A 57671-nucleotide genomic window follows, 5' to 3' on the forward strand; every position below is an offset into this window, starting at 1 on the left:
ATATCTCCTGAAACATTTTTCAGGCATATGCGCACACGCGAATCATTACCGGTACAACATTACTTGTGTAATTAATATTCTGTTACTTTCTCCTGAAGTCGGTATAATGCTCCTGGCCCTGTCCAGCGTCGGCTTAACCACAACGATACTCTTTCCAGCCCTGGTGGCCTTCGCTAAAAGCGTATCAGGAGTACGCCATTATTAATTGCTGCCGATACATTCCGTTTATGGGTTGACGGTGACGCTATTGGCACCTTTGCTATTGGTTCCACTTATTACAGGGAGGTAACAATGCCAGTTATTAGATAAAACTGCATGACAGCCCCATGGATAAATCGCTTTGTTTTTGAAAGAGAATGTAGGGCCCTCATCAACTATCATTGTTTCCATACATTCCAATCTGATTCATGGTCCCGAATGGATGCCTGATAAAATCTGACAGTTTGGTCTAAACTCCAATGTGATGAAGTATGAATAGATGTGAGATGGCCCTGGCTATATTGACTGATATCGTTTTGAAGTGTACAGAAGGCAATGAAGACAATGAGTCCAACGTGTCTATTACTAGTTCAGTTATGATAAAGTTATGAAGAAGACAATGTGTTAAGTAGATAGCTACTACCAGCTGAAGGCAGTTGTAATGGAAAGTGTAGAAAGAATAAGGCCTGTTTGTTGAGAATAAAAAAGCCGGCATAAAGCCGGCTTTAATCTTATTGTAGGTTGAGCTATTAATAGTCGCGTCCACCGCCACCGTAGCCACCACGGCTTCCACCGCCGTAACCACCGCCACCGCGGTTACCACCACCACCGTAGCCGCCACGGCTTCCGCCGCCACCGCCACCGTAGCCACCACGGCTTCCGCCGCCACCGCCACCGAAGCTCTTCTTCTTGAAGCCGCCGCCACCGCCGCCGCCTTCACGGGGTTGTGATTCATTCACTACGATGCTACGACCTTGAACTTCTGTGCCATGCAAAGCAGAAATTGCTGCATTGCCAGCTTCAGAGTTGCTCATTTCAACAAATCCAAAACCTTTACTACGGTTGTTGTTGAATTTGTCGGTAACAATTTTTGCAGAGAGAACTTCGCCATAAGGGGCAAACAAATCCTGCAGATCCTGCTCAGTAAGATCCCAACTGAGATTTCCAACGTAAATGTTCATTTTCTTAATTTTTTTGAACCATTATAAAACCCATTAATGAAGCACAGTGTAACAAAAAAGCCAGAAAATCATTTACCTTGAAACGCTCTGGGAAGTCTGAAACTGTAAAGATCATTATGGCACCATAACGAAGATAATAAAATTGTTTTGAATCATACAAATTCCTATATAAACAAATATGCCCGGATTCTAATCCGAGCATATTCAGGTATTTAGTTATCGTTTTCCGGTTCGCCAGATCACTCTGCCACGACGTCGAACACCAATTCCGTATTTTTACCATTACCGAAATCGATAGTGGCTTTGTACTGACCCAGTTCCTTTACTTCGTCATTCAGGTGGATCTTTTTCCGGTCGATATCATAACCACGCTGTTCGCGGATCGCACGGGAAATCTGCAGTGTAGTAATGCTGCCAAAGATTTTGCCGCTAGTTCCGGTTTTTGCACCCAGGCTGATAGGGCCTTCCTGGAGTTTGGCAATAACCTGGTTGATTTCAGCCATCATTTTCTCCTCTTTCTTACGCTTAACTTTCAGTTTTTCTTCCAGTTGCTTGAGGTTAGAGGGAGAAGCCTCAACTGCCAATTTCTTGGGGATGAGGTAGTTACGTCCATATCCGTTCTTTACAGCAACCAGTTCATTGGCGCCGCCCAGATTATCAACGTCTTGAATAAGAATTACTTGCATTGTTGTTTTTTAGTATCCCAAGCGCCCAATCCGTGAATGGATTCAGACTGTCTCTGCCGCGGGGGCAGATTAGGGAATGGTTACTAGATAGTGATTATCAGTTGCTTATTTCAACAAGTCCGTTACATACGGCAAAATGGCCATTTGACGGGCCTTCTTTACTGCTTCTGCAACCTTACGCTGAAACTTCAGGCTGTTACCTGTAATACGACGGGGCAACATTTTGCCTTGCTCGTTCAGGAACTTTTTCAGGAATTCACCGTCTTTGTAGTCGACATACTTAATGCCATACTTCTTGAAACGGCAGAACTTCTTTTCGCGCTTTTCGGTTTTGATCGCGGTCAGGTACTTAATTTCATTCTTTGCCATGATTAAGCCTCCACTTTTTCGTTACCGGTTGGTACGCCTGTTCTCTTTTTCCTGTTGTACTCGACGGCGTATTTATCGAGTGCGGTGAACATGTGACGCAGGACATTGTCGTCACGAAGAAGCTGGATCTTGAGCTTCTCATTGAAGTCGGATGGCGCATTGTACTCCGCAACCCAGTACAAACCAGTGGTTTTCTTCTGGATGGGATAGGCCAGTGATTTCAGTCCCCATGGCTTGGAATTCACTACCTCGCCACCGTTTGCGGCAACCAGGTCGATGAATTTTTTCTGAGCTGCTTTGTAGTCCTCTTCGCTCAGAACCGGGGTAAAAATCACCATCAATTCGTAATTGTTCATGAAACCCTTTTTGGTGAATTAAAAATTATTTGGGGGGCAAAGGTAAGTAAAAATGGCGAAAGACCAGCTGCGACAAGGTTTTTTTGCCATCAGAACGGGAAGCCGATGGCAATGTTGAGAATCAGGTTTTCTCGTCTCCAATCGGCATCTCCAAAGTTTATACGGTCAAAAACCCAACGCTCACCCTCTGGTAACCAGGGTTTTCTGAACGGAAAGGCGACGTCAAACCTGACAATCAGGATAGAAGCATCTGCACGGAGTCCGATTCCTCCTCCAACGGCGGTTTCCGCCAGAACGGACCCCCAATTGAATTTGGCCCCGGGTTTTCCCTCTGTTTCCCGGAGAAGCCAGATATTTCCAGCATCAACAAAGGCTGCAGCCTGCAGAATGTTCACCAGTTTCATCCGTATTTCAGTGTTCGCTTCGAGCTTGATGTCACCCGCCTCATTTGCCGTATAGCTGCTCAAAAGACTCTTATAGGTGCCGGGGCCCAGTGTCCGGGCACGGAATGCCCTCAGGCTGTTGCTGCCCCCAATAAAGAACTGTTTTACAAATGGCAGCGAATAACTGTTCCCATAGGAATATCCATAACCAAGATACAGCCGGTTAGCCCAGATCAGTTTTCTGGAAAGCCTGTTGTAATACCTTGCGTCGCCATACACCCGCCAGTACTGGGCAAAATCTCTTCCAAACAGGTATTTCTTCCCATCATCTTTTTTCTTTTTTAACACGCCCAGTATATTTCCGGCTATATCAGCATTGAGTGTAATAAAAAAGCTGTTTTTCCGGTTCTTAACCTGGTTATTAAATGTCCATGTATAATTACCGCCTACGATAAACTGCTTTTCCATGGATTGGCGCAGGCTCGGATCATTATCGAGCATTTTCTGGAACTCCGGTGTGATATTGCTGGGCAATACATAGGAGATCGAAATCGGATTAAATGCGTGATCAATATAGGGTGACTGCCGCCAGATATAACCATATTGCAACGTGATGCTGTTCAGGTTATATAAACCCGGTCTGCTCAGCAATTCATATCCTGCACTTATCCGCGTTCTTGGAACATAGGGTTTCCGCGGGTTGATGGTGATCCCCGGTATATAGATTTTGGGAATACTGATTGCGAGTTCCGCATCAATGGTATATCCGTTGGTATTGGCCTGATTCACTTTCTGACCACCCACCTGCCAGTCGAAACCCGCTGCAAGCTTGAACTCCAGTCTGTTTGCACGCCTGAGCCAGTTGCGGTTCAGTGTAGTCATTTTCACCTGTGAGCCGACGGTGTTATTTGATTTCGAACTGCCTGTCAGCTCAAACTGGAGCCCATACTGCGGATTTGGCGTCAGGAAAAACCTTGCGTTCAAATGATTGCTATCCAGTCCTGTGGTGAATTGCCCTTTCACAAACTTGAAAGTTCCCAGGTTCATCAGCCGCTGAAGCGTGATATCATGAGCACTGAGCGTGTACAGGCTGTCTTCCTTCAAAAACACGCTTCTTTCAAATACGTTGGGAAGAAACAGATGGTCCGGATCCACTACCTTATAGGTGCCCATATCCAGTTCAGCACTATTCCGGACCAGGGAGTCTTTTTCAAGTGTGTATCCGGGATATATGATCACATTTTCCATCCGGTAGGGAATCCTTGCAGACGAAGGCGTTTCTTTTTTTATCTGGAGAAAGAGATCAACTTTTCCCTGGTGGTTCGTATCTATCTCAAACAACAGGTGATCGGCATTGAAATAATAGAAACCTTTTTCCTTTAACCGGGCATTGATTCTGTCCCTTTCTGTTTTGATCCTGTCGAGCCTGTAGATACGGCCCGGTTTCAGAATCGACTTTGCTTTTGTATCCAGGATTGCCTGCCCCAAAACACTACTATCCATTTCGTACACTACATTTCGAAGGGTATAACGGGTACCTGGCTCAACCGAATATCTCACTGAAGCCTTTTTCCCGGATTCATTCACCTTTTCCCAATGCAACTGCGCCTGGAAATATCCATTGTCCTCAATATAGTGTTGCAGAATCTCCGATGTATACTCCTCTTTTACTTTGCTGTACAGTACCGGCGCTTCACCCCACTTTTCCCGTAACAGGTAATTCAGTCCTTTTCCCTTGGGCTTGTTTCCCAGGTTATATAACCAGAGTTTAATGGGCATTCCCAAAAACCTTCGGTTCGGTTTTGGCCGTAAACGTTCATTCATGCCATCTTCCAGGTTGCCATAATCCTTTGGTTTGTCTCCCTTCCATTTGATTTTGCTTCCGGTATACAGCTGATCACCTTCAGGCACGGCGCGGGTAGTGCTGCAGGAATACAGCATACAAAGTGATGCAATAATGACAGCCAAATGTTTCATTTTTTTCTTTTCGCCTCCTGTTCTCTCTTTTTCAATTCGATTTCTTCCTTCGATTTCCGGAATATCTCTTTAAAAGTGTTGAAGTCCATTACCAGCATAAAGGTCACTCCCGTCTCAATGATCTGACCCTGCAGAATGGCATCTGTCTGATTCCTTTGGAACGCCCGCAGTTTATACCGGCCATCACGGCTAAGCGCATAGTCAACTGTGATATCACCGATCAATGCGCTCGCGTTCCCCGGTGTATTTCCGGCAATTCCAATATTAGACCCCACGGCAACAGTTAACCGGTCATTGAACATGGATTTGGATGCGCCGACATTTAGCGTTGTCCGTTCTGATTTTGATCCGGTGGAGTAATCTTCTTCCGACTGCAGGTCAAAATTCAGATCCACACCTTTGATCAGATTGGCTGCAAGGTTGTTTAATTGTTGAGAAAGGATCTTGCTTACACTTTGCCTGGCAGCATCACTTACCGTGTTTCCTGCTCCGCTGTTCATACTTGCCAGCGGATCTTCGGAGATGAATGTTTGTAAAACGAGTAATCCCATAACCTGCTTGTTCAGCTGGGATTCTATATTGTTGATCTGCTTGATCCTGGTGTAAGGTGCTCCGTTGAAAATACTGCGGTCCTTTTCCGGCATGTCAAGCCTGAAACTGATACTGGGTTTCAGCAGCTTGTCTTTAATCATGAGGTAGACTTCCACCGGTATCCGTTGATTATACTGCCTCTTATTAGTAGTTGCGCTGGTGATCTGATCACCAATAAGATCAATAGCAGGTGCGCGAACATCATACCGGGCAGTAATATCCAGTTCGGCTCCGGTTGCATCGCCATCCCAGGTGATATTACTACCTTTCTCTACTGCAAACGACCTTTTGATCAGCTGGTTCAGTGACATCTCATATTTCCCTTCCTCAATTTCATACCTGCCAGTCAGGCTCATCTTACTGCTGGGGTCAATGGTAAGGTTAAGATTGGCACTTCCTTTTGCCTCAAGGAAATCTCCGTTGACAGGATCTATAATAATGGTAATTGTTGATGTTTTGGTCACATGAATTCCAGCAGAAAAATCCATGCCCCTGATCTTTGCTTTTCGAATGGCGAGGCTGTCTGCGTTCTTTTCGAGCAATGAAGAATCAACAGGATTAGACCGGTTAACAAAAACGATCACACCATCCCTGTCTTCAATGCCCGGTTCGTCATCGGGAATTGTTACGGTGAGTTGTGATTTATCTCTCAGTGTCACATCCATGTCGATGACCGGAAGGTCAAGATCGCCGGTTACACTGATACGGCTATCAATGAATGCGGGGCCATAAAACTCCTGGTCATTGTTTACTTTAGGTCCGACAGCCATGAAATTATCCGTGTTTACCTTAAGATCAAATGCGTAGTCAGTATAATCTGTTGTCCGGATCCTGCCATTGATAGTGGTTGTTCCATCGAGACTATCCTTTACAATAAAGTTGTTGAAAATGATTCCGCTTTCATCAAATTGCAATTTGTCGTCAGGAAAGCGAAGTGTAGCATTTACGAGCGTGATATTAGCCTGTGCATCATGAAATGCAAGTTCTCCGGCAACCTTTGGTTTGTCTGCGGGGCCGGTTATGGTAAGATTGCCGGCGGTATATCCTTTCATCCTGGTAGCTTTTCCCATGGCAAAGGGCTCCAGACTTGAAAGATTCAATCTTTTCATTGCGACGTCGAACTGCAATTCCTTTGCATACTGCCCGGTTACCCGAACATCGTTGGCATTACCAGTAAGAGCTGCCTCAACCTGGTAGGTACCTGCTTCAGGAGAATTCATTTTTACAGAAAGGTCTCCCACAGCGATATTCTGTACTACGATGTCCGTTACCTGCAGATCAGCCTTTATCGTCATCGCACTATCCAGACCCGCCAGATCGGCCTGGCCATTGATAAGCGCTTCGGCAAGTGTCGTATCCTGGCCCAATACGCCTGTTATGGTTGATAAGCGAAAATCCCTGAGTTTTATATTCAGTGGCGGCAGCTGTTTGCCACTGATTGCTCCTGATGAGATCGTCAACTCCTGGCCAGCAGACAATAATTGAAGATCAGCCTGGGTGATACCATTATTTCTGATGGCAATGAAGTTCTTGTCTCCCGTACTGAAAGGTGTTTTGTTTAAGAGGAGATTTCGCGCAAGCCGCAGGTCATATCCGCTATCCTTCAGAATATCCAGTATCCCCGCAACATAATATTTCTCCTGATCTTTATTGTCATCCATTCGTACTCCCCAATTCACTGAGCCTTCAGCTGCCCGGGCAAGCAGTTGGGTACGATAAAGTGGAAAAGAAGGATGCCGTAACGAACTGATCATCGCATTAATTCCCAGTGAATCGCGGTTGGCAATCAAACTAAGGCGGGTGGTATCGATACGGATGCTGTCGTAACTGAAACCAACCACGTAAGCGTTGGCCGTAACCAGTACGCTATCGGTATTCACATGGGCCTGAACATCCAATGGCTGATTCATCACCAGTCCTGGCGATAGCGCTTTGAGGCTTTTCGGCCAGTACAACGATGCATTAAGGTTAAGATCCTGGTGAGTCTGTGTATATTTTGATATACTGTCTTTTCCATTTTTAGAAAGGTGTTGCTGAACGATTGCCTGTGCGGCGCTTAAAATCGTGGTATAGTCATAGTCTCCGGTAGCATCTGCATAACCAAATGGGCTTTCCAGTCGGATGTGTTGAATTCCGGAATCGGCCTTTGCGAGAATTTTTATACTATCCAGACTATATATATTGGAAGCATCCGCCATCTGTATTGCTGTAGCAAAAACCTGCCCTTCCAATGCGCGGGGTTTGGTGTTCTTCACATTCACCATGAAATTTCCTTTGACCACGAATGGTGAGGTACTCATTCCTATAGCCATCAGGTCAACCCGATCAACCTTTATTGCGCCTGAAACGGTAGGATATTTGTCAGTGATATTGCCGGTAAGGTCAATGCTCGCCTGAAGATTCGGATCGTCGCTTTTTACTGTTGCTTCATAGCTGCCCTTGGCCAGCTTTCCTGTCATCGAAAGATGCTGGTACTGATAACCCTGAAAATCAGCAGACCGGATTCGTATGGCTCCGGCGGCATCAATTGCCTGCAGCGCATAGCCCCTGCCTTTTACATTACCAGTGGCAACGACGCGGCCTATCGAAGTATCCCGAATCCATTTCCCCAGGTCCATGTCCAGTTGCCGCAAAGTGACATCATATGTGGCCCTGATGCTATCCGTGAAATTGGCCACTTTCCCTTTCAATGAAAGGTTGCCAAAAGTTGAAATCAGTTGAAAGTCTGTTGCGGCGGATTGCATATTTCCGTTAAGGCTTCCGGATGCCTGCAGGCTGGCCGGAATCGCGATATTGCCGGGGATGGTGTTCTCAGGCAACCATGACCGGACCGCCTGGTCGCCTGAACGGATATTGAAATGGCTCAAGGCCACCTGGATCCTTTTCGGATCAGTAACCTGCGCGATATTGCCGGTCAGGGTAATATCATTACCGGCATTGTCGCGGAAGTGAAGCTGACTGATGGCGAGCGAATTAAGGGTTCCGCCGATCCGGCCACTTAGGTCGACTTCTTTATTCCAAAGTTTTTTGAATTCAGGCCGATTGCGAAATTCCGGAATAAAATAAAGGGCCTCAGCAAGCACGAGGTGGGTATTCTTCAGATCGGCAATGATTCCCAGGGCATCCAGATTGCTGCTCAGCTTGTCCCAGCCCGGTCCGCTTATGCCGATCTGATCGGCAATTCTGCTTTTGTTAGTTTCCAGCAACAGGTTATCCAGGCGGATCACTGAATCACTGTAAACAATGTCTGCATGAGCATTGCGTACAGTGAAGCCGCTTTTATCAGTCACCTGCAGTTGTTCAAGAATGGCAGTGATCCCTGCCGGCGTGAACCTGAAATCCCTGACCGATACCTGCAAAGGTGAAAGATGGAAATGGGATGCATCAAAAGCCCCGGGAAAGCGGCCAACCGGCGACTCCAGGTTGTCCATCTTAAAGCTGCCTGAATTGATATGCAGCGCCGGCGATTGAATGACCCAGGTATTGGCGCTGGTATCCACCACCTTTGCAGTGTCAAGCCCTTTGTTCATCACCACGAACCCCTGGGGAGCTTCAAGGTCAATAAATCCACCATTGACCGAAGTTTTTGCGAGGTCGATTCCGGCAAGTTTGAGAGAAAGTGATTTAGCCTTCCACCCGGTACGGATACCAGATCCGTTATCACCATAAAGTAAAGTCGTGTTCTGCAGGTTGATCAGCTTTGACCTGATTACCAATGAGACTGCTCCGGTATCCGACTTGCTGGCTTCTTTATCTGGAACACGGTAATCCTGCAGTATTACAGCCGCCAGGCCGTCGCTTTTCAGTTCTCTGAGATCCAGTGTATTAGTCTCCAGTTCGATCGTCTGAAAGCGTAAATGCAGGAGATCCCACCTTACGGTTGCATTCATTCCACTTTTGTTATCGCGGTAAATGACCCTGAATTTTCTCAGGTCAATATTGCGGATATCTATCGCCAGCGATTCTGTAGTATCTTTTGTTAGCGTAACGCTGTCTTTAGTGGCAAAGGCATCAGCTACAAACTGGTAATTCATTTCTCCCGACGGCAGAGAATAGGCATTTAACAGTACATCTTCCCAGTCCACCCGGTGCACCAGTAACTTGTTCCGGAGCAGTTCAATGAGATCATAGTGAACTTTCAGCGACCGGCTGAAAAGAAGTGCTTTTCGCTGTTTATCTGCTATATAAACCCCGTCGAGTTCAAGGTGACTGAACCAGGTGATTCTGATACCTCCGATTCGCACCGGCGTCTGAAGTTTTTCGGCGAGATACCTCTCGGCTTTGCCCCTGATCAATTGTTGAACGGGATCTGTTTGAAGGGCAATTAACAGCAGGAAGGGCAGCGCCAGCAGGCAGACAAGGGTAATCAGTATCCATTTGACCCATTTCGGGAGCCGGGGTGGATATAACCTGATTACTTTCAATTGATTTACTTGTTGTTATACTTCAAAAATAAACCTACACAGTGGATTGGGAAACTAAAATAATTCTGTCAGAAATTGGGCCGGTCTGCCATTTTAGCTGTTTTAGCCCCATTTTTCCGCTAATGGCACCCCGTTTGAGCCGAGCCTGATGGACTAAAAACTATTCCGGTATGCAAAAAGGCAGCATCCGTGTACAAACGGAGAATATTTTCCCCATAATCAAAAAATTTCTCTACAGTGAACATGATATTTTCATCAGAGAACTTGTTAGTAACGCTGTAGACGCCACGCAGAAGCTCAAAACGCTCTCCTCGATCGGTGAAGCAAAAGGCGAGCTCGGCGACTTATCCATTACGATCAGTCTTGACTCAGCTGCAAGAACTGTAACCATTTCTGATAAAGGAATCGGTATGACGGCTGAAGAGGTTGACAAATACCTCAACCAGGTTGCTTTTTCGGGAGCCGAAGAATTTTTGAATAAATACAAAGGGCAGAACGAAAACAATATAATCGGTCACTTTGGTCTTGGTTTCTATTCCGCTTTCATGGTGAGTGACAAAGTTACAGTAGTTACCAAAAGTTTCCGGGATGCTCCGGCCGTTCGCTGGGAATGCGATGGCAGTCCCGAGTTCACGCTTGAGGAAGCCGAAAAGACTGACAGAGGTACCGATATTATCCTGCATATCAATGATGAAAGCAATGAATTCCTCGAAGCTGACCGGATCAAGTCGGTATTGAACAGGTTTTGCCATTTCCTTCCCGTACCGATTTTCTTTGAAGGTGAACAAATCAACCATCCTTCCCCGGCATGGACCAAAAAGCCCAGCGACCTCACGGCAACGGATTACCAGGATTTTTACAAGGAGCTTTATCCCTATAACGAACCGCCGCTATTCTGGATCCATTTGAATGTTGACTACCCGTTTAACCTGACCGGAATTCTTTATTTCCCCAAAATCAAGCAGAGTTTCGAGATCCAGAAGGACAAGATCCAGCTGTACAGCAACCAGGTATTTGTAACCGACGAGGTAAAAGACATCGTACCGGAATTCCTGATGCTGCTCCAGGGGGTAATCGATAGTCCGGATATTCCCCTGAACGTCAGCCGCAGTTACCTGCAGGGGGATCCCAATGTGAAAAAGATCAATAATCATATTACCAAAAAGGTAGCCGACAAACTTGAAGAGATCTTCCAGAACAATCGCAAAGAGTTTGAGGAAAAATGGGAGAACCTGGGATTGTTCGTGAAATATGGAATGATGACGGACGACAAATTCCTGGAGAAAGCCGAAAAATTCCATATCATGCAGGATACGGACGGTTCCGCCTGGTATACATTGGAGGAATACCGGAAAGCCACGGAGGCTTTACAGAAAAACAAAGAAGGTAAACTGGTGATCCTGTACAGTACCGAACCTGTACAGCAAAACGGATTTATTAAAGGAGCTAACGCTAAAGGTTATAAGGTCGTCAAGCTGGAAACAATTGTTGATGCTGCATTTATCAACCAGATGGAAATGAAGTGGAACGATGTTCACTTTGTAAGGGTGGATGCAGATATCGCTGATAACCTGGTTGACAAACAGGATGCAGTAGCCTCTGTATTGAACCAGGATCAGGAAGAAAAGCTGAAACAGTTGTTCAGCCAGACGGGAGAGGGTGTTCACTTGACCGTGGAGGTTAAAGGACTGAGTCCTGATGCTGCGCCGGTCGTTGCTACACGCCCCGAATTCATGCGTCGTATGAAAGATATGGCCGCAGTGAGCGGGCCAATGGGAAGTTTTTATGCCAACATGCCCGATGAAGTGTTATTGACGGTGAATGGCAACCATTCCATCTTTCAAAAGATACTGGCTGATGGAAATGGCGTTCATCAGGAGAAACTGACCCGTAACCTGGCAGATCTTGCCCTTCTCTCTCAGGGACTTCTGAAAGGAGGTGCATTGACAAATTTTATTGAGAGAAGTGTTGAGCTGATCAGCGGAGAACAGTAATAGATACTACCAATTTTCTTATAAATTCAACGCAGCCGGAAACAATCGGCTGCGTTTTTTATTCTGCTTTAGCTGCCGCCTCGTGTCTGCGCATATCCATTACCCTCAGCTGTAAGTGTTTATTGCCGTTCCATTCATTTTCTTCCAATGTGAAAACGACATCCACCGGCTCTCCGGATTCCAGTAAATGAAATTTAGGGGCCATACCGAAGCCTATTCCGGAAAACAGGATATTTCCCTGTACAAGGCTGAATTTGATGTGTTGTTCTTTCACTACTCTTGACCATCCATTGTTCCGGACATTCCGGGCAAGCCAGATTGGTTTGGAATTTTCCGGGCCAAAAGGTTCCATCTGCCGGACAATATTGAAAAATGCTGGTCTGATATCCGTAAACCGTAATTCGGCATCAATGGTAATTTCCGGTATGAGCTGTTCGGCGGAGATGGTCGCGGCTACTACCGATTCGAATTTTTCGGCAAACGCCGGTACAGCTTCCGGGAGCAGGGTCATGCCAGCTGCAGCGAAATGTCCACCATAGCCAATAAGGTACTCCCGGCAGGCGTGGATGGCTTCGTACAGATTAAAGCCGGCGACACTGCGTGCGCTGCCGGAGACAACTTCACCACTTTGAGTCAATACGATGGTCGGCCTGTAGAACCGGTCTATCAGCCTGGAGGCCACAATGCCTACAACACCCTTATGCCAGTGCGGCTGGAAAACGACTGTCGATTTCTTCACGCCGGCTTCCATTTCGGTGCCAATCATAGCCAGGGCTTCTTCCGTAATCAGGAAGTCGGCCTCCTTGCGGTCATCGTTATGGGAATGCAGCCGTGTAGCTATTGCCGAGGATTTGACGGGATCTTTTTCAATGAAGAGCTGAACGGCCAGCCGGGCATCATCCATCCGCCCCGCAGCATTCACTTTGGGCGCGATCACAAAAACCAGGTTGTTGACCTGTAAGGGCTGTCCGAGTAAACCGGCAATTTCCAGCAGGGCGCGGATTCCGGGGTTGGGATATTCGCTTACCCGTTTTAAACCGTACCAGGCAAGGATCCGGTTCTCACCAGTGATGGGTACGATATCCGCCGCTATAGCGGTAGCTACCAGGTCCAGGTAATATAAATAATATTCGTCCGGCATGCCGAGGTGCCGGCAGAGCGCCGTGATCAGTTTGAATCCTACTCCACAGCCGCAAAGCTCCTTATAGGGATAGGGGCAATCGGCCTGTTTGGGGTTCAGGATGGCAACCGCCGGTGGAAGCACCTCATCGGGAAGATGGTGGTCGCAAATGATAAAGTCTATACCAATATCCCGCGCATGTTGCACCAGGTCGGCAGATTTGATGCCACAGTCCAGTGAAATGATCAGGGTTGTGCCGATAGAAGCGGCGAAATCAATTCCCTGTTTCGAGACGCCGTAGCCCTCCCGGTAACGGTGGGGGATATAATATTCGAGCCGGTCGGATTCATAAACCTGCAGCAGGAACTGGTACAGGCTGGCAACCGCAGTGGTTCCGTCGACATCATAATCGCCATAGACCAGGATCTTTTCGCGGTTTTGCAGGGCCTGCATGATCCGGGTTACGGCTTTGTCCATATCCTTCATCAGCCAGGGGTCATGCAGGTCTTCCAGCCTTGGCCGGAAATACGATTTCGCCGTATTGTAATCCAGGATATTTCGTTGCACCAGCACCTTGCAGATGGTAGGGCTGATGCCGAGTTTTTCGTGCAGGGCGGCTACCGCGGAAGGATCGGCCGCTAATAATTTCCAGCGCTTTTCCATGTCCGTTAATATTTTCGGTCGGTGGTGTACCGGACCAGGTCTTCAAGCGCCGCCCGGGATGGCGATTCAGGAAATTCATGCAGGATCGAAAGTGCTTCGTCCCGGTACTGGAACATTTTCTCTGTGGCATACCGGATTCCGCCAGCTTCTTCAACCTGGCGGATGACAGCTTTGACTTTTTCCGTATTCCGGTTATGGTTTTTGATTGTATTGATGATTTGTTTCCTGGTAGCGGCGTCCGCCCTGTTCAATGTGTAGATCAGGGGTAAGGTAAGTTTTTTTTCCTTGATATCGTTCCCGGTAGGTTTCCCTACCGCCTCGGAACCATAATCAAAAAGATCATCCTTGATCTGGAAGGCAATTCCTACTTTTTCACCGAAAACCCGCATTTTGTCAGCCTGGGCTTCATCGTTATTGGCGGAAAATGCACCGGCTGCGCAGGATGACGCCAACAGCGAAGCCGTCTTGTTGCCGATAATTTCAAAGTAGATGGATTCGTCCAGGTTGAGGGTTCTGGATTTGTCGATCTGCAGGAGTTCTCCCTCACTCATCCTTTTCACTGCTTCCGACATTATCTGCAGGATCCGGAAGTCGTTGTTGTCAAGCGACAGCAGCAAGCCTTTGGCAAGGAGGTAATCGCCCATCAGCACGCTGACCTTGGTCTTCCAAAGGGCATAAGTGGAAAAAAAGCCCCTCCTTTCCAGTGACTCATCTACAACGTCATCATGCACCAGTGAGGCTGTATGGAGGATTTCCACCAAAGAAGCGGCCCGGTAGGTGGCGTCCGTTACCCCGCCGGCGACCTTGGCTGAAAGCAGTACAAACATCGGCCGCATCTGTTTTCCCTTCCGTTTGACTATAAAAGAAGTGACGCGGTTGAGCATGGGTACCTGGCTTTGAACCGCGGTTTTAAATCGGCTTTCAAATATCTCCAGTTCTTCGGTTATTACTGATTGTGGTATTCGCATGCTTTTTGATAACCCGGGCAAATTACTACAATGCGGGTCATTTTCCAGCAAACAAAAGAATCCATAATATGTCTTGTTATTGATTATTATAGGGTTAAACGGCGTTTCAAGGCTTAATTTATTTGGTATTTAAATCCCAATTGATATTTTTGTTCTAGATTTTACACGTATCCTGTCAATTCATTAACCATTACTTATAAAATTTCATTATGGCAAACAAAAAATACACAGCACTTATTATAGGATTTCTGTGCTTGTTTGCGTCCAACTCGTTCGCCCAGGCTGTTTCGAGTTACGATGTGCAAGATTCCTCTTTGATACCCCGCAAAAGGCTTCCTCAGCACAACGAATTCATGAACAATGCCTATCCTTTTCCGGCTAAACCCCGCAACCAGTGGGAGATTGGCCTGAAGGGCGGAATGTTTACCGTTTTCGGGGACGTACCAGCCAAAGTGCCAACTTTTGGCGGTGCCATACATGTCAGGAAGGCACTTGGTTATGTTTTTTCGCTTCGCGGGGAGTTTATGTATGCTACCGGCAAGGGGCAAAACTGGAAGCAGCGTACGGCCGGACTTAGCACGGCGGCTAGGGCTGCAGGTTATGGTCAGCCGGGAAGGACAATGTTATATGACAACTACAAAACTGTGATGAAAGATCTCGACCTGACTGCGATCATATCGCTCCGGAATATACTTTTCCACCGCGCCGAAGTGAAGTGGGATATGTATGCGCTTGCAGGCGTGGGTATTTCCTGGTACAATACCAAGCAAAATCTTTTGGATGCTAACGGACAACCTTACGATTTTGCCAATGCTCCGATCAGCAATCCTAACGTATACAGCGACAGAAAGGAAACCAAGAAGCAGTTGAAGGACTTTATGGATGACACTTATGAGACCGCTGCTGAAACCGACGGCGAGGCGCGGTCTAAACTCGGAGACAATACGTTGAAGGCAAATGGTCATCTGGGACTCGGATTTCAATATAAACTGAGCAAAAAGATAAATATTGCGGTAGAGGATAAAATTACCTTCCTGAGATCCGATGATCTCGTGGACGGCCAGCGTTACCAGAACGTACGCACAGGTTCTACCAACAGTCCCTACGGCGGAGTGCTGACCCCAGATAACGATTCATATAATTTCCTTTCCGTAGGTATAAATGTAAATCTCGGCAAGAATGCTGTTGAGCCGTTGTACTGGATCAATCCCCTGGCCTATGCCTATAACGAGCTGAATGCGCCCAAGCATATGAAGCTTCCGAAACCGATCCTGGACGATGCTGACGGCGACGGCGTTACAGACCAGTTCGATCTTGAGCCCAATACTCCCCAGGGTGCTCCTGTAGACAGCCATGGTGTGAGCAAGGATACAGATGGTGATGGCGTGCCTGACTTCAAAGACAAGGAACTTATTACACCAACACAATGTCAGCCTGTTGATGCTGATGGTATCGGTAAGTGCCCTGAGCCGCCATGCTGTAAAGAACTCCGTGAGGGTGGATTTGGTGGACAGAAAAATGCATGTAACATCGGTGACCTGCCAAGCATCAGCTTCAAAGGTCGCTCTGTAAGCCTTGATAATGATGCGAAAGCTGTTCTTGCCAGCGTAGCCGAGAAAATCCGGAACAACGCTGATTGTAAGATTGCTGTAATTGGATACGGTGAATCCAGCAAGTCTGCCCAGCAGCTCAGCTGGGATCGGGTAAACGCTGTGATCAACTATCTCGTTGAAAAAGAAGGCATCAGCGCTGACCGCTTCATCTTCAAGTATGGCGAAGCAAATGGTGATCCGAACACGGTAGATCTCCGTGATGGTTCAGCCGAAGAGGGTCCGAATGCCGTTCCGGCACCGCACCCGAACTTGCGAAAGAAAGGTTAAATGGTTAATATTGAGAGAATTAAACCCCGCTCCGGCGGGGTTTTTTTTATATTTGGCCAAATCTGTTAACTTTGCCAGCCTTTATGAGATATATTCTGTTGTTGATTTCCGTTGTGCTGCTGGGTACCGGCTGCTCGAATTTTGCGAAGGTCCAGAAGAGCTCGGACGTAAATTATAAGCTCAGGATGGCAGATCAATATTTCGTAAAGAAGAAATACAATTATGCCCAGCAATTGTATGAGGAGCTCTTTCCATTAATGAAGGGGAGTGATAAGTTCGAGAACGTATATTACAACTATGCGTATTGCGCTTACAACCAGCGGGATTATATGAGCGCTGAGAACCTGTTCAAAGGCTTTACCGAAGTGTTTCCGACCAGCAAGCGGGCGGAAGAAATGGAGTATATGCGGGCATATACCTATTACAAGCAATCACCGAAAGTAGAACTGGATCAGACCAATACTTCCAGGACGATCGGATTGATGCAGGCGTTCATTAATACGCATCCGGGTTCTGAAAAGATCAAGGAGGCTACTGAGATCATTGATAAGTGCCGGATTAAACTGGAGATGAAAGAAGTAAAGAGTTGTGAGTTGTATTACAACCTTCGTCAGTATAAAGCTGCAGCAATTGCTTATACTAACCTGATGAACAACTACCCTGACTCCGACAAGAGTGATGAGTACAAGTTCCAGGTGATTCGTTCTTACTATGAATATGCAGCGCTTTCTGTCGATGAAAAGAAACAGGAGCGTTATGAGAAAGTGTTGGAAGAAATTAATGAATTTAACGACCGGTTCCCGCAGAGTAAACTGCAAAAGGATGTGACCCGGTTACAAACCATAGCACAAAACAATATTAAAGCAATAAAAAATGAGCAAGTTAAGACGTCAACTTAGTTCCAACACGAGCAACGTGGCGGAAGCAAAGAATCTGCTGGAGATTAAAGGCAGGACCGGCAATCTCTATGAGTCGATTGCGGTTATTGCAAAAAGGGCCAACCAGATCAATATTGTTCTGAAAGAAGAACTGCATAACAAACTCGAAGAGTTTGCTACGCATACCGACAGCCTTGAAGAAATTCATGAGAACAAAGAGCAGATTGAGATCTCAAGAGCTTATGAAAGAATGCCTAACCCTGCACTGCTGGCAACCCAGGAGTTTATGGAAGACAAAGTTTATTACCGGAAGAACGACGATAAACTGTTTAGCTGATTCCGGCCTGGAAGATATTTGTTAAAGCGACAGCCTTGCTGTCGCTTTTTTTATAATTTTAAAGCATGTTGCACGGAAAGAAAATCCTTCTTGGTATAACCGGGAGTATTGCTGCCTACAAATCCATTCTGCTGGTGCGTTTTCTGGTGAAAGCCGGCGCCGAAGTGAAAGTTGTGATGACACCGGCTGCAAAGGATTTTGTACCGGCGCTTACTTTGTCTACGCTTTCCCGGAATCCTGTAGTAACTGATCTCTTTCAGGATAATGCCTGGTCTAATCACGTAATGCTCGGGCGCTGGGCGGATCTTTTCCTGATCGCCCCCCTAAGTTGCAACACACTCGCAAAAATGGCAGGCGGCCATTGTGATAACCTCCTTTTGGCCACCTGGCTCTCTGCTACCTGCCCCGTATGGGTAGCGCCGGCAATGGATGCTGATATGTGGAAACATCCTGCTACTATCCGTAACCTTGAAACCGTTCGTTCCTTTGGTAATAAAATTATTCCGGCAGCTTCCGGTGAACTGGCAAGCGGCTTATTCGGCGAAGGCAGGATGGCAGAACCTGAGGACTTGTTTGTGTTGATCCGGAATCATTTTGAAGGCAGCGGAACTCTCTCCGGGAAACAAGCGCTTGTTTCTGCGGGCCCCACTTTTGAACCGATCGATCCGGTGCGTTTCATCGGAAATCATTCCTCCGGTAAAATGGGGCTTGCCCTTGCCAATACACTCGCCACCAGGGGCGCAACCGTGCAGCTCGTACTGGGTCCTGGCGTACAGCCGCCGCAGCACCCTTCAATTATTGTAAGCAAAGTGCGTACAGCTGCGGAGATGTATGACAGGTGCCTGTCATTATTCCCTGCTGTTGATATCGCCATCATGGCGGCAGCCGTGGCTGATTTTTCTCCTAAAGAAACTGCTTCGGAAAAAATCAAAAAGAAGGATAACGGGCTTACTATCGAACTCCAAAAGACCCGGGATATCCTTAAAGAACTTGGCCGTCAGAAAAGGGAAGGACAATTCCTTGTTGGGTTTGCCCTCGAAACCAATAATGAAGAAGTCTTTGCCCGTGAGAAGCTATCTGGTAAGAATGCTGACCTGATCATCCTGAATACCCTTAATGATGAAGGAGCGGGGTTTGGACATGATACCAACAAAGTAACCATATTTGATCGCAACGGCGAACAAACGGCCTTCCCGCTGAAATCGAAAGAAGCTGTTGCAACAGATATTATTGATTATATCGTTAATAAACTGAATGCGTAGATTAATATCCATACTCTTGGTGTTTGCCCTGCTGGGTATTAACAACGCCCGGTCGCAGGAACTACAGGCCAAAGTGGTGGTGAATGCACAGCAGATCAGCACCAAGGTGGACAGGAAAGTTTTCGGAACCCTGCAGAACGCCCTGAACATTTTTCTGAACAACCGCAAATGGACCAAAGAAACGTATCAGCCGAACGAAAAAATTGTTTGCAACTTCCTCATCAATATCAGCAACGCAGCAGATAACAATATCTATACCGCAACCTTAACCGTTCAGGCTGCGAGGCCGGTTTACAATACCGCTTACCTGAGCCCCCTGGTGAATTATATGGATGAAGACCTCATGTTCCGTTACGTTGAGTTCCAGCAAATGGAGTTTAATGAGAACCGGGTCAGCGGTAATGATCCGCTGGTGTCAAATTTAACAGCAGTACTTGCGTTTTACGCATACATTATATTGGGTATTGATGGCGACTCTTTTTCGCTTCGCGGTGGTGACCCCTACTTTGTGAAGGCGCAGAATATCGTTACCAACGCGCCCGATAGCAGGGAAGTCGGCGGCTGGAAGGCGTTTGACAGCCAGCGAAACCGGTACTGGCTGATGGAAAACCTGACCAGTAACCGTTATACCCTGATCCATGATGCTATTTATGGTTACTTCAGACTGGGACTGGATCAGTTTTATGAAAAGGAAACAGAAGCCCGGAAGGCGGTACTTACTTCCCTTCAGCAATTGAACACGCTTAATGGCGAGGCGCCCAATTCCATGATCCTTCCTTTTTTCTTCCAGGGCAGGGCAGCAGAATTGTCCCGGATGTTTAAAAAGTCTCCGCCTGATGAAAAAAGCCAGGCGCTTGATATTTTATCAAGACTGGATATTACCAATTCCAACACTTACAAACAGGAACTGAAATGAAGGAGTGGTGCATAGTGTTGCTGGCGTTACTGGTTATAACAGGTTGCGGAAGGCAAAAAGAAAAATCACCTGCACTCAGTCGTCAACAGATGGTGCCGATCGTTTATGGACTTATGCTTGCCGATGAATACAGCCTTCAACGTTCCATAAAAGACAGCAGTCTTGTTGTAAAGGAATTTCGTGCAGAAAAATATCTGCAGGTATTCGACCTCAATAAGACGGATAGGAAAACATTTGTGGCCAGTCTGCAATATTATGAGGGACATCCCGATCAGCTCAAAGCGATTTTCGATTCTGTAGAAGCAGTAGCGACCCGCCGGAGATATGAAAAATATGCCGGCGAAAAACCTGCTCCGCTGAAAGACCGAAAGCCCAAAACTGTACCGGTAAAATAATGCCATATGAATAAGGTTGTATCCGGCGCCGATGCCGCGTTGGCAGATATATACGATAACGCCACAATAATGCTGGGCGGTTTTGGCCTTTGCGGAATTCCCGAGACCAGTATCAATGCGCTGGTGCGGAAAGGCGTTACGGGGCTTACCTGTATATCCAATAATGCAGGAGTGGATAACTTCGGTTTGGGGTTACTGCTGCATACCCGCCAGATCAGGAAAATGATGAGCTCCTATGTGGGTGAAAATGCTGAGTTTGAACGCCAGCTATTACAAGGGGAACTGGAAGTTGACCTGATTCCGCAAGGTACGTTGGCTACCAGAATTCAGATGGCCGGGATGGGCATTCCGGCATTTTTTACGCCCGCAGGGTATGGAACAGAAATCGCGGAGGGCAAGGAAGTTCGCGTTTTCGACGGGAAACACTACCTGATGGAATTAGCCCTGCACGCTGATTTTGCTATTGTAAAAGCGTGGAAGGGCGACCGTTATGGTAACCTGGTTTTCCGGAAAACAACACGAAACTTTTCCAGTGCGATGGCCAGGGCAGGAAACGTCACTATTGCAGAGGTAGAAGAAATTGTTGAACCAGGACAGCTTGATCCCGATCAGATCCATGTGCCAGGTATTTATGTGCATAGGATATTCTCAGGAGGGCCTTACGAAAAACGCATAGAAAAACGAACGACAAGATTATCAAAGGCAGAATAATTCGATCGTACCATGTTTACCAGCAAGGAATATTTAAGTGATGAACTCGGCGTTGATCCCGAGATCGCACGGTTTTTTGTGGACAGAAAAGTGCCGCAGAACAATATGTACTGGAAAGGTCGGCTGCTGTATGTGGCGAGGGGCACAGGGTATCTTTTCATACCACTGCTGGTCGATCTGATGTACAAAGCAGGGATCCCGAAAGGCGTGCTGCTGGAGACTGCCTATGTGCAGCAGATGGAGCAGATACTCGACCTGGCAGCCCGGTACGAGTATAAGGAAAAGACTTTTGAGGAACATATTGCAGAGATTGACGCGCTGGTTTTACCCGGGGCCAGGCAACAATGGCTGGTAGAAAATCTTCGTGTGTATTTCCGGCAGGAAGTTTTACATCCCGCCGCAGGCCTGGGTATTGATAATCCGCCCCTGAACAGGGGAGATGCTTTGTTGTACTGGTTTACCGCACTCGAAGCGCCGAAGGAAACAATAGAGCAACTGATCGCAGCGTGGTATGCACTTGTACCGGCATTTCTTTTATTGGATGACCTGGTGGACCTCAAGGAAGATCAGGAGAACAATGATGAAAATTCAGTTGCCCGGTATGGCTATAATTCATCAGGCGTCCGGGAAGCAATAACAGTATTGGAAGGGATGTTTGAAACGCTCGGGAGGTTGAATGCCCCCCTGGCAGTTCATCTCAACGATATTCTCGTCAGCAGTCTCCGAAAGCCATATTTTCAGCATATACTAAAAAATTAACGATGGCACTGGATAAGTTTGGTATTGCCCGCCGTATTGCCAGGGAATTGCGGGATGGTATGTATGTGAATCTCGGGATCGGAATTCCAACCCTGGTGGCCAACTATATTCCAGACGGCATGCATATTATGCTGCAAAGTGAAAATGGCATGTTGGGAATGGGACCTTATCCAGACGATGCGGAGATCGACGCAGACCTCATCAATGCCGGAAAGGAGACGGTAACCATCCTTCCCGGAGGTGCCTTTTTTGACAGTGCGGAAAGCTTCGGAATGATACGGGCAGGAAAGGTCGACCTTACTGTTCTGGGAGCGATGGAGGTCAGTGATGGCGGTGATATAGCCAATTGGAAGATTCCGGGCAAGATGGTAAAAGGAATGGGAGGGGCAATGGACCTGGTGGCCAGTGCCCGAAATATCATTGTTGCCATGATGCATACCAATCCGAAAGGCGAATCAAAGCTGTTGCCTTCCTGTACATTACCACTGACAGGCGTCGGCTGTGTGAAGAAAGTCGTAACCGAACTGGCTGTGCTGGATGTTGTTGCCGGGGGATTTTTATTGCTGGAACGCGCACCTGGGGTGGCGGTTGAAGAGATCCGGCAGAAAACAGCTGGTAGATTGATAGCTGCGGACGATGTGCCGGAAATGCAGTTTTAAGATGCAGTTAGTCGATCATGTTGTTCTTAACAGCGTAGAAGACAAGCCCTGCCGTATTCTTGGCGCCGAATTTCTCCATCAGCCTGTCTTTAATGGCTTCAACTGTCCTGGGACTTACTTCCATTTTTTGAGCGATCTCCTGGGCGGTAAACTCCATGCAGATATATTTGATCACATCTCTTTCCCGGTCGGTGAGGGTAACTTCACTGGCCAGATTGGGGACTGTTTTCTGTTTGGAATGTGATTTTTTGAGCAGGATCCGATTGACAAAATTGTTCAGGTAATAGCCTTTTTCAGCCACTTCCATAATAGCGCGGCGGATTTCCATCGGATCTGCGCTCTTCAGCAGGTAGCCATTGGCACCGATCTCCATCAGGTGACTCACAAAACGTTCGTCCTCGAACATTGTCAGCACAACAATATGGATAGTGGGAAACTGTTTGGCGATTTGCTTGGTAGTTTCGATGCCATCTTTGGTAGGCATGCGGAGGTCCATGAGGATAACGTCCGGCATTGACTCAGACAGTCCGTCGATAAGTTCCTGCCCGTTTTCAGCTTCCTGAACGAACTTGATATTGGTGAAAGGCCGGAGAGATAGGATAACACCTTTCCGGAAGATTTTGTGGTCGTCTGCAATAGCTACTTTAATTACAGTCATAGGATGCTGCTCTTGGGCTCCTTAAAAATAAGCAATTACCCCGGTTTTTAGCTTAAGCTGTTGGTTCTTCGCGGTGTAATTCGATAGTAACCTTATAATATGTCTGAGACTGGTCTTTTTCAAAGAAAATTCGTCCCTGCAACACTTTCAGGCGGCTTTGTATGTTCTTAAGTCCTAATCCTGAGGCACTTTTTGTCAGTTTTTCAAAATCTTTCTGTGTCATCCCTTTACCGTCGTGGTGCATGCGGATGTAGAATTTATTGCCGTTGGTATTTTGGGTCAGGTGAATAAAGCTTGCGTTACTGTGTTTAAGGATATTATTGATTAGTTCCTGTACAACGCGGAAAACGATCAACTCATTGTCAATGGGGAGTCTTTCTTTATAATCGTGGAATCTTGAGCTGGCGTTTATGTTACCTGAACCGCTGATTTTCTGAAAAGTATCATTTACAGCTGATTCCAGACCGAAATTCTTCAGCGTAGGGGGCATCAGGCTATGGGAGATATTCCGGATCAGCTGGATAGTGTCATCAATGATTTGCTTGGCGTTATAGATGCTTTGCAGCTGGGTTGTTTTATCGAGGTTAACCAGGTTTTCGTTCAGGTATAACCGGGCGGTAGCGAGGAGCGGTCCGGCATCGTCATGAAGGTCTGCGGCTATTCTTTGGCGTTCTTCCTCCTGGAGCCGGATAGAGGCATTCAGCAACATTTTTTGCTGTTCATTTTCCATTTTCTGGAGGGTCATCTGGTATCGGATGACTTTACGTTGGTGGAAAATGATAAAGACAATTAGCCCGATGGTAAGCGCAAGCATGCCAATAGTGCCAAAAAATAGCACTACGGATACGTTGGCATGTTGATTATACGCCTGTAAAAGAAGCATTTAGACTGTTGGGCTAGAAGGGTTAAATATATTATTTAAATTCTTCGAAATCAGATATTGAATAATTTGATTCTAAATCATCTTCACTTTCATCATTGCCAGGTACTAAAAACGAAATAGCAAAGAAGATATTTTTGAGTATAATACATATAAGATTAATTGTCCAAAAATTGACCTTATCAGATTCAGACAATGACGAAAGTTGAAGGAATAGGAAAAAAGTTCCAGAGAAATAGATCATAATTCCGACTACAATCCAAAAATTCGGCTGCCGATAAATGAACTTGATCTTCGGTGTCTGGATTTCTTCGTATAAAAGTAATATAGAAAAAACAATTAATATGATTGCGCTTGAGGCAATTGGAATTACGTCAATTTGTTGGCTGTCAGTGGTAAACCAGACAAAATAAAGATTAGTGCCGGCTATGACGTAGAAAACGAAGGCCGAGATTCGTAATAAAGTAATTAGCCTTTTACTTACAAGTGACCTACTTATATAATAAGCTAATAAAGTAAATTCTATTATAGTGAATAAAGAGTATAAGGAAATTGGGAGAACAGGATATTTTGCAAATAGATGGCTGAATGCAGCAAACTGGAAAATCCCCTCATTAATACAAGAATAAACCAATAAAAAAACTATTACCCTTGCCTGGACATTATTGTTCTGTTTGAATTTGAACAAGAATGTCAACAAAGGTAATAGCAGCGATATTAATGTGATTGTCTTAAAATAGCCCACCACAGGTATTATTGTATCAAATATAATAATACCTGTGGTGGGACAAAATTTCTTACTAAAAAATTAAAGGCTAGAGTACCAACTAGTTGTAGAAGAAGTACCCTTTGTTCCACCAGGAGGTTGAACTCTATCGGCAACAATACCTTGTGCTTTTACGATTTCACCAACTTCAGTCACATTAGAATATTCCAGAAGATCTTTACCTTCTGAGTCAACACCAACATATACTAATGTCGTTTCGCCGAGTTCATTAATAGCGTTATAAAAGCGAATTCCTGCACAATCTGGCTGCGATAATACCTTGAGAATGATGTCAGATCCAATCAAATACCAAGGCGTGGAATTTGTGTTCTGATCCTGAAAGTCCTTAACCATTTTGGCACCCAGTTCATGGCTGATTTCCTCGCCAATGGCTTTCAGGGAGGGTGACAAAATTTCTTGCTGAATCATAAACGGAAGTTTTTGGGAATATTTTGGGGTGATTTCTATTGTAATAACCTTCAAAAAAAAACTAAGGGCAATGGGGTAGATCTTAACTTATTTTTATAAATTGGCTATAATTCAGTCCCATAGCGGATTTACGATTAAAACTATCGTATAGTTGCGATAAAAAATAACGTAAAAATACTCGATGAAAATAGTAAAAATCCCATTCTAATGTTCGGTAGTTTCCGATTTTATTTTATTGAAGCAAGGGGATTTGGGTATATTTTAGTTAAAATATTAAAAGAAAGAGCAATGAATACTTAAAAGAACTTACTTGTGAGGGTTAGTATTTTTGCCAAGTATAATATGAAGGACATATTATAAAAATCGTAATTCTAAAGAATAAAATCGAGGGAAAATACCATAATCGTACTCTGGGCGTTAATTATATCCCAACATAAATCCTTTAAAAACTGCCAAACCTATGAGTGCTGAGTTAAGTATTAAGGTTAGTCTAGCGGATGACCACAAGATTTTTCGCGACGGTATTAAAATGGCCTTGAAGGGAAAGGACTATTTAAAAATCCTTTGGGAAGCGGAGGATGGAAGGGACCTAATGCACAAAATGCAATTGAAGAAGCCTGATGTGCTTCTTATGGACATACGAATGCCAGAAGTGGATGGTGTCAACGCGATAGGACTACTGAGAAAGGAATATGATGACGTCCGGATCATTGTGCTCACCATGTACGACGACCAGGAGATGATCACTAAGATGATGGAAATGGGAGCCAATGCTTATCTGACCAAGACAAGTGATCCAGAAGAGATTTATCAGGCTATCCTGGCATGCATGAATGATGACTTTTACTTTAACGACCTTGTCAATAAAGCTGTGCTTTCCAAACTTCAGACCAAGAAAGCAGTCCGCCAATTTTATCCCAATCCAGTCAAATTTTCAGAAAAAGAAACAAAGATCTTAAAACTATTGGCTGAAGATAAAACGACCGAAGAGATTTCTAAGGAGGTATTTCTCAGTCCGAGAACAATTGAAACGATACGGCAAAATATGAAATCAAAAGTAGGTGCAAAGACAATTGCTGGATTGATTATGTATGGAATGCGTAATAAAATTATCGATTGAGAGGTATTTTAATTGTTATACTAGTCCCTTTTTCAATTATTGACTTTACTGTAAAATTTCCGCCAACGGCCAAAACTCTACTCTTCATATTTAATAGCCCCTGCGAGATTCTCTTATTTTTATAGACTTTTGTAGTATCAAAGCCATTTCCGTTATCAACAATCTCGAATAATAGTTCTGCATCAACAATCAAAGTAATATTGATTTCAGTTGAATTTCCATGTCGCAGAGCATTTCGCACTGCTTCTTGAAATATTCTAAAAATAGTAAGCTGTATATTACTGGATAGAAATTCAAATTTTTCGTCTAGGGAAATACGAATTGCTGTTGCGTGACTTTTTGTAATTCTTTGTACTTCTTCGTTGATCATTTTATCTAATCCATATTCCTTCACTAAGTCCGGATTGAGACTTCTTGAAATATTATTCAATGAATTGAAGGCCATATCAAGGTAGTCAATCATATTTTTAAGTATAAGCATGTTTTCCTTGGTTGGTAATATTTCCAAGGTGGGAATATTTAATTTACATAACATCAATAGTTGATTGACGTTATCATGTATTTCTTGCCCGATTGACGAAAACGTATCTTCCTGAATAAGGATTTTTGATTCTAGTATTTCTTTTTCTGCAGACAATTGCAATAGGGAAATACTTTCTTTGTGTTCCACTTGTTTCTTCTTAAAAAGCATTACCATTTTGTATATAAAACCAATTTGCAGAAGAAAAAATAGAATACTAACAAATATTGACGTAGCTAGGATTGTAGCTGCAACTTGTGACATACAAAGGATTTAATAAAGAAAAAATGCATTATTATATTTCCTATAAGAAATGGATACGACAAAGTATTTGGATCAACTATTTGAAAAATGCCGTTTGAAAAGATGGAAACATAAAATGATGCAGTTGTCATTGGGAGTGTAGATCCATAGCAAATCAAAAGTCCTGATATAATCCAGAAATGAGGTTGCGTATGTAGATTTGCAACATCTTCCGTTCTAAATATCCAATTAATATATTTATAACATTGCACTGTTATAATTAAGTTGGAGAATGCTTGAATAATTGTAGTAACTGACTCAAATAAGTGATACGATAATATGGGTGCGATCACGCACGCCAGGACATTGAAAGTCCAATTAATTTTGGTCTTGGTGAAAGAAGTGATATACAGTTGCAATAATACTATTTCGCTAACCACGAAACTTATGCCAGCAGAAGCGAAAATAATGTATGATTTTATTAAACCGGCATAATATAAATCAGCGACGATACTCGTTAGTAGGTCAATTATACAAAACGGAACAATATAACGAAACTCTTGTTGGTAGTACCTTCTAAATTTGGCTAACGAAAGTAAATAAGCCACGTTAATTGTTACAACCGCCAGTTGTAAAATAATCAAGACTTCGAACAGCATTGTGAGCTTTTCGACCAAACTACAAATTCGCTAACTATCCTCATACCGTGTTTTCACCCAATGGGTGTCCGGAATTCTACCCTTTTTAGCTCAGCCAGGCGGTTAATAACCTGCTCAACCACGGCATCGGGACAGGATGCCCCGCTGGTCAGTAATATAGTCAACGGCCGGCCGGAAGGCAGAAAACCCTCTGTCAACCTTTCCTGCCGCGTATGATAGTCGTAATGAAGTATCTCTCCGACGGCTCCGATCTTCCCGGCATCGCTGATAAAATAGGTCGGTAAACGCTGTTCACAGAGTTCCACCAGGTGTGTTGTATTGGAGGAATTATACCCCCCCACCACGATGGCCAGGTCCGCTTCAACCTCCAGCATGCCGGTCACTGCTGTCTGGTTGTCATTGGTGGCATAACACAAAGTATCCCTGGTATCCGCAAAATGATCCGCAACGGTCGACAGTGTCAGGTTAAAATGATCCACCATCACCGACTTCAGGTACTCGGCTATTGCCTGGGTGTCGCTCGCCAGTTGTGTTGTCTGATTCACCACCCCGATCCGTTGGAGGTCTTTCGTACAATCGAAACCGGGGGAAAACATACCGGCAAACCGATCCGCAAACATAGCCGGGGTATGCTCTGCCCGGATAAAAGCGGCCAGGTCAATGGCATCTTTCATGTCATTCAGGATCAGTGACGGCGCATTCGCGGCCGCATGTGAAAAAGTTGCCCGCGTTTCTTCATGTTTTGGCTTCCCATGAATGATCACGCTATACCCTTTCCGGGCAATCTGCTCACTGCGGTTCCAAACCTTTTCCACAAAAGGACAAGTCGTATTGTAGTGTTCTGTGTGGATTCCTTTACCCACCAACTGTCGCTCCAGGTCTAGTGTGGTTCCAAATGCAGGAATCAGTACTATGTCATCCGGCTGCAAAACGTCAAATGGTATCAGTTGCCTGCCGTATGTGTCCTGCAGAAAACGTACACCAGCCTCCTGGAGATCTGCATTTACCTGTGGATTATGGATCATCTCACTGAGAAGGAAAATCCGCTTCCCGGGATTCTCATCAATAGTCCGGAACGCAATTTCAATGGCATTCTCCACGCCATAACAAAAACCGAAATGCCGGGCCAGGTAGATACGGAGATCCCCGCCATCAAGCAGGGTAGGAGTAAAATCTTTCTTCATCCGATCTTCATCCTTCCGTCTCTGCTTAACAGCACTGATCAACGGGCTGCGGTATTTTACCGGTACATCGAATTGCTTCATAAGGCGCTCTCTGGCTAGTTGCCGGATGCAAAATTATCTTATTTTCACCCAAATGAATTGTTATGACAGTTCTAAGGGTTCTGGTTCTGGTGGCGTTCGCCGGAATTTCATGTATTGACCCGGCTACAACAAATACTGCTGACAAAAATGACAAAATGAGCCATCCGCATTTTGAACCCCTGGATTGGGTAAAACAAACCAATATCTACGAAGTTAACCTCAGACAATACACCCCCGAAGGAACCTTTAATGCATTTGCGAAGGAACTTCCACGACTGAAAGATATGGGCGCCCAGGTCATCTGGTTCATGCCGATCACCCCAATCGCCACTGAAAAGCACAAGGGCAGCCTCGGCAGCTACTATGCCTGTTCCGATTATATGGCCACGAACCCGGAGTTCGGCAGTCTGGATGACTTCAAACAACTGGTGAAACAAGCCCACGACCTTGATCTTAAAGTAATTATTGACTGGGTAGCCAATCATACCGGTTACGGACACGTATGGACGAAAACCAACCCGGAATATTTTAAAAAGAACGAACAGGGTCAATTCTTCGATAAGAATGGCTGGGATGATGTAATCGACCTGGACTACTCCAATATAGACATGCGGAAAACTATGATCAGGGCGATGGACTTCTGGGTGAAAGAGACAGATATTGATGGTTTCCGTTGCGATATGGCCATGCTGGTTCCACTGGACTTCTGGAAAGATGCCCGCGCTGCCCTCGATGCCCGGAAAAAACTCTTCTGGCTCGCTGAATGTGAGGAAGTTAACTACCACGAAGCCTTCGACGCTACCTACTCCTGGGAGTGGATGCACAAAACTGAGGACTTTGCCAAAGGCCGCACCGATATCGCCGGGCTGGACAGTCTGCTCCATCGCATCAACGAACAATATCCGGCGCCGGCCTATAAAGTATACTTTACCTCCAACCATGACGAGAACAGCTGGAATGGCACCGAATTTGAAAAATACGGGCCTGCCGCACCGGCCCTCGCCGTGTTCGCGGCGACCTGGAACGGGATCCCCATGGTATACAGCGGACAGGAACTACCCAGTCATAAAAGACTGAAATTTTTTGACAAGGACCCCATCGAATGGACCGGCAAATACGAACTGCACGATTTTTACAAGACGTTGCTCCACCTTCATTCCACTCATCCGGCACTAAGGGCCGGCGATGCCGCCGTGACCACCTACAGGCTGCAAACCAACGTTAATGACGCACTCTTTGGTTTTCTCAGAAAGAACGGGAAAGACGAAGTGCTCGTGCTGCTCAACCTGTCCAACCGCGATAACCTTAATGTTGATATCACGGACGATATTGTGCAGGGCAAATTCAAAGAGATTTTCTCCGGTGATGAGCATGACTTTTCCGCCAGCCGGCAATATACCATCCCGGCCTGGGGATACAGGGTGTTTACCAAAAGCTGAAAATTATTGTTCAATAAAAAAGGCTGCCATCCCGGGCAGCCTTTTTAGTATAGGGAAAGAACCTATTCACTGATCTTCATCGGATAGCGGAAGATACCTTCATAGCCCGGATACATCCCATCAAGGGTAACGGAGCTTCCGGCTTTTTCCATCTCTGTCCTGAACTCTTCCACATTGCTTACTTCCTTACCATTCACTTTCAGGATCACAAAGCCATCTTCCATCCTCGTTTTACTGAATGCGCCATTTTCATCGATGCTCTTCACCATCACACCGCCTTTCACACCCATCTCCTTGGCCATCTTGCTGTCAATAGTGGCAAGATCAGCACCCAGTTTGTCCAGCACGGATGTTTTTACGATATCGGTAGTACCACCACTGTTGCGCAGCACCACATCAATGTTGAAATCCTTACCATCACGGCGGTAACCGATCTTCACCTTGTCACCCGGGCGGAAGGTGGCGATCTGACCCTGCATTTCTGCACCGGTGCGGATAGGGATATTATTGATGCGGGTGATGAAATCGCCCTTTTTAATGCCGGAAGCAAATGCAGCACCATCTTTGGTAACATCGAGCACGTATACACCATCACCGTCGCTGATACCCTCCTGCTTTTTCACTTCATCACTCAGGTTGTCCGGTGCATAATTGATGCCCAGGTATGCCCGCTGAACAGTGCCGAACTTCATCAGGTCAGCAACTATCTTTTTTACCACGTTCACTGGGATAGTAAAGGAGTATCCTGCGTAAGATCCGGTGGGAGAGGCAATTGCTGAGTTGATACCGATCAGCTGACCTGACGTATTGATCAGCGGACCACCACTGTTTCCGGGATTGACTGCTGCATCGGTCTGGATAAATGACTCGATGGGTACTTTGCTTTGCCTGCGGTTAATGTCAAGGGTACGGCTCTTCGCACTCACGATACCTGCCGTAACCGTCGCATCCAGGTTGAGCGGATAACCAACGGCAAGCACCCACTGACCAATCTTAACCTCATCAGAATTGCCATATAGCAGGAACGGAAGGTTCTTTGCATCAATCTTGATCACCGCCAGGTCACTGGATGGATCAGCTCCGATGAGCTTGGCCTTGAACGTTTTTTTATCGGAGAGATTCACAGTGATCTCATCGGCACCATCCACCACGTGGTTGTTGGTGACAATAAAGCCGTCGTCACTGATGATCGCACCAGAGCCGGAGGCCATCTGTGGCAAGGCGCGGGGTGCCATCCCTTCGTCCCAGTCAAATCCGAAGAGGTCGAAAAGCGGACTTCTTTTGGGAAGATTATTGCTGGCTGTCCGGGTAGCTTTTGTTTTGATATGTACTGTCGCCGGAATTGAACTGGCGGCAGCTTCAGAAAAATCCGTCGGGGCATTGGCGCCTCCGTCGAAAAATCCGGCATAATTGGACGGGATACGGTTGCTGTCAGAAACGGTGTAGGTATAGGGGCTCTTATTTACATATTTGTTATATGCCCACATGCTTCCAACAGAAGTAACCGCGCTGAGCAGCATAACGGGTACTACGTGCTGTAATTTCATAGTAGTTTTCCTTTTTGTTTTTTCTGATATAGATGCATACAAATTAACGAAGCGGCACTCTTTTGGATCAACCGCCCGGCCGGTTTAACAATAGTTTTACTAAGGTCTTCGTACATGCTTCTTAAAGATACGATAAAAATTGCATCGTATCGACCCCGTCCGCATAGTCAGACAGGCCAGGTTCCTGAGCCGATCCGAACGGGATATGACCGTGTCCAACGATGCACTGGATGCTATTATTGTGCTCCGGTTTTTCGAGGGGCATCTCACCTGGTGGATAATAACTGTAGTGAATCACGGAAATAGGGGAGAATATGGCCGGGTTCTCAACGAGCAACACAGATCCGTTCGACATATAGTACTGGTGGTTCAGCAGAAGAATCGCCAGCTGGTAATCGTAGTTGTTTTTGTATTTGGGATGATCAAAATAGGAACTGTATTTTTTTGCTGCATTCAGAAAGGGAAGGAAGTCGTAGCCCTCAGGAACATACAGGTGGGTGACGTTCCGGCATCCCATTCCAAAGTACTGATGTGTATCATCCGCCAGTTGCACCAGTTCACCGGCAGTTTCACTGCCGTCAAGTACAGCCACAGAGGTACGGTTGCGCCGGATAATGCTTGGATATTTCCCGAAATAGTATTCGAAATACCTGGATGTGTTGTCGCTGCCGGTCGCAATATAGGCATCACAGGATTTCAGCTGTTCGGCAAAAGAAGTATAGCCAGCTACCCCTGGTTCCCATTCTTCCAGCTTTTTTACCAGGTGGGGCAGGAGCACCGCATCTTTGGACGATAATTTCACCTTGCTGTTATGCCCGCTCACGAACACCGCGAGCCAGTCATGAAATCCCACCAGGGGGATATTTCCAGCCATCACTATGCCTACGGTTTTTGCCGCAGGACGGTCGCTTGGAACAACATAAGCATCGGCCCAGTTCCGGAGAAGGTCTGCCTGAAGAAAATTATCAGCAATTGCGGTGACGGCCTCCTCCACACCAACTGCGCTGAACCAGGGATTGGTTAACGATGCACGGGTCTTTATCTCCTGCCATTCTGAAGGGTTTTCCCGGAGATAAATTCCCAACCGGGCCAATAAATCTATCCGGCATTGTAAATTCAACATGTCCCTCTAAATTTGCTGCAAGTTAACTGCTTCTAGAACCCATTAAAAATTTGAGCCCATGGCAATTAAAATAACCGATGAATGCATCAACTGCGGGGCCTGCGAGCCCGAATGTCCCAATAATGCCATCTATGAAGGCGGTGTGGAGTGGGCATTGAGCGATGGCACCACGGTTAAAGGAAGTTTTACGCTGATGGACGGGTCAGTGCTTGATTCCGATACCCGCAATGCTCCCATCAGTGTGGATACTTATTATATCGTTCCGAACAAGTGTACTGAATGTCAGGGTTTTCACGAGGAACCCCAATGTGCGGCTGTCTGCCCGGTAGATTGCTGCGTGCCCGATGAAATGTACCAGGAGACCGTGGATGAACTGCTCGCGAAGAAAGAAAAACTGCATCTCTGATCACGGCTTTTTTCTTACCTTTAAGCAGAACATCGTTTTAATAGTAGCGCAAGCTACTTCGTATAGGTGGGTGATATTTCCCACCGGGTAACGGGTGAAGGTGTCAAATCCTTCACCTTTTTCTTGATACGAACCGAACTACTTCAACCTCATATGCAACAAAAAAAGGTGATCGCCTTCGTAACCGGGGGGTATTCCGGTGAGGCGGAAATTTCTTATAAGAGTGCCATCACAATCGGAAAAAACCTGGACAGGGAAAAATTTGACGTATATAAGATTGATATCCGGAAGGATGGATGGTTTTATCTGCCTGAAACAGGTGATCCTGTTGCTGTCAACCAGAATGGATTTATCATCGAACTACCGGATAAGACTATCCGATTTGATGCGGTATTGATCGGTATCCACGGCACACCTGGCGAAGATGGAAAGCTTCAGGGCTATTTTGATCTGCAGGGCCTGCCTTATACCAGTTGCGATGCAGCGACCTCGGCGCTCACCTTCAATAAGCGCTATACCGTAGCTGTAGCTGCTTTTGCAGGAATCAATGTGGCACGTTCCCTCCACCTGTTCCGTGAACGGCCGCTTGAACCGGCAGCCATCCTGGATCAACTGAAACTTCCGGTATTTGTAAAACCCAACAATGGCGGCAGCAGTATCGGCATGAGCAAGGTTTCACGGCCGGAAGACCTGGAAGCCGCAATCCAAAAGGCTTTCGGGGAAGACAACCAGGTATTGATTGAAGAATTCATTACCGGACGTGAATTCACTATTGGTGTATTCCAGAGCAAGGGTGAGATTATTACGCTCCCCTTTACGGAGATCATCGCCAAAAATGAGTTTTTTGATTTCGAAGCGAAATATGCCGGAAAAAGTGAAGAGATCACCCCGGCCCAGGTAGATATTGTTGTTGCCGAAAAAGTGCGCGAAGCTGCCAGGAAAGTTTACCGGGTATTTAATTGCCGTGGCATTATCCGGATCGATTTCATTTATAATGAAGCCGCCGGTGCCCCATATATGCTGGAAATTAATACAGTTCCCGGTCAGAGTGAAGCTTCTATCGTTCCGCAGCAGGTGCGCGCCATGGGCTGGACCCTGAAGGATTTCTACTCTGCCCTTATTGAGGACGCGTTGGAACATAAATAATTTTCGCTTTCTTTGAATCCAAATCCTTAAAAGAAAAGAACATCAGTGCTCTCTTTCATCACTAAAAAGCCGCTGTGGGTCAATATGCTGGTTGCCCTCGCGCTGGTCGGCATCCTGGTTTTGCTCTTTTTCAGCACACTTGAATTCTTCACCCGTCATGATGAAGTGATCTCGGTTCCCACTGTTACCGGGAAATCTCTCGAGCAGGCCAAATCCATCCTGGAAAAAGAAGGTTTTGATGTGGTGGTGCAGGACTCTGTTTACCGCGACACTGTCAAAGCCCTCGCTGTGGTCAAACAATTCCCTGAAGCTGAGGCTACCGTTAAAGTGAACCGCACCGTCTACCTGACCATCAACCGGGCTATTCCCCCGGAAGTAGTCATGCCCAACCTCATCGGTATGAGCCTGCGGAACGCCACTATCGTACTGAAACAATTCGGACTGAAACTGGGGGATACGACCTATAAACCGGATTTTGCCAAGAACTCGGTTCTCAACCAGAACCGCAATGGTGCAGAAGTTAAACCCGGTACAAAATTGCCGATGGGTACTGCCATTTCCATTGTTCTGGGTAGCGGATTATCTGATATTGACATGTCAGTTCCCGACCTGGTCGGAATGACCTTTGCCGACGCCAGTTCCCTGATTAACAGTATAGGGATAAATTTCGGAGCAAAGGTGCTCGACAATGACGTTCGGGACAGCAGCACTGCCTTTATCTACCGGCAAAGTCCCGACTATTATACTCCTGATGGAAAGACCAATCGCATCCGCCCCGGACAAATGATCGACGTCTGGCTGGGAACCCAACGCCCGGTGCGGGATACAACAAGAATAGCGCCCGCTCCAAAGCCGGCGGAAAACAACTATTAAAAAAGTTTATGGAGAATATTACTGTCGAAGAACTGAAAGCAAGAATGGATGCAGGTGAACAACTGCATGTGATTGACGTACGGGAGCCGGAAGAATTTGCAGCTTATAACATCGGCGCTCTATTGATTCCTCTCGGAAAGATACAGTCCATGCAGATCGAGGAGATCGAAGATCTGAAGAACGAAGAACTGATCATTCACTGCCGCAGCGGCAAACGCAGCATGACTGCCTGCCTGTTCCTGGAAATGCTGGGCTTTACCAATACCAAAAACCTCGAGGGAGGAATGCTTGCCTGGGAAGAAAAGTTTGGCCCAAGGCCCTGATTCAACTTAAATCCTGCAGTTCCAGCAGTTTCTCCAGGTCGCCATCGTGTTTCAGGTAATACGACATAATTGCGTTGTATACCCTGTTGGGAGGAACGCCTAGCTTTGCTGCCAGTGCATACTTCGTCTTGAGGTCAGAACTCATGGCTTTTGCATATTTTGATCCTGACTTCATAATTTCATTGCGTTTGATCTGCTTTTCACTAAGCTTACGACTGCTCATGTCAGGCACCTTGCTGACAATCACCACATCCCCGTATTTCTTGAACACAAGCTCGCCCACCTTCCCTGAAAGCTGGTTTAGTATACTACCCTTATCGCGAACCCTTGCCATATTAAAGTTTTTTTTCCTTTTTATTCCTTTTTTACCTAAAGGTAACCTTGGGTTCCGGGAAAATTTTCGGGTGTATCTCAGCCCATTCTGGGTTCATCTTCCGCTTATAAACGGAAGATGAACCCAGAATAAGCCCAAACGCTGCTGAAAATTAACCAGGAACCCGAGGTTAAATTAAAGTCGACTCAACCCTGAAAATAAAGCACGAAAAGGCCACAGCCAATCTGTAAACCGTACTATACAAATTGCTGCGGCCTTTTCTTTTGCCGTTTTACCGGCCACCTACATAGAGGAGCAACAGGTAAAAAATCAGAATGATGGTAACATTCAGGGCGATGGTTTTCTTCATAAGATGGATAATTATGACCCTGACTATCCTTACAAAATGGTGCCAAAGCCAAATTATCTGCATAGGACTATTACCGGTATTTATACGCCGTAATAATTACAGGCGGATATTTACGCCGGCCATCCAGTTGATCCCCGCCATAGGATACACGTAATTCTCCGTGACTGTTGTCCGGTCTGCTATATAGCTGTAAGTGTATCCGTTCGGTGTATACAGCTTGTCAAACAGATTGTTTACCTGAACAATCAGTGCAATATCATGAAAGACCAGGTTTTTCACAGTATAGCTTAACCGAAGATCCTGAACGTAGAAAGCATCCAGGCTTCGGGATTTATTCGATGTATTATCCAGGTACTGCCTGCCTACGTATTTTCCAATAAATGCCGCTTCGGCCTGGCGGAAGGGCATAAAGGAAATCGTATAGCCACCAACAACCGATGGTGAAAACGAAATATCGGTTTTGTTATATTGATTCACTACTTGTTTCCCTTCATCATAGTCATCAATATATTCCGTGAAATCCATCACCTTGTTGTCGCTGAGGTTAAGATTGGCCTGCAAACGCAACCAGGTAAGCGGTTGAATGGTGCCCTGTAGTTCTACGCCGAGCCGGTAACTTTTGGGAATATTGGTGCGGGTATAAGAACCCACATCATTCACCTTGCCGGTCAATACGAGTTGGTTGTGGTACCGCATATAGTATCCGTTCAGTGACCAGGCCGCGCGGTGAAATTTTTGCTCTACACCGATCTCCCAGTCATAAAGCGTTTCATGTTCGGGTTGCTGCGTGAGGCCTGCTTCAAAATCATCGCGGTTCGGCTCTTTATTGCCAACCGACCAGGAAGCAAATGCATTCCAGTTGCCCTGGCTGTAATTGATCCCCAGTTTCGGATTGAAGAAATTATAGGTGTTATTGACAAACAGTGTAGGGTTGTCGCGGAAGCCGTCAATCCGGTAATCGACCTTTCGGTATTGAAGATCAACAAAAGTTTGCCAGCGGGTGCCAAGCTGTTGTTGCCACTTTCCGTAAAAGTTGAGGTCGGTTTTCCGTGCATCCAGGTTGTACCACTGATAACCCTGGGGTACACCCACGGCCGCCCAGATGACATTGCCATAGTGGTTGCCGTCGTAACGGTTGTATCCGCCACCAAAGGTCAGCTGGGTACCTTTCTGTTTGTACTGAAGGGAATAGATTCCGCCATAGAAATAGTTATCCAGCCAAAGCTGCCGGACCAGATCGGTGGTTTCGATCGTGGAGTCTCCGATTACGGGGTAGGGGAGCCCATAGGCAGCAAAATCTTCCCCTGCTTTATATTGCTCATAATAGCCTCTTCCCCGTGTGAGGAAAGTGGCTGCATTCAGAGAAAGGCGGTCGTTAAAAGCATGGTTGAAAAACAACTGATAATGATCCTGCTGGTAGTTGTCTGTCTCGTTATCGTATGGCGTGCCGGGCTTTTCTGTGCCGGCCGAATTGCAGGTGCGGCAGGTTGCCAGATCTGCTTCCGGGATGCCATTCCACGCCTGATAGGTCTTTTCCTTGCCGGAGAACACATTCAGCCGGACGCTGGATTTTTCGCTCAGCCAGGCGCCTGAAACAAAGAAAGATTTCAAGTCACTGCTGGCCCTGTCGATATAGCCGTCGGATTTGATCCTCGACAGGCGGGCGTCCAAGGTGAAGTGGCCGTCAATCAGTCCCGTACCTGCTTTCACCGTATTCTTCCAGGTGTTGAAAGAACCAAAACTGTTGTTCAGTTCGCCATATGCTTTCTCATGGAATTCATTGGTACTCACGTTCAGGGTGGCACCGAAAGCGCCCGCGCCATTGCTGGACGTTCCTACGCCCCGCTGCACCTGGATGCTGCTCACTGATGATGCAAAATCGGGCAGGTTAACCAGGAACATGCCCTGGCTTTCCGCGTCATTATAAGGAATACCGTTGAGCGTCATGTTGATCCGGGTAGCGTCTGTCCCCCTGATCCGGATACCTGTGTAGCCTACCCCATTGCCGGCATCTGAATTGACCACAACACTCGGTGTCTGGTTGAGCAGAAAGGTCATATCCTGTCCAAGGTTCTGTTTTTCAATGTCTTTTGCGGAAAGATTCGTCCTTGCGAAAGGCGCTTTTTCACCCGCCCGGGTAGCCTTTACCTCAACCGGCTGGAGGAACAGGTTAAACCTTTCCAGGAATATCGTGTCACTCAACTGGCTGACGGGGACCTGAATACCCTTGTAACCAATGGCAGAAAGCGTCATGCCGTTGGCAATTGGGTTCACCGGTACTTTCCCGGAAGCGTCGGTAACCTGGTACTGTCCGTTGGACCATTCTACTGTGGTGCCCGCAATCGGTTGGCGGGTCTGGGCATCGGAAATGATCACTTGTCTTTCCTGAGCCAAAATGGGGGATACAAGAAAAGTTGCGCATATCCCCAAAAACATTTTTTTCATGCTTGTGAATTGAGTTGAAAAAATGATTTGAGAGAAATGCTGCGAAAGCAAAAGGAGGAAAATAATCTGACCACCTTCCCTGCGCAGGCATTACCCTGTCCAGGTTCTACGGGTATTATCTCAGCCGAAGGCCGGTCGCGTACCGGAACTGCAGCACCCCGAGGAATCTGATGATTACGGCCGTAATCGAGGCGTAAAATTAAAGGGATTTTTGTTATTCCCTGTAACATTTCGGTTTTGTCGTCCGTCACACCTCAAAAAACACCAATGAAACGATTTTCGATACTGACTGCTTTTCTCCTGCTGGTATTGGCGGGAATGGCTCAGACAACAGTTAATGACAATAATGCAAAACAGCGTAATGTAGGTGGCTTTGACGGTATTAAGGTGTCCAGTGGCATCGAGTTGCTGTTGCAACAGGGCGATAAGGAAGCTGTTGCTGTAAGTGCCAGCCGTTCGGAACTTACCGATCGGATCATTACTGAAGTTGAAGGGGGGGTGCTTCGGATTTCAATCGACGACCGCGGGGGCAATTCCAACTGGCGCCGAGGGGTAAAATTCCGTGCGTATGTTTCTGTGCGCGAATTGAATAAACTGGTGGCTTCTTCCGGCGCCTCAGTAAGAACCGGTTCAACTATCAATGTTAATAAACTTGATGTGGACGCCAGTTCCGGTGCAGTGATCGATGCAGAATTCAAAGCGCAGGAAATTCATTCTGATAACAGCAGCGGTGCTGTTACTGAGCTTAAAGGAACTACCGAACACCTGAAAGTTGAATCCAGCAGCGGTTCTGTTTTCAAAGGCAGCGAACTCACTTCCGTGAATTGCGAAGCTGATGCCAGCAGTGGCGGACAGATCAACATTGTTGTGACGAAAGAGCTGAATGCTGAAGCAAGCAGCGGCGGTGAAATCAAATACAAAGGTGGTGGGGTGATCCGCAATCTCCGTACCGGAAGCGGCGGCTCAGTTCGCTCCATGAACTAATCCATAAAAAACAACAATATGAAACAACTGACTTTATCCTTGCTCTGCCTGGTGAGTGTAATGGTGACCAGGGCTCAGAAATTTGTGATCAACGACGCTAATGCGGAACTCCGCCAGGTGGGAAGTTTTACCGGCGTGAAAGTTAACAGTGCAATTGACCTTTATATCAGCCAGGGAGATGAAGTAGGTGTGGCGGTCAGTGCTTCCGACAAGGCAGTGCGCGAACGGATGAGAACCGAAGTGAAAGACGGCGTGTTGCATATCTGGATGGATTCAAAAGGATGGACCGACTGGAAAGGCAATAAACATATGAAGGCTTATGTGTCTGTGAAGACCCTGACTTCAATTAAAGCTGATGGCGCCTGCGACGTAAACCTTATGGGCAAAATCAAGGCGGATGCACTGAATGTTGACCTGGGCGGTGCCAGCGATATGTCGGGAGAACTGGAATGCAATAAATTGGATATGGATGTTTCGGGAGCCAGCGATACCAAAATCAAAGGGAATGTGGGCACCATTTCAGTGAAAGTAAGCGGCGCAAGTTCCGTAAAAGGATGGGACCTGGTGGCAGATTTCTGCGAGGTTGATGCCAGCGGCGCTTCATCTATCAATGTTGTAGTCAACAAGGAAATGAAAGTAAAAGCCAGCGGAGCCAGTGATATCAATTACAAGGGCGAAGGTGTGATCAGGGAAATGAAGAGCAGCGGCGCCAGCAGTATCAGCAAAAAGAGTTAAGCAGTATAGATTTTAAAGTTCAGAAAGGCCCGCCACGCGGGCCTTTCGTCGTATTAACAAAATAAAAATCAATATTTTATTTGGCAGAACAATATCCGCGCTATACATTTGCAATCCACATCGCGAAGTAGAGCAGCGGTAGCTCGTCGGGCTCATAACCCGAAGGTCGGAGGTTCGATCCCTCCCTTCGCAACTGCAGAGCAGAAATGGTATAACAACTGTTTCTGCTTTTTTATTTTAATTCGTTCAGCAAGTAAATTGGGGTCAAATAGTCGTTTTGGGATTGGAAGGCCTTGGTGGCTGTGGGGGTGAACCAGGTTTCTTTGGATTCGACCGCGGCATCTGACTTTCAATCTGAATTATTTTGCGAACGATTTCGATAACCGGCGCACCGATCCCTAACCGCTGTGCATTAGAGTTAGCCGGAATGGCCATCATGGTAACAGGGTCAAGTAAAATATATTTCCCGTTCCGCTTACCTGTTGAGTCCAGTGATCCTTTTGGAACGTACACCTGCACCTTTACCTTTTTGTAACCTGAAGGGAAATACCGTACAAAATAGCCACCAGGTTGCTTGTACCATTGATCTTTTTTATACCCGGGATGGTGAATTACGGAGTTACCACCGGGAACTGCAATGCGTTCATAGGCTTCATAAGAACTTGCACCCAGTTCAAACAGGTTATTCATCTGGTTGTAGATGCCCTTCACATTCGATTCGGGAATGAAAGCAGCCACATCCTTTACCAGGCCTGCATAGCCGCCTTTCAGCTGAAAGATCTGCCTGGGCGTTAACAGCTGATCTGCTGTAGACCTGACCTGAGGGGAAAGCTTATTGTAGTTTGATACGCTTACAACTGACCAAAGCAACAACTGGATGTTTTTCTGATCGAGGTAGGGTTTATCAATTGAATTGCGCAGGGCTGTTTCCACGATGTCTTTCCTGTGGCCGTTCAAAGGTGCCTGCAGATAGGCGTCCCTGTCGGATGGAGAAGGCGTTCCGGGCTGGAGGCAATAGCTTTTAAATTCGGATTCATAAAACCCCTCAGACAGAATGATTTCGCCATGTTGCGATACAGGCAGATCCGTTAGTGAATCGGGAGACCCGGTGATTAAAGTATCTATGACAACCGGATCAGTTCGCATGGCCGGATTGGCCTGGTTTATTTCCTGATTTGAACGGGTTGCCGTTACGGGACTGCTGTCCGAATGATGAGAAGAAGGGGCGCAGGCGGCCAGCAAAATAAAAAGCCAGATGGTGCTGAGTAAAATTCTTGACATAGGGTGATGATTAGAGTAAATCGAAGTCCGGAATTCTTCAGATCAATTCAAAAGAGCTGATACAAAATCTGAATATTTTTGCCGGAAGTCAAGCTCAGCACCTATAAAACCTTGTTAAGAACCTGCTGTATACTCCAGGATAAGCGCGCCCGAATCAAAAGCCCGGGAGGATTTCAGGTCAAACTTTTTCAACTCAAGGTTGTCATCGAACAGTTTCAATCCACCGCCCACCATCACGGGAAATAACATCAGGTGCAGTTCATCAACCAGGTCATGGTGGAGTAGTGATTTCGCGAGTGTGGCACTTCCATAAACAAGTATATCACCTCCATCGCTCTGCTTAAGCGCGGCAATGTCTTTTGCCACATCGCGGAGAATATGACAGTTATTCCAATCTGTCTTTTTCAGGCTCCCGGATACGATATATTTCGGTAGTTTGTTTATGGGATCCGCGAATCCTGCGCCGGTTTGGGTTGGCCAGAAGGCTGCAAACTGATCGTATGTTTTCCTCCCTAACAACAGGGCATCCACGCTGGCGAGTTCATCAACTTTGTATTGCCCGGCTTCAGCACTGCGATACTTTGTCTGCCAGCCGCCATGGGGATGAGCCGTTTCGTTTCCGCCAGGGGCTTCTACAACACCGTCAAGGGTGATAAACTCCGTAACAATGATCCTACGCATTTTTTCTTTTAAAATTAGTCCACGGATTGCTGTAAAAAGAGGCGGAAAATGACAATTAAGCGGGGGAGACGCGACAGGGAAAGTTTTGTTTACCAACGCAATCTTATAGCTGCGGGTATGCCTGTGTCCAACAATAATGCGCCGGAAGTCGGCTTAATACCCTATTTTTGCAGCCCGGGTTAATTCCCGAAATTTTTGCGGCAATAGGATGCTTGCAACTGATTACCTCCAGTTTTCCCGGCTTCCGGGCGTTGACATCCTGCCGGCTATTGATTTATGAAAGCAGGATTCGTTAACATATTCGGCAAGCCCAACGCGGGAAAGAGCACGCTGCTCAATGCCTTCATGGGCGAAAAACTCGCCATTGTTTCCCCCAAAGTTCAAACGACCCGGCACCGGATCAAAGGCATCCTGACAGAGCCCGGCTACCAGATCATCTTTTCCGATACCCCTGGTATCATTGAGCCCAGGTATAAGCTGCACGAAAAAATGATGCAAGCCGTCAAAAGCGCCCTGGAAGACGCAGACCTGGCACTCCTTATGGTGGATGTCTATGACGATTACACCGAAAGCGATGCGATTTTTACAGCGCTTCGTCTCAAGGCGCCGGCCCTGCTGGTGCTGAATAAGGTTGACGGAAAAGGCAAAGCGAAAGCCGCTGCCGCCCGGGAGTTTTTTACCGGGAAATCCTATGTGAAGCAGATTGTGGAAGTATCTGCACTGCAGAAGGAAGGCGTGCCTGAATTGTTACAAACTATCGTAGACCTGCTGCCCGAAGGTGAACCCTTCTTTGATGAAGACAACCTGACGGATCTCCCGACACGATTCTTTGTGGGAGAGCTGATCCGTGAACAGATCTACCAGTTATACCAGGATGAGATCCCTTACCACGCAGCTGTCCTTGTGCAGGAGTTCAAGGAAAAGTCCACACTGATCAAGATCATGGCGGATATCATTGTTCAGCGTGATACACAGAAAGGTATTATTCTGGGAGAGAAAGGGAAAATGATCCGTGAGCTGGGAACCAGGGCCAGGGCGGAAATTGAGCAGTTCCTCGGTCAGAAAGTGTTCCTGGAACTCTTTGTAAAAGTGCGTCCCAAGTGGCGGGATAATGACCTGCACTTACGCGAATACGGCTATAATTAATTGTTCAGAAATTCAAATTGTTCCAGGTATGAGTGGATATACAGTTGCGATCGTAGGAAGGCCCAATGTAGGAAAAAGCACCTTCTTCAACAGGCTCCTAGAGCAGCGGAAAGCTATTGTGGATGACATTAGCGGTGTTACTCGTGACCGGCAATACGGAATTGCAGAGTGGGTTGGTAAATCCTTCAACGTGATTGATACGGGGGGCTTCGTTCCCAGAAGCGAAGACGTGTTCGAAAAGGAGATCAAGAAACAGGTGCTGATTGCACTCGAAGAAGCAGATGCGCTCATCTTCATGACGGATACCGCTACCGGAATCACTGATCTGGATGAAAGCATGGCCGATGTGCTGCGTCGCAGTGCCAAGCCTGTATACCTCACCGTGAACAAGGTAGACAACCATGAGCGCCTGCTCGAAGCCACTGAGTTCTACAGCATGGGTTTCGAACATGTCTATTTTATTTCCGCTATCAGTGGAAGTGGTACCGGTGAGCTGCTGGATGCCGTTACGGAACCCATCCCTGAAGATCGCTATGCCACCGACGAACAATCGGAGATCCCGAAATTCGCCATCATCGGTCAGCCTAACGTAGGAAAGTCTTCCCTCCTTAATGCACTGGTAGGAAAGGAGCGGACCATCGTAAGCGACATCGCCGGAACCACACGCGATACCATCCATACACATTATAACCTCTTTCAGAAGGATTTTGTCCTGATCGATACGGCCGGTATCCGCCGCAAACAAAAAGTACACGAAGACCTGGAATTCTATTCCGTAATCAGGGCGATCAAGGCGATGGACGAAGCTGATGTCTGCCTGCTATTGCTGGATGCGGAGAAAGGCATTACGGCGCAGGACCTCAGTATCTTCAGCCTTGCTGCCAGGAAAGGTAAGGGCATAGTCATCCTGGTGAATAAGTGGGACCTGATCGAAAAACAGACCAATACAGCCAGGGATTACGAAAAACTGCTCAAGGAAAGACTTGCCCCTTTCACCGATGTGCCCATCCTGTTCATTTCCGTAAAAGACAAACTGCGCATATTCAAGGCCATGGAAACTGCCCTTGAAGTGGTGGAGAATCGCAGGAGAAAAGTGCCGACTTCCCAGCTCAACGACACGATGCTGAAAGCGATAGCGGCCTATCATCCGCCGGTTGTGCGCGGTAATATCGTAAGCATCAAATATGTAACGCAGTTACCTACTGCCGTACCTTCTTTTGCTTTCTTTTCCAATTATCCTGACGACATCAAAACCCCTTACCGGAATTATCTCGAGAACAAGCTGCGCGAAAATTTCAATTTCAGCGGCGTGCCGGTCCGCGTGTTTTTCCGGAAGAAATAGGTTATCGCTTTTGGTATAGTTCACAGGTTTGCAGGTAGTAATGAATCCGCACTAAAATGCGGATTGCCAGTATCTTTGCGGTCCTGAACGATTCCTGCCTTCCTGTGTTGTTACCTGAATTATTGATCCCCGATAGTGTATGAAAAGTATATCCACACTTTTTTTGCTGTTGTTATTGTGTATGGGATACAACCGGTTATTGGCGCAGACTGCCAATGATTCTGTGTTGATTACCCCGGATCTGCAGCAATGCATCCAGTATGCCCTGAAACATCAGCCCACCAGCCAACAGGCAACCATAGACGAAAAGATCATCGAGTATGAGATCCGCAGTAAACTTGCCGACTGGTATCCGCAGGTGAATCTGAACTATAACCTGCAGCACAACTTCCAGGTTCAGACGAGCATTATCGGTGGGAACCCGATCAAGCTCGGCGTTGACAATATTTCTGCATTGCAGTTCGGATTGAGCCAGCAGATCTTCAACCGGGATGTATTGCTGGCCGCACGCACCCAGGATGTTGTACGCCTGCAGGCCAGGCAGAACACAGCAGCCACCCGCATTGATGTTGCCGCTAATGTATCCAAAGCGTTTTATGATGTTCTGGCCACCCGCCAGCAGATCGAGGTCAGCCAGGAAAACATTGTTCGGATCAGCAGAAGCCTGCAGGATGCCACCAATCAGTACAAGGCAGGGGTGGCCGACAAAACGGATTACAAGCGGGCGATCATTTCCCTCAATAACAGTAAGGCATTCCTGAAGTCAAGCCAGGAGTCACTAAAAGCGAAGGAAGAATACCTCAAATACCTGATGGGATACCCGGTAACCCAGCAACTGGATATTGTATTTGACAGCCTGCAGATGGAACGCGAAATCCAGATGGATACCCTGCTCATCCCGGACCTGAAAAACAGAATTGAATACAAGCAGCTGGAAACCCGTCAGCGGCTTCTGGAAGCAAGCCTTAAATACGAACGATGGGGATTCCTTCCCAGTGTTGCCCTGAACGGGAACTACAATATGAACTTTCTGAATGAATCGCTCGGCAAACTATACCATACCAACTATCCGAACTCATTTGCCAATCTGACCCTGGCCTTTCCCATCTTCCAGGGTGGAAAACGCATTGCGCAGATCAGGAGCGCGGAATGGGAACTTAAACGGGGAGAACTGGATATCATCGACCTGGGCAATTCCGTCAATTCGCAATATGCCCAGGCAATTGCGGCTTATAAATCCAATTACGCCAACTATGTCTCGCTTCGCGAAAATTTATTGCTTTCCCAGGAAGTGTATGATGTTATCCAGCTGCAGTATCGCTCCGGCGTTAAAACTTACCTCGAAGTGATCGTGGCCCAGACAGATCTCCGCACTTCACAACTGACCTATTACAACGCCCTTTACGATTTGCTTGCAGCAAAAATTGACCTGCAGCGAAGCCTTGGCCTGCTCATTTATTAAACTGTATAAACCGACCAACATATGTTGTCAAAAGGAATATTACCCATCAGCCTGATTACTGCCGCACTCTGGTTTGCTGCCTGTAAACAGAAGCAACAGGCGCCACAGGGACCTCCCCCGGCGACTCCGGTAACCCTGTACGAAGTGAAAGCATTCCAGTCGACTTACGCTGATGACTATCCGGGTATCCTGGTGCCGCTGAATCAGACCGAACTTCGTTCACAGGTGACTGGCTATGTGACCGGTATTTATTTCAAAGACGGCGATAAAGTGAAAAAAGGACAGCGGCTGTATTCCATCGATGCGCAGCTGTACGACGCCAATTATCAGAACGCCATTGCAAACATGCAGGTTCAGGAAACCAACCTGGTCAAGGCGCAGAAAGACGCTGACCGGTACAATGAACTGGACCGGCAGGATGCGATCGCAAAACAGCAGGTAGATTATGCCAATGCTGCACTTGAAGCTGCCAAAAAACAGGTGGAAGCTGCAAAAGCGAACGTGCGCAGTGTACAGGCCAATGTGCGGTTTGCCAATATCACCGCACCTTTCGACGGAACCATCGGCATCTCCCAGGTGCGCGTAGGTACCTCCGTGGTTGCAGGGCAGACCGTCATGAACACCGTCTCTACAGACAATCCCATGGCGGTGGACATTACTATTGACCAGAAAGATCTCTACAGGTTTTCATTGCTCAGCCAGAACAAAAACCTGGTTAAAGATTCAGTGATCACTATTTCTTTCGGCGGACTCAAATATGATCATCCCGGCACTATCAGTGTGATGGACAGGGCAGTAGACCCGCAAACCGGAACTTTGAAGGTTCGGTTGTCCTTTCCCAATGCCAAAAGCCTGCTCAAAGCCGGCATGAATACGATCGTGCATATCCAGAACCCTGCGGGTCACGATGAAATGGTGATCCCCTACAAAGCCGTTGTAGAACAACTTGGTGAGTTCTTTGTGTATGTGGCCGGTGACAGCAGCAAAGCCTTCCAGCGTAAGATCAAACTGGGCAAACAACTGGATTCCACCATTATTGTAAAAAGCGGTCTGTCTGCCGGCGATAAAATTGTTGTACAGGGTGTGCAAAATGTTCGCGAGGGTGCAGTGATCAATCCGGCCCCACAAAAATAAACAAGATGATTGCAGATACTTTTATCAAACGGCCGGTAACGGCAATAGTGATTTCGATTGTGATCGTGCTGGTGGGCCTGATCGCAATGATGACCAGGCCGGTTGCGCAATACCCGGAAATCACACCACCCACGGTGTCCATCGCAGGCAACTTCACCGGTGCAGATGCGCAGACGGTAGAACAGACAACTACTACTGCTATTGAAACGCAGGTTAATGGTACGCCTGGCATGACCTACATGACAAGCAACAGTACCAGCAGCGGACAGAGCAGTATCACGGTAAACTTTGAAGTGGGTACCAATATCGATATTGCTACCCTCGATGTGCAGAACCGGGTAAGCGTTGCGCAGCCCACACTCCCGGATGCGGTAAAGCGTTTAGGCCTTACGGTGAGGAAGCGCAACCCCAGCATCATGATGGCGCTGGCTTTGATCTCTCCCAATGGTACCCATGATGCTACCTTCCTCGGTAATTATGCCAATATCTACCTGAAAGACGCCCTGCTCCGGGTAAAAGGTGTGGGTGATATTTTCACCCGTGCGGATGACTTCAGCATGCGGATCTGGATGGACCCCAAGAAAATGGCATCGCTCGGAATCACAACCGCTGATGTAAATGCTGCTTTGGCGGAACAGAACATACAGGTAGCAGCTGGTACTGTAGGTGGCAATCCGCAGCCAGGTTTCCAGACTTACGAGTTCAGCGTATTGACCAACAGCCGGCTGAACACCGTGAACCAGTTTGAAAATATAGTGGTCCGCACCCGTCCGGCCGACAATAGCGTGGTTTACCTGAAAGACGTTGCGAGAGTCGCACTCGGTAAATTTGACTACAGCAATAATGCTTTCGCCAACGGGCATGATGCGGCATTCATCCTCATTTACCAGGCCCCCGGTGCTAATGCGCTTGATACCTATAATGGTATCATGGAAGCCCTGGGAAATCTGAAAAAGAATTTTCCGAAAGACGTGGATTACCTCGTGCCGCTTGAAACAGCTACCGTTGTGGAAGTGTCCATCAACGAAGTGGTGCACACTTTGCTCGAAGCACTGTTACTGGTAATCCTGGTAGTATTTCTTTTTCTTCAGAACTGGCGCGCAACGCTGATCCCCATACTGGCTATTCCGGTTTCGCTTATCGGAACTTTTATCTTTTTTATTCCTTTCGGGTTCACCATCAATACACTGACGCTTTTTGCATTCGTACTGGCTATCGGTATCGTGGTAGATGATGCGATTGTGGTGGTGGAGGCCGTGCAGCATTACATCGATCACGAAAAGATATCACCGAAGGAGGCCACACAGAAAGCGATGAAGGATATCTCGGGACCAGTTATTGCCATTGCGCTGATCCTGGCAGCGGTATTTGTTCCGGTAAGTTTTGTTCCGGGAATCGTGGGACGCCTTTACCAGCAGTTTGCCATCACCATTGCCGTATCGGTGATCATTTCCGCATTCGTCGCGCTCTCGCTCACGCCTGCATTGTGCACGATATTATTGAAACCTTCCAAGCCGGAGGGGGCTAAGAAGAATCTTCTCGAAAGAGGCTTCAACCGCTTCAATATCTGGTTTGACCGCGTTGCCCATAGTTATACACGGGGTGTCGCAAGGTGGATCAAATTCACTCCATATGTGATCGTAATGATGGTTTGTGTTTTTGTCGGCCTGTTCCTGTTGTTCAAAAACAAACCAACCGGATTCATTCCTACGGAAGATGAAGGACGTCTCTATGTGACTTACGAAATGCAGGAAGGTGCATCCACCACGCGTAGTGTGGAGATGATCAAAACCGTGATGGGAAGGATCCAGGGTATTCCCGCCGTGAAAGTAGTTGGAGGTCTGGCAGGTCTGAACATCATCAGCTTTTCCAATAAGTCCAATGTAGGCACCTTGTTTGTAAGCCTGAAACCCTGGGACGAGCGGAAAGACAAGGCGCTTCAGTTGAATGGCGTGATCGACGAGATCAGAAAACGAACCGCAGATATCAAAGAAGCAAGAATTTTGCCCATTGCACCGCCAGCGATTCCGGGCCTTGGACAGACATCGGGATTCACTTTTGAATTGCAACAGACTACAAGTACGGACGATATCAAACAGTTCGAAAGAGTGGGCCAGCGTTTCATAGGTGCCCTGATGCAACGGCCGGAGATCGGTGTAGCCTATACCTTTTTCAGCACAAGGACGCCAGCCTACCAGGTTGATGTTGACAGAAGTAAAGTGAAACAATTAGGATTGAACCTCGCTGATGTTTACAATACCATGTCCACCCTGTTGGGCAGTAGTTATGTAAATGATTTTAATCTTTATGGTCGAAACTTCCGGGTAATGACCCAGGCTGACAGCAGTTTCCGGTCATCGCTCACAGAAATGCAGAACTATTTTGTGCGCAATGCACAGGGAAACATGATCCCGCTGAGTTCAGTGGTAACGTCCAAAGTGATTGAGAATCCTGCGGTGATCTCCCACTTCAATATCTATCGTGCCATAGAATTCAACGGAACACCTAAACCCGGGTACAGTTCGGGACAGGCACTTGATGCCCTGCGGGAAGTAGCACAACAGGTGCTGCCGGATGGATATAGCTACGAATTTTCGGGAATGAGCCGTGAGGAAATAAAGGCAGGATCAAGCACCGGGATGATCTTTGCCATCTCGATCGTGTTTGTGTTCCTGTTCCTGGCAGCGTTATATGAAAGCTGGTCCATTCCGTTTTCGGTATTGTTCGCAGTACCGATCGGCGCCCTGGGATCTATCATTACGCTTACCCTGTTACCCAACCTGACCAATAATATCTATGCCCAGATTGGGTTGATTACCTTGATCGGTCTTGCAGCGAAGAATGCAATTCTGATCGTTGAATTTGCAAAAGAAAGGGTCGACAGGGGGATTGATATCATTCATGCAACGCTTCAGGCGGTTCAGTTGCGTCTGAGGCCGATCATCATGACATCGCTGGCTTTCATTCTTGGCGTTCTTCCGCTTGCCTTTGCCAGTGGTGCCGCTGCGCAAAGCCGGAATACGATCGGGTGGACGGTTTTCGGGGGAATGCTGGCGGCCACAACATTGGCGATTTTTGTGGTACCTGTGTTGTTTGTACTAATTACCAGGGTGTCTTACGGCAAACGATTAAAGTCTATCAGAGCCCGTCAGGACGTTGAAAACAAGGTTGATCAGGATATTTTTAATGCGAATGTGTAAAAATTGACGTATATCAATTTTGATTCCTGCGAAACTTTTCTAATTTTGCCGCGGTTTAAAAATATCCAATTCAAAACAACACAAATGAAAAAAGTATTTGCTATTCTCGCTATCACTGCTGCTTTCGCTGCTTGTAACAACGCTGCTGAGTCTACTGAAGCTACAACTGATTCTGCTGCTACTACAGCCACTATCGATTCTGCTGCTTCTGCTGCTATCGATACTGCTAACAAAGCAATCGATTCTACAGTTAAAGCTGCTACAGACTCTATCGCTGCCAAAGTTGATAGCGTGAAGAAGTAATTGTTATATGTTCTTCAGAAAGGCCCCTTCCCCGGAAGGGGCTTTTTCATGCCCGGTGTTTTCACCTGTTATTCGTGGCAGATCAGGTACATACATATTGCCCGGCTATTTTGCCAGCTCAAACAGTATGTATGAAATGGAAGCTGTTGGGTTTGTTGCTGCTGGCGGCCAATCACTGTTTTGCAGTGGTAACCTGGACGGGAATGGCCGGAAATAGTCGATGGGATGATGCGCAGAATTGGGAAGCTGCTATTCTGCCCGGACCCGGTGATGTGGTAGTGCTTAACAATACAACTGTCACGGCCAGCTATACCGTACTTCTGCCTGACGTTTCAGTAAGCATTTACCAGTTGATTATACAACCGGCATCCGGAAGGTCGATAACCGTCTTACTTCCCGCGAGCAACAGGCTGACCAGTCCCTCAGGTTCTTTAAATCCCAGGGCCCTGGAACTGTCAGCAATACCTTATTCCCTGGTGATCGGCGAGGGTGGCACGCTGGTCAATGCATGCGGGGCATCCGGCGGATATGCTATCCGTTTGGGCGACAGTTTACAATTACAGCAGGGTGGCATGTATGTACATCGGAGCAGGACCAGCCATGCCGAGCTGGTAGAATACCTGAGCAGGGCGGCCGGTACGGAAAAAGGTGTTTTCCGCTTTGAAAACCCGGATGCGGCAGCCCTTATATCGCTGAGTGCAAGAGTGTATGGACAACTTGAATTGTCTGCTGCAGCTGCCGCCGGCGGAGTGGTTACCTATTCGGCTTCGGGAACCAACCCGATCCGTATCCGGCAAAACCTGATTGCAGGTCCGGGTGTTACACTTTCGTTGAATGCGGGTGATACCCTTCACGTTTCGGGGGACCTTCAGCTTACCCAGGCCCAGTTGAATCTTTCTACCGGCAACCGGAAACTGGTAATGAACATTATGGGTAATCTCGTGCAACAGGGAGGAGCGATACGGGAGTCGAACATTTCGGGTGTCAGAGCCCAGGTCCGCCTGGCGGGCATGATACAGCAGGAGATATCTGCAGATTCGGGGTTGGGGGATAGCATTCAATTGTGCCTGGACAACGATAAAGGGTATTTATTGGTCCGGGATCTTCGTGTAAATGACAGCATTTTTTTCAGGAAGGGAGTTGTGCATGGTGAATCCGGTTCGATGTTATGGCTCGGTCACCAATCCTTTTTCAGGAACGACAGCCTTGATAGAACTGTCTATGCGGCTGTGCCGGTACGCAAGGAATTGGATCAGCCCGGCTATTTTCGTTTTCCGGTGGGCGGAGAAGGGCAATTGCGCTGGCTGGCACTTAAACAGGCGAGTGGTGCCATAACGGTATCCTATATGCGGCGATCACCCTATCTGCTGCAACAAATGGTCAGCCCCGCCCTTGACCACCTGTCGCAATTGGAGTACTGGTCAGTAACGGGAGATCTCCATCATGCAGTGTGTGTGTTGTCACACGCTGAACCTGCGAGTGGCGGTATTACGGACGCAGCAGCACTACGCACGTCATGGCTGGCTCCCGGCGCCTGGATGGATGGGGGTAACAGTGCAACCACCGGCAACCTTCAATCCGGTACCGTCACAGGATTACCGTTGCCCGACTTACCGGCTCAGACGGTGTATATGACCCTGGCAAGTGCTTCACCAGGAGCGAATCCGCTTCCTTTGCGGATCAGTGATCAGTATATGTTTTACAATCGGCTTAACTGGAACTGCGCGTGGAAACTTGAAGATGCTTCAGATGCGGTAGGGGGCTCAATTGAAGTGTCATCAACAGGCGTCAACTATCAACGGGTAGCATTTGTGCAGGCGCCAATCACCAGCGGATGGCACTCGACAGTAATTCCTGCATCATGGGAGTATGGTTACTGCAGAATTGTGCTTGACGAACCGGGTGGAAAGCGTATCACGGGAAAGCCTATGCGCTTTGGTAAAAAAGAAGATACGGCCAATTGGATAATACGGGCAGAGGGAAGCAACTTGATGATTACGGCAGTTAAACCAGGAACTGTTCGTTGGCGATTATGGGACGAATCGGGTAAGTTAACGGGCAGTGGTGACGCAATACTTTCCCACGGTATTAACAATATCCTGCTCGGCCAGGGTTATCGCGCTGCCGGCATTTATTACTTGCAACTGGCAACGGCTGATGGCCGAACTGTTACAAAAGCACTTTTACTGAAGTAATGCCGTGATTTTTCTGGCATAACGTTTGGCTGCCTGTTGCTCTGAAAGGATAAAGCTGTTGTTCTCCAGTTTGCCTACCACAGCATCCATTTCTGCTTCATTTTGATACACCATCTGACGGAAAGGATTCTGATAATCCTTTTGCCGGGTTTCCCTGATCCTTGCTGAAAGTTCGTGGTGAAATCCGACACTATCCTTCAGCAACTGCTTTACCAGTTTGTTATTTGCAGACAGACTTTCCCGGAATACCTGCTGGTACAGGGAAATGGCATGTGCAAGCTTGCGATCAGGATACGAGTCTGCTTCCTGCCGGTAGAACTGGTGGACATCATCCCAGCTGTTGATTGTTCCCTTTTTGATGGCTTGCAGGCAATATTTAACCTGGACTGCCTGCAACAACTGACCGCCAATATTTTCCCAGGCGCCAGGTTTTTCAACGGCCGGTAATGCTTTGATGTTCTTATCCAGTTTGCCGCCTTTACGTTCATGGAAGGCAACGATTTCCCTGGCGGCGTATTCGGTTAGCAACCTGCGGTACCATTGATATCCCATTGCGGCTTTTATGATCTGTACCGGGCGTTGGCTGTTCTCAGCATTGTCAACGAGTATGTCGAGCCCGGCAATCGCGTCGTCACCTTCAACCAAAAGCACCCGGCCTTTTTCTCTGGCCTGTTTTTCACTGAATTGTCTGCCTTCTCTGAGAAACCAGGCTTTACCTGTTGCCACTTCCAGCAAGGCGATGGCTGCGGCCATCTCCTGGGCTGTATCGGGAGCGAGGTAGTCGAATTCTATCAACTGGGTCTTATCGATCCGGCTATCGCGGTCAACATATTTCCACGAATTGCGGGCAAGCGCATACATGTTATACTGGAACCAGTATGCAGGCATGACCTGTAACCGTTCATTGGAAAGACTGTTGCTGACCAGTGCAAAGGGGAACTGAATGTTCAGTTCGGCCGGGTAGTCGCCCTTGGCCAGAATACAAAAAGAAGCGAATCGGGAGTTGTGTTTGAGGCTCACACACAGCCCCGGCCAGAAGCCCCGGCCGGCAATCAGTTCACCGTCTGCACTGCGGGAATTGTGATTGGATCCAATCGTTGCACCGGCGGCCATATTACTTTGACCCATCACCAGGGCTGCACACAAAAAGGAGTTGTTATGGTGCTGCTCGTGCGCCGGAAAAATGAGTGAGTTGAGCACTTCGCAACAGGAGATCGTGGCGTTGTTACCCAGGTACGAGTTGATCAGCCTTGCTCCGTATTTCAATTGCGAATGGGAGGCCATCACAAAACGAACTGCCTTTACGCCATAAAAGATCCGGCAGCCAATACCGATAATGCCGTTTACCAGTTCGCAACCTTCGCCTACCTGGGTTCTTGCTTCGGGAGTAGAACGGATGGTTACATTCTTGATCTTGTTGGCGCCCTTGATATAGGCATCGCTGCCAATCCTTACATCTTTGAGAATGCTGCAGTTCTTTACAACTGTACGATCACCGATCATACCGTAATAGCCTCGCAACTGATCAAAGCGGTTGGTAGTAAACTCAATGAATTTTTCCTGGAGCTTCGAATCCTGCCGGTTCCGGCTCCAGAGATAGGCATCGCCAGGCAGCATTCCGTCAAAGGGTAAAATGCTGCGTCCGCCGTTCTCGTTACAGAGTTCCAGCCAGATCCGCACTTTCTCTTCTTCATCCTCCTTCAGAATGCCGTTGCCGAATTTGGCATGATTGGTAGTAGCGAGTTCATTGATGTTGACCAGCATTACTTCATTGCCGATGATATAATGCGCGAGATAGTTGACATTGTCCACCACCACGTTATCTCCGAAATCACAACTGATCACGGTACTATTGTAAAGCCCTACCGGCATGCGAAGGTTGTTGAACTCGAGACAGTAGGGTTCAAGCTTTCCGATGCGGACGAGTCCGAAGAATTTACAGTTTTTGACCAGTTCGGGATTGAACGCATCCGAAACCAGCAGCTTGTTCCAGTCGTCACTCTGGTTGCGGTTTCGCACCAGAACTTCGATCTCATAAGCCGTAAGATGCCGGTATTGAATGCCGCTCTTATTTTGCCGGTTACGCAAATAGTATTCGTCCTGGCCTGCCGGCAACTGGCTTCCTGAAATGAAACCGTAGCCCAGTGCCTGGATCGGACTTTTCCTGATCAGGTTCATATCCTAATGGGTTATAGGTACTTATTCCACCGTAACGCTCTTGGCAAGATTGCGGGGTTTATCTACATCGTAGCCTTTGGCAACACCGATATAATATGCCAGCAACTGCATCGGGATGGCGTTGATCATTGGAGCAATAAGCTCGTCAGCAAAGGGCACTGTGATCAGATCATCAGCAAGTGCATTGGCGGCATCGTCTCCTTCACTTACAATCGCGATGACCTTTCCTTTTCTTGCTTTGATCTCCTGCATGTTGCTGAGCACTTTCTCGTGGAAGCTGTCTTTTGTGGCTACAAAAAAAACAGGCAGTTTATCATCGACCAGGGCAATCGGACCATGCTTCATTTCTGCAGCAGGATAACCCTCAGCATGGATATAAGAGATTTCCTTCAGCTTCAGTGCACCCTCAAGGGCTACCGGGAAATTATACCCGCGACCCAGGTAAAGGGCATCAGTAGCATCCTTGTATTTCAGGGCGAGCGCTTCAATATGATCCTTTTGCTCCAGAGCAAGTGCCACCTTTTCGGGTACATCGTTCAGTTCGTTCAGGAGATGTGTATACCTTTTCTCTGATAATGTTCCCTTCAGGTGACCGATCTTCAGTGCCATCATAGTCAGAACAGCAAGTTGCCCGGTAAATGCCTTGGTGCTGGCAACACCGATCTCCGGGCCGGCATGGGTATATGCACCACCATGTGAGGTGCGCGCAATGGATGATCCCACCACATTTACCACTCCCAGTATGATGGCGCCTTTTTCTTTTGCGCTTTCGATCGCAACAAGCGTGTCGGCCGTTTCCCCGCTTTGCGAGATGGCAATGATCACATCTCCTTCACCTACTACCGGGTTCCGGTACCGGAACTCAGAAGCATATTCCACTTCCACGGGGATGCGGGTAACCTCTTCAAAAATATATTCGGCCACCAGCCCGGCGTGCCAGCTGGTACCACAAGCCACAATGATGATCCGTTTTGCCTGGGTCAGCTGCTCTGCATATTGCTGGATGCCACTCATCGTAATGGTGCCGTTGGTTGCATCCAGGCGGCCGCGGAGACAGTCGAAAATAGTATGGGGCTGCTCAAAAATCTCTTTCAGCATGAAATGATCATAACCTCCTTTTTCGATGGCCGCCAGTTCCATATCGAGTTTCGTTATAAAAGGCGTGATCTTTTCATTGCCGAGGTTTTTCAGGATCAGTTCATCGGCCTTGATGATCGCCAGCTCATAGTCATTTACATACACTACTTCCTTGGTGTATTCAATGATAGGGGAGGCGTCACTGGCAAGAAAATGCTCGCCTTTACCGATACCGATCACCAGGGGTGATCCTTTCCTGGCCGCAATCAGTGTGTCGGGATGTTCTTCATCCAGCAATACGATCACATATGCGCCGACCACGCGTTTCAGGGCGATCCGCACCGCCTCTTCCAGCGATCCGCCATTATTCAGGTGGATGTCTTCTATAAAATTCAACAGCACTTCGGTATCTGTGTCACTGGTAAAAACGTATCCTTTTTTCTGGAGATCCTGCTTGATCTGGGCATAATTCTCAATTATGCCATTGTGAATCATGGAAATTTTACCGCTTTTGGACAGATGCGGGTGTGCGTTCCGGTCGCAGGGTTCACCGTGAGTAGCCCAACGGGTATGACCGATACCAATATGCGCATGCAGATCCTTCCCGACCAGGTTTTCCTCCAGTTCGGCAACCTTGCCCTGCTTCTTATAAACTTTCAGCCCCCCGCCATTCAGCAGGGCCACACCGGAACTGTCATATCCGCGGTATTCAAGTCTTTTTAATCCTTTCAGAATCACGGGATAAGCCTCCCGTTCACCGATATACGCAACAATTCCACACATGTTTCTTAATTATAGTTGAATGACGCTCAATTATTTAATTCCGGAGCAATATTAAAAATTTATATGCATTTATGAAAGCAGCACGGGAATAACATTAATAATTATTTTAATGTTTCTTCAAATAGCTTAAAAATGCGTTTATATTCATCTGTCCAGC

General features: G+C 47.1%; 47 protein-coding genes, 1 tRNA gene and 1 riboswitch (1 of these 49 running past the window's edge). Of the genes, 26 read left to right on the forward strand and 22 right to left on the reverse strand.

Going from position 1 to position 57671, the window contains the following annotated elements; translation table 11 throughout:
- Positions 1-728: 728 nt before the first annotated feature.
- The 6 genes from rbp to FPE01S_RS24135 form a co-directional block, all read right to left on the reverse strand.
- A complete protein-coding gene (rbp, locus tag FPE01S_RS24110) occupies positions 729-1160 on the reverse strand; it encodes an RNA-binding regulator (protein ID WP_046371704.1) in 432 nt (143 codons plus the stop codon).
- 239 nt (positions 1161-1399) lie between these two features.
- Positions 1400-1846, reverse strand: a complete 447-nt coding sequence (gene rplI / locus FPE01S_RS24115; protein ID WP_046371705.1) for a 50S ribosomal protein L9 — start codon at positions 1844-1846, stop codon at positions 1400-1402.
- Positions 1847-1951: 105 nt separating this feature from the next.
- Positions 1952-2215: a 30S ribosomal protein S18 gene (gene rpsR, locus FPE01S_RS24120; protein ID WP_046371706.1), complete on the reverse strand. Its 264-nt coding sequence runs from the start codon at positions 2213-2215 to the stop codon at positions 1952-1954.
- A 2-nt stretch (positions 2216-2217) separates the two neighbouring features.
- Positions 2218-2571, reverse strand: coding sequence for a 30S ribosomal protein S6 (gene rpsF / locus FPE01S_RS24125; protein WP_046371707.1), 354 nt, complete (start codon positions 2569-2571; stop codon positions 2218-2220).
- 89 nt (positions 2572-2660) lie between these two features.
- The gene (tamL, locus tag FPE01S_RS24130) at positions 2661-4931 is read right to left on the reverse strand and encodes a translocation and assembly module lipoprotein TamL (protein ID WP_046371708.1); all 2271 of its coding nucleotides are present in this window, start codon (positions 4929-4931) and stop codon (positions 2661-2663) included.
- Positions 4928-9946 carry a translocation/assembly module TamB domain-containing protein gene (locus FPE01S_RS24135; RefSeq protein WP_046371709.1) on the reverse strand — a complete coding sequence of 1673 codons (5019 nt, stop codon included), beginning with the start codon at positions 9944-9946 and terminating at the stop codon, positions 4928-4930. The genes tamL and FPE01S_RS24135 overlap by 4 nt, the downstream gene beginning before the upstream one ends.
- A gap of 170 nt (positions 9947-10116) precedes the next feature.
- Here FPE01S_RS24135 and htpG point away from each other — a divergent pair, with 170 nt between their 5' ends.
- On the forward strand, positions 10117-11940 hold the full coding sequence (htpG, locus tag FPE01S_RS24140) for a molecular chaperone HtpG (RefSeq protein WP_046371710.1): 1824 nt from the start codon (positions 10117-10119) through the stop codon (positions 11938-11940).
- A 58-nt stretch (positions 11941-11998) separates the two neighbouring features.
- Here the strand turns inward: htpG and recJ are convergent, their stop codons facing one another.
- Together recJ and FPE01S_RS24150 are read right to left on the reverse strand one after the other, a co-directional pair.
- A complete protein-coding gene (gene recJ / locus FPE01S_RS24145; RefSeq protein WP_046371711.1) occupies positions 11999-13723 on the reverse strand; it encodes a single-stranded-DNA-specific exonuclease RecJ in 1725 nt (574 codons plus the stop codon).
- Between the two features lie 5 nt (positions 13724-13728).
- On the reverse strand, positions 13729-14691 hold the full coding sequence (locus tag FPE01S_RS24150; RefSeq protein WP_083990475.1) for a polyprenyl synthetase family protein: 963 nt from the start codon (positions 14689-14691) through the stop codon (positions 13729-13731).
- Positions 14692-14900: 209 nt separating this feature from the next.
- On the opposite strand from FPE01S_RS24150, the gene FPE01S_RS24155 reads away from it, so the two are divergent.
- From FPE01S_RS24155 to FPE01S_RS24195, 9 genes are all read left to right on the forward strand, one after another.
- Positions 14901-16571, forward strand: coding sequence for an OmpA family protein (locus FPE01S_RS24155; protein ID WP_046371713.1), 1671 nt, complete (start codon positions 14901-14903; stop codon positions 16569-16571).
- Between the two features lie 83 nt (positions 16572-16654).
- Positions 16655-17470, forward strand: coding sequence for an outer membrane protein assembly factor BamD (locus FPE01S_RS24160; RefSeq protein ID WP_046371714.1), 816 nt, complete (start codon positions 16655-16657; stop codon positions 17468-17470).
- A complete protein-coding gene (locus tag FPE01S_RS24165; RefSeq protein ID WP_046371715.1) occupies positions 17445-17786 on the forward strand; it encodes a DNA-directed RNA polymerase subunit omega in 342 nt (113 codons plus the stop codon). The genes FPE01S_RS24160 and FPE01S_RS24165 overlap by 26 nt, the downstream gene beginning before the upstream one ends.
- Positions 17787-17851: 65 nt before the next feature.
- On the forward strand, positions 17852-19048 hold the full coding sequence (gene coaBC / locus FPE01S_RS24170; protein ID WP_046371716.1) for a bifunctional phosphopantothenoylcysteine decarboxylase/phosphopantothenate--cysteine ligase CoaBC: 1197 nt from the start codon (positions 17852-17854) through the stop codon (positions 19046-19048).
- Positions 19041-19964 (forward strand): type IX secretion system protein PorD, encoded by a 924-nt coding sequence (gene porD / locus FPE01S_RS24175; RefSeq protein ID WP_046371717.1) that lies wholly within the window; start codon positions 19041-19043, stop codon positions 19962-19964. Before coaBC ends, porD begins: the two co-directional genes overlap by 8 nt.
- The gene (locus FPE01S_RS24180) at positions 19961-20359 is read left to right on the forward strand and encodes a DUF4296 domain-containing protein (protein WP_083990477.1); all 399 of its coding nucleotides are present in this window, start codon (positions 19961-19963) and stop codon (positions 20357-20359) included. Before porD ends, FPE01S_RS24180 begins: the two co-directional genes overlap by 4 nt.
- Positions 20360-20365: 6 nt before the next feature.
- Positions 20366-21070 (forward strand): CoA transferase subunit A, encoded by a 705-nt coding sequence (locus FPE01S_RS24185; RefSeq protein WP_046371719.1) that lies wholly within the window; start codon positions 20366-20368, stop codon positions 21068-21070.
- A gap of 12 nt (positions 21071-21082) precedes the next feature.
- Positions 21083-21829 (forward strand): hypothetical protein, encoded by a 747-nt coding sequence (locus FPE01S_RS24190; protein WP_046371720.1) that lies wholly within the window; start codon positions 21083-21085, stop codon positions 21827-21829.
- A gap of 2 nt (positions 21830-21831) precedes the next feature.
- Complete coding sequence (locus FPE01S_RS24195) at positions 21832-22488, forward strand: 3-oxoacid CoA-transferase subunit B (protein WP_046371721.1); 657 nt, start codon at positions 21832-21834, stop codon at positions 22486-22488.
- Between the two features lie 7 nt (positions 22489-22495).
- Here the strand turns inward: FPE01S_RS24195 and FPE01S_RS24200 are convergent, their stop codons facing one another.
- From FPE01S_RS24200 to FPE01S_RS25295, 3 genes are all read right to left on the reverse strand, one after another.
- The gene (locus FPE01S_RS24200) at positions 22496-23146 is read right to left on the reverse strand and encodes a response regulator transcription factor (protein WP_046371722.1); all 651 of its coding nucleotides are present in this window, start codon (positions 23144-23146) and stop codon (positions 22496-22498) included.
- Between the two features lie 52 nt (positions 23147-23198).
- Positions 23199-24029: a sensor histidine kinase gene (locus tag FPE01S_RS24205; RefSeq protein ID WP_046371723.1), complete on the reverse strand. Its 831-nt coding sequence runs from the start codon at positions 24027-24029 to the stop codon at positions 23199-23201.
- 805 nt (positions 24030-24834) lie between these two features.
- Complete coding sequence (locus FPE01S_RS25295; RefSeq protein ID WP_052956154.1) at positions 24835-25221, reverse strand: hypothetical protein; 387 nt, start codon at positions 25219-25221, stop codon at positions 24835-24837.
- A gap of 460 nt (positions 25222-25681) precedes the next feature.
- On the opposite strand from FPE01S_RS25295, the gene FPE01S_RS24220 reads away from it, so the two are divergent.
- The gene (locus FPE01S_RS24220) at positions 25682-26341 is read left to right on the forward strand and encodes a response regulator transcription factor (protein ID WP_046371725.1); all 660 of its coding nucleotides are present in this window, start codon (positions 25682-25684) and stop codon (positions 26339-26341) included.
- Here FPE01S_RS24220 and FPE01S_RS24225 read toward each other — a convergent pair.
- Together FPE01S_RS24225 and FPE01S_RS24235 are read right to left on the reverse strand one after the other, a co-directional pair.
- A complete protein-coding gene (locus FPE01S_RS24225; protein ID WP_046371726.1) occupies positions 26331-27125 on the reverse strand; it encodes a sensor histidine kinase in 795 nt (264 codons plus the stop codon). The genes FPE01S_RS24220 and FPE01S_RS24225 overlap by 11 nt on opposite strands.
- A gap of 691 nt (positions 27126-27816) precedes the next feature.
- Positions 27817-29028 carry a 4-hydroxy-3-methylbut-2-enyl diphosphate reductase gene (locus FPE01S_RS24235; RefSeq protein WP_046371728.1) on the reverse strand — a complete coding sequence of 404 codons (1212 nt, stop codon included), beginning with the start codon at positions 29026-29028 and terminating at the stop codon, positions 27817-27819.
- 62 nt (positions 29029-29090) lie between these two features.
- On the opposite strand from FPE01S_RS24235, the gene FPE01S_RS24240 reads away from it, so the two are divergent.
- Positions 29091-30467, forward strand: coding sequence for an alpha-amylase family glycosyl hydrolase (locus tag FPE01S_RS24240; RefSeq protein ID WP_046371729.1), 1377 nt, complete (start codon positions 29091-29093; stop codon positions 30465-30467).
- 62 nt (positions 30468-30529) lie between these two features.
- Here FPE01S_RS24240 and FPE01S_RS24245 read toward each other — a convergent pair whose 3' ends face one another.
- Both FPE01S_RS24245 and FPE01S_RS24250 read right to left on the reverse strand, forming a co-directional pair.
- On the reverse strand, positions 30530-32014 hold the full coding sequence (locus FPE01S_RS24245; RefSeq protein WP_046371730.1) for a trypsin-like peptidase domain-containing protein: 1485 nt from the start codon (positions 32012-32014) through the stop codon (positions 30530-30532).
- 121 nt (positions 32015-32135) lie between these two features.
- Positions 32136-33137 (reverse strand): aldehyde dehydrogenase family protein, encoded by a 1002-nt coding sequence (locus FPE01S_RS24250; RefSeq protein ID WP_046371731.1) that lies wholly within the window; start codon positions 33135-33137, stop codon positions 32136-32138.
- A 58-nt stretch (positions 33138-33195) separates the two neighbouring features.
- Between FPE01S_RS24250 and FPE01S_RS24255 the strand changes: the two genes are divergently transcribed.
- The 4 genes from FPE01S_RS24255 to FPE01S_RS24270 all read left to right on the forward strand — a co-directional run bounded on the left by FPE01S_RS24255 (position 33196) and on the right by FPE01S_RS24270 (position 35885).
- Positions 33196-33543 (forward strand): 4Fe-4S dicluster domain-containing protein, encoded by a 348-nt coding sequence (locus FPE01S_RS24255; protein WP_046371732.1) that lies wholly within the window; start codon positions 33196-33198, stop codon positions 33541-33543.
- A 153-nt stretch (positions 33544-33696) separates the two neighbouring features.
- The gene (locus FPE01S_RS24260; RefSeq protein WP_046371733.1) at positions 33697-34689 is read left to right on the forward strand and encodes a D-alanine--D-alanine ligase; all 993 of its coding nucleotides are present in this window, start codon (positions 33697-33699) and stop codon (positions 34687-34689) included.
- A 45-nt stretch (positions 34690-34734) separates the two neighbouring features.
- Positions 34735-35562, forward strand: a complete 828-nt coding sequence (locus FPE01S_RS24265; RefSeq protein ID WP_245624066.1) for a PASTA domain-containing protein — start codon at positions 34735-34737, stop codon at positions 35560-35562.
- 8 nt (positions 35563-35570) lie between these two features.
- Complete coding sequence (locus tag FPE01S_RS24270) at positions 35571-35885, forward strand: rhodanese-like domain-containing protein (protein WP_046371734.1); 315 nt, start codon at positions 35571-35573, stop codon at positions 35883-35885.
- Between the two features lies 1 nt (position 35886).
- Here FPE01S_RS24270 and FPE01S_RS24275 read toward each other — a convergent pair whose 3' ends face one another.
- Together FPE01S_RS24275 and FPE01S_RS24280 are read right to left on the reverse strand one after the other, a co-directional pair.
- On the reverse strand, positions 35887-36219 hold the full coding sequence (locus tag FPE01S_RS24275) for a hypothetical protein (RefSeq protein WP_046371735.1): 333 nt from the start codon (positions 36217-36219) through the stop codon (positions 35887-35889).
- Between the two features lie 445 nt (positions 36220-36664).
- Complete coding sequence (locus tag FPE01S_RS24280) at positions 36665-39013, reverse strand: TonB-dependent receptor (RefSeq protein ID WP_046371736.1); 2349 nt, start codon at positions 39011-39013, stop codon at positions 36665-36667.
- Positions 39014-39072: 59 nt separating this feature from the next.
- Positions 39073-39184, reverse strand: a riboswitch (TPP riboswitch).
- 96 nt (positions 39185-39280) lie between these two features.
- On the opposite strand from FPE01S_RS24280, the gene FPE01S_RS24285 reads away from it, so the two are divergent.
- From FPE01S_RS24285 to FPE01S_RS24295, 3 genes are all read left to right on the forward strand, one after another.
- Positions 39281-39997 (forward strand): head GIN domain-containing protein, encoded by a 717-nt coding sequence (locus FPE01S_RS24285; RefSeq protein ID WP_046371737.1) that lies wholly within the window; start codon positions 39281-39283, stop codon positions 39995-39997.
- A gap of 18 nt (positions 39998-40015) precedes the next feature.
- A complete protein-coding gene (locus FPE01S_RS24290) occupies positions 40016-40732 on the forward strand; it encodes a head GIN domain-containing protein (RefSeq protein WP_083990479.1) in 717 nt (238 codons plus the stop codon).
- Between the two features lie 121 nt (positions 40733-40853).
- Positions 40854-40925 (forward strand) — tRNA-Met (locus tag FPE01S_RS24295).
- 71 nt (positions 40926-40996) lie between these two features.
- On the opposite strand, the gene FPE01S_RS24300 is transcribed toward FPE01S_RS24295, so the two are convergent.
- Together FPE01S_RS24300 and FPE01S_RS24305 are read right to left on the reverse strand one after the other, a co-directional pair.
- Complete coding sequence (locus FPE01S_RS24300) at positions 40997-42013, reverse strand: hypothetical protein (RefSeq protein ID WP_046371739.1); 1017 nt, start codon at positions 42011-42013, stop codon at positions 40997-40999.
- 114 nt (positions 42014-42127) lie between these two features.
- Positions 42128-42694 (reverse strand): dihydrofolate reductase family protein, encoded by a 567-nt coding sequence (locus FPE01S_RS24305; protein WP_046371740.1) that lies wholly within the window; start codon positions 42692-42694, stop codon positions 42128-42130.
- Between the two features lie 276 nt (positions 42695-42970).
- Here FPE01S_RS24305 and era point away from each other — a divergent pair, with 276 nt between their 5' ends.
- The 7 genes from era (at position 42971) to FPE01S_RS24340 (ending at position 53476) form a co-directional block, all read left to right on the forward strand.
- A complete protein-coding gene (era, locus tag FPE01S_RS24310) occupies positions 42971-43840 on the forward strand; it encodes a GTPase Era (protein WP_046371741.1) in 870 nt (289 codons plus the stop codon).
- Positions 43841-43868: 28 nt separating this feature from the next.
- Complete coding sequence (der, locus tag FPE01S_RS24315) at positions 43869-45182, forward strand: ribosome biogenesis GTPase Der (protein ID WP_046371742.1); 1314 nt, start codon at positions 43869-43871, stop codon at positions 45180-45182.
- Between the two features lie 139 nt (positions 45183-45321).
- Positions 45322-46644 carry a TolC family protein gene (locus FPE01S_RS24320; RefSeq protein ID WP_046371743.1) on the forward strand — a complete coding sequence of 441 codons (1323 nt, stop codon included), beginning with the start codon at positions 45322-45324 and terminating at the stop codon, positions 46642-46644.
- A gap of 21 nt (positions 46645-46665) precedes the next feature.
- Positions 46666-47778, forward strand: a complete 1113-nt coding sequence (locus tag FPE01S_RS24325) for an efflux RND transporter periplasmic adaptor subunit (RefSeq protein ID WP_046371744.1) — start codon at positions 46666-46668, stop codon at positions 47776-47778.
- A gap of 5 nt (positions 47779-47783) precedes the next feature.
- On the forward strand, positions 47784-50978 hold the full coding sequence (locus tag FPE01S_RS24330) for an efflux RND transporter permease subunit (protein ID WP_046371745.1): 3195 nt from the start codon (positions 47784-47786) through the stop codon (positions 50976-50978).
- An 84-nt stretch (positions 50979-51062) separates the two neighbouring features.
- A complete protein-coding gene (locus FPE01S_RS24335; RefSeq protein WP_157474159.1) occupies positions 51063-51281 on the forward strand; it encodes a hypothetical protein in 219 nt (72 codons plus the stop codon).
- A gap of 131 nt (positions 51282-51412) precedes the next feature.
- A complete protein-coding gene (locus FPE01S_RS24340) occupies positions 51413-53476 on the forward strand; it encodes a T9SS type A sorting domain-containing protein (RefSeq protein ID WP_046371747.1) in 2064 nt (687 codons plus the stop codon).
- Here the strand turns inward: FPE01S_RS24340 and FPE01S_RS24345 are convergent.
- From FPE01S_RS24345 to FPE01S_RS24355, 3 genes are all read right to left on the reverse strand, one after another.
- Complete coding sequence (locus FPE01S_RS24345) at positions 53465-55654, reverse strand: DUF4954 family protein (protein WP_046371748.1); 2190 nt, start codon at positions 55652-55654, stop codon at positions 53465-53467. The two genes, FPE01S_RS24340 and FPE01S_RS24345, sit on opposite strands and share 12 nt — an antisense overlap.
- Before the next feature lie 21 nt (positions 55655-55675).
- Positions 55676-57514, reverse strand: a complete 1839-nt coding sequence (gene glmS, locus FPE01S_RS24350) for a glutamine--fructose-6-phosphate transaminase (isomerizing) (protein WP_046371749.1) — start codon at positions 57512-57514, stop codon at positions 55676-55678.
- Positions 57515-57615: 101 nt separating this feature from the next.
- Positions 57616-57671 carry the end of a S9 family peptidase gene (locus FPE01S_RS24355; RefSeq protein ID WP_046371750.1) on the reverse strand. Its footprint extends 2323 nt past the window's final position, so only the last 56 of its 2379 coding nucleotides appear in the window; the start codon falls outside the window, past its right edge; the stop codon is at positions 57616-57618.

It is taken from the genome of Flavihumibacter petaseus NBRC 106054, assembly GCF_000974785.1.
GTDB lineage: Bacteria > Bacteroidota > Bacteroidia > Chitinophagales > Chitinophagaceae > Flavihumibacter > Flavihumibacter petaseus.

What these genes read in the sequence shown, in the direction of transcription:
- FPE01S_RS24290 (WP_083990479.1), top strand. Translation starts at nt 40,016, where the DNA reads ATGAAACAACTGACTTTATCCTTGCTCTGCCTGGTGAGTGTAATGGTG.
- FPE01S_RS24285 (WP_046371737.1), top strand. Translation starts at nt 39,281, where the DNA reads ATGAAACGATTTTCGATACTGACTGCTTTTCTCCTGCTGGTATTGGCG.
- rpsR (WP_046371706.1), bottom strand. Translation starts at nt 2,215, where the DNA reads ATGGCAAAGAATGAAATTAAGTACCTGACCGCGATCAAAACCGAAAAG.
- rbp (WP_046371704.1), bottom strand. Translation starts at nt 1,160, where the DNA reads ATGAACATTTACGTTGGAAATCTCAGTTGGGATCTTACTGAGCAGGAT.
- rplI (WP_046371705.1), bottom strand. Translation starts at nt 1,846, where the DNA reads ATGCAAGTAATTCTTATTCAAGACGTTGATAATCTGGGCGGCGCCAAT.
- FPE01S_RS24330 (WP_046371745.1), top strand. Translation starts at nt 47,784, where the DNA reads ATGATTGCAGATACTTTTATCAAACGGCCGGTAACGGCAATAGTGATT.
- recJ (WP_046371711.1), bottom strand. Translation starts at nt 13,723, where the DNA reads ATGGAAAAGCGCTGGAAATTATTAGCGGCCGATCCTTCCGCGGTAGCC.
- FPE01S_RS24320 (WP_046371743.1), top strand. Translation starts at nt 45,322, where the DNA reads ATGAAAAGTATATCCACACTTTTTTTGCTGTTGTTATTGTGTATGGGA.
- FPE01S_RS24245 (WP_046371730.1), bottom strand. Translation starts at nt 32,014, where the DNA reads ATGAAATTACAGCACGTAGTACCCGTTATGCTGCTCAGCGCGGTTACT.
- era (WP_046371741.1), top strand. Translation starts at nt 42,971, where the DNA reads ATGAAAGCAGGATTCGTTAACATATTCGGCAAGCCCAACGCGGGAAAG.
- FPE01S_RS24260 (WP_046371733.1), top strand. Translation starts at nt 33,697, where the DNA reads ATGCAACAAAAAAAGGTGATCGCCTTCGTAACCGGGGGGTATTCCGGT.
- FPE01S_RS25295 (WP_052956154.1), bottom strand. Translation starts at nt 25,221, where the DNA reads ATGATTCAGCAAGAAATTTTGTCACCCTCCCTGAAAGCCATTGGCGAG.
- FPE01S_RS24225 (WP_046371726.1), bottom strand. Translation starts at nt 27,125, where the DNA reads ATGTCACAAGTTGCAGCTACAATCCTAGCTACGTCAATATTTGTTAGT.
- FPE01S_RS24155 (WP_046371713.1), top strand. Translation starts at nt 14,901, where the DNA reads ATGGCAAACAAAAAATACACAGCACTTATTATAGGATTTCTGTGCTTG.
- FPE01S_RS24250 (WP_046371731.1), bottom strand. Translation starts at nt 33,137, where the DNA reads ATGTTGAATTTACAATGCCGGATAGATTTATTGGCCCGGTTGGGAATT.
- der (WP_046371742.1), top strand. Translation starts at nt 43,869, where the DNA reads ATGAGTGGATATACAGTTGCGATCGTAGGAAGGCCCAATGTAGGAAAA.
- FPE01S_RS24240 (WP_046371729.1), top strand. Translation starts at nt 29,091, where the DNA reads ATGACAGTTCTAAGGGTTCTGGTTCTGGTGGCGTTCGCCGGAATTTCA.
- rpsF (WP_046371707.1), bottom strand. Translation starts at nt 2,571, where the DNA reads ATGAACAATTACGAATTGATGGTGATTTTTACCCCGGTTCTGAGCGAA.
- FPE01S_RS24200 (WP_046371722.1), bottom strand. Translation starts at nt 23,146, where the DNA reads ATGACTGTAATTAAAGTAGCTATTGCAGACGACCACAAAATCTTCCGG.
- FPE01S_RS24345 (WP_046371748.1), bottom strand. Translation starts at nt 55,654, where the DNA reads ATGAACCTGATCAGGAAAAGTCCGATCCAGGCACTGGGCTACGGTTTC.
- FPE01S_RS24205 (WP_046371723.1), bottom strand. Translation starts at nt 24,029, where the DNA reads ATGCTTCTTTTACAGGCGTATAATCAACATGCCAACGTATCCGTAGTG.
- coaBC (WP_046371716.1), top strand. Translation starts at nt 17,852, where the DNA reads ATGTTGCACGGAAAGAAAATCCTTCTTGGTATAACCGGGAGTATTGCT.
- FPE01S_RS24185 (WP_046371719.1), top strand. Translation starts at nt 20,366, where the DNA reads ATGAATAAGGTTGTATCCGGCGCCGATGCCGCGTTGGCAGATATATAC.
- FPE01S_RS24235 (WP_046371728.1), bottom strand. Translation starts at nt 29,028, where the DNA reads ATGAAGCAATTCGATGTACCGGTAAAATACCGCAGCCCGTTGATCAGT.
- FPE01S_RS24280 (WP_046371736.1), bottom strand. Translation starts at nt 39,013, where the DNA reads ATGAAAAAAATGTTTTTGGGGATATGCGCAACTTTTCTTGTATCCCCC.
- htpG (WP_046371710.1), top strand. Translation starts at nt 10,117, where the DNA reads ATGCAAAAAGGCAGCATCCGTGTACAAACGGAGAATATTTTCCCCATA.
- FPE01S_RS24340 (WP_046371747.1), top strand. Translation starts at nt 51,413, where the DNA reads ATGAAATGGAAGCTGTTGGGTTTGTTGCTGCTGGCGGCCAATCACTGT.
- FPE01S_RS24165 (WP_046371715.1), top strand. Translation starts at nt 17,445, where the DNA reads ATGAGCAAGTTAAGACGTCAACTTAGTTCCAACACGAGCAACGTGGCG.
- FPE01S_RS24220 (WP_046371725.1), top strand. Translation starts at nt 25,682, where the DNA reads ATGAGTGCTGAGTTAAGTATTAAGGTTAGTCTAGCGGATGACCACAAG.
- glmS (WP_046371749.1), bottom strand. Translation starts at nt 57,514, where the DNA reads ATGTGTGGAATTGTTGCGTATATCGGTGAACGGGAGGCTTATCCCGTG.
- FPE01S_RS24150 (WP_083990475.1), bottom strand. Translation starts at nt 14,691, where the DNA reads ATGCGAATACCACAATCAGTAATAACCGAAGAACTGGAGATATTTGAA.
- FPE01S_RS24300 (WP_046371739.1), bottom strand. Translation starts at nt 42,013, where the DNA reads ATGTCAAGAATTTTACTCAGCACCATCTGGCTTTTTATTTTGCTGGCC.
- porD (WP_046371717.1), top strand. Translation starts at nt 19,041, where the DNA reads ATGCGTAGATTAATATCCATACTCTTGGTGTTTGCCCTGCTGGGTATT.
- FPE01S_RS24195 (WP_046371721.1), top strand. Translation starts at nt 21,832, where the DNA reads ATGGCACTGGATAAGTTTGGTATTGCCCGCCGTATTGCCAGGGAATTG.
- tamL (WP_046371708.1), bottom strand. Translation starts at nt 4,931, where the DNA reads ATGAAACATTTGGCTGTCATTATTGCATCACTTTGTATGCTGTATTCC.
- FPE01S_RS24180 (WP_083990477.1), top strand. Translation starts at nt 19,961, where the DNA reads ATGAAGGAGTGGTGCATAGTGTTGCTGGCGTTACTGGTTATAACAGGT.
- FPE01S_RS24335 (WP_157474159.1), top strand. Translation starts at nt 51,063, where the DNA reads ATGAAAAAAGTATTTGCTATTCTCGCTATCACTGCTGCTTTCGCTGCT.
- FPE01S_RS24160 (WP_046371714.1), top strand. Translation starts at nt 16,655, where the DNA reads ATGAGATATATTCTGTTGTTGATTTCCGTTGTGCTGCTGGGTACCGGC.
- FPE01S_RS24305 (WP_046371740.1), bottom strand. Translation starts at nt 42,694, where the DNA reads ATGCGTAGGATCATTGTTACGGAGTTTATCACCCTTGACGGTGTTGTA.
- FPE01S_RS24275 (WP_046371735.1), bottom strand. Translation starts at nt 36,219, where the DNA reads ATGGCAAGGGTTCGCGATAAGGGTAGTATACTAAACCAGCTTTCAGGG.
- FPE01S_RS24325 (WP_046371744.1), top strand. Translation starts at nt 46,666, where the DNA reads ATGTTGTCAAAAGGAATATTACCCATCAGCCTGATTACTGCCGCACTC.
- FPE01S_RS24270 (WP_046371734.1), top strand. Translation starts at nt 35,571, where the DNA reads ATGGAGAATATTACTGTCGAAGAACTGAAAGCAAGAATGGATGCAGGT.
- FPE01S_RS24255 (WP_046371732.1), top strand. Translation starts at nt 33,196, where the DNA reads ATGGCAATTAAAATAACCGATGAATGCATCAACTGCGGGGCCTGCGAG.
- FPE01S_RS24190 (WP_046371720.1), top strand. Translation starts at nt 21,083, where the DNA reads ATGTTTACCAGCAAGGAATATTTAAGTGATGAACTCGGCGTTGATCCC.